The following is a 57671-nucleotide window of genomic DNA, read 5'->3' on the forward strand; positions in this document are numbered from 1 at the left end:
GAGAGACGCTCAAAATACTCGCCCAGTGCAGAGGCCAGTGCCGCTTTTTTACTGGCGCCTTTACCATTGGTAAAGCAGAGCGGGCAATCGCGGTCGCGGATATGCACAGACCAGACATGGGGAACAGGATTAAGCCAGGAGGCTTCTTCAATATTAAAGCCAAGATCCTGCAGCTTGTTCTGGAAACGCGCGATGGAGTCTTCCAGTGCGGCATCTTTGCCCGGGATAAATGTTTGCGTCATAGTGCCGCTCTCTCTGTTGTCATAGGGTGCGTAAAGCGCGCCATGATACGGATTTTGCTAACTGACCGCTATCAGGGCGGGACATTTTTACCGGCTTAGTTTTCATTGCCGCGGCACTCAGGCCAAATGCGGATTGGTGGGGCTGGATAGAGCCTCACAAAATTCCGTTCAGATTTGCATTGGTAACATAACCTCCGGCGAGCCGGATTCAGAAAATGTGACCGCACCCTGATTTATGATTGCAGCTATCAGAATGCAGTGATAAAACCGGATGGTTATTCATAACCGTTCGATATGACAGTGGTGAGGGGAAATGACGCAAGTTTATAATTTTAGCTCTGGCCCGGCGATGCTACCGGTTGAAGTCCTTCGTCGTGCAGAACAGGAGCTGACGAACTGGCGCGGTCTGGGTACCTCTGTAATGGAGATCAGTCACCGCAGTAAAGAGTTTATTCAGGTGGCTGAGGAGGCGGAGCAGGACTTCCGTGATCTGCTAAAAATACCGGCTAATTACAAAGTTTTATTCTGTCATGGCGGCGCGCGTGCTCAGTTCGCTGCTGTACCGGGTAATCTGCTCGGGCAAGCGACCAGCGCCGACTATGTCGATGGCGGTTACTGGGCACACAGTGCAATTAAGGAAGCGGAAAAGTATTGCTCCCCTCGCACGCTGGATGTGAAAACCACCCGCGATGGTAAACGTGCCATTCTGCCGATGAGCGAATGGCAGGTGAGTGAATCGTCTGCTTACCTGCATTTCTGCCCGAATGAAACTATTGATGGCATCGCCATTGATGAACAGCCCGATTTCGGCAGTAAAACGGTTGTCGCTGACTTCTCATCTACCATTCTGTCACGTCCGATCGATGTGAGCCGCTATGGCGTGATTTATGCAGGCGCGCAAAAAAATGTCGGCCCGGCCGGATTAACGCTGGTTGTCGTTCGCGAAGATCTGCTGGGTCAGGCGCACGCCTCTGTACCTTCAATTCTTGATTACAAAGTGCTGGCCGATAATGATTCGATGTTTAATACTCCGCCAACATTTGCGTGGTATCTCTCAGGCTTAGTGTTTAAATGGCTGAAAGAGAAGGGTGGCGTAGCCGAAATTGATCGTATCAATCAGGCAAAATCTGACCTGCTTTATGGCGTTATCGATCACAGTGGCTTCTACCGTAACGATGTGGCTAAAGAAAACCGCTCACGCATGAATATTCCTTTCCAGCTGGCGGATGCGTCGCTCGATGCGTTGTTCCTGGAAGAATCATTTAAGGCAGGATTGCATGCGCTCAAAGGCCATCGTGTAGTAGGCGGTATGCGCGCCTCTATTTATAATGCGATGCCGCTGGAAGGTGTGAAGGCGCTGACCGATTTCATGGTCGACTTTGAACGCCGTCACGGCTGATTACTAAGATATCAGCATTGATGCTGATGCCAGACCTCGCCATAGGTGAGGTCTCTGTATTTTTTGAGGATTTTGTTTCACATGCAGGACTCCCTGACTCTCCAACCGATCGCGCGCGTTGATGGCACCGTAAATCTGCCCGGTTCAAAAAGCGTTTCTAATCGCGCATTGCTGCTGGCTGCGCTGGCTAAAGGCACCACCCGTCTGACTAACCTGCTCGACAGCGATGATGTAAAGCACATGCTGAATGCGCTGACTGCGCTGGGCGTAAACTATACGCTTTCCGGCGATCGCACCGTGTGTGAAGTGACGGGAAATGCCGGGCCGCTGCACGCATCTCAACCGCTGTCGCTGTTTCTGGGCAATGCCGGAACCGCAATGCGTCCTCTGGCCGCGGCACTTTGTCTGGGTGAGCACGATATCGAACTGACTGGCGAACCCCGCATGAAAGAGCGTCCCATCGGCCATCTGGTTGACGCGCTTCGTCAGGGTGGCGCAATCATTGATTACCTGGAAAATGAAAACTATCCGCCGCTGCGTTTACGCGGAGGTTTCATCGGGGGTGACGTCAGCGTGGATGGCAGCGTATCCAGTCAGTTCCTGACTGCACTGCTGATGACCGCGCCGCTGGCACAGCAGGACACCTGCATTACCATCAAAGGTGATTTGGTTTCCAAACCTTATATCGATATCACTCTGAATCTGATGCAGTGCTTTGGCGTCGACGTTGAGAATCAGAACTATCAGCGCTTCCTGATCAAGGGCCAGCAACAGTATCAGTCACCGGGCGATTATCTGGTTGAGGGCGATGCCTCTTCCGCCTCCTATTTCCTGGCTGCTGCTGCCATAAAAGGCGGGACGGTTCGCGTCACCGGTATCGGACGCCAGAGTGTGCAGGGCGACATCCGTTTCGCTGACGTGCTGGAAAGGATGGGCGCTGTGATTGAGTGGGGCGATGATTACATTGCCTGCACGGCCGGAAAACTGCAGGCTATCGATATGGATATGAATCATATCCCTGATGCTGCAATGACCATTGCGACCACCGCGCTGTTTGCAGAGGGCACTACCCAGTTACGTAATATTTATAACTGGCGGGTAAAAGAGACCGATCGACTGAGCGCAATGGCCACGGAATTACGTAAAGTTGGGGCGGAAATCGAAGAAGGTCATGATTTCATCCGTATTACACCGCCAGCATCGCTGATTCATGCTGATATTGGCACCTACAAAGACCACCGCATGGCGATGTGTTTTTCTCTGGTTGCACTTTCTGATACGCCGGTAACCATTCTTGATCCTGGCTGCACAGCGAAAACCTTCCCGGACTATTTTGTTCAACTGGCTAAAATCAGCCAGCACGCCTGATATTGCCTTTCCGGTGCGGTTCCGCACCGGATCTCTCCCTGATTTAATCTGGCTGCAACCGCACCGATATCCTCTGAATTGACTAACATTTCGAACCCCGTCAGTGCGAAAGGGTAACCAAGCCTTGCTATGCAGCGTATAATGCTAAGCATTAAGGGTGGCCTGAAGGTCATAATGCACGCAGCAACAGGAGGGAATAATGACAGTAACTGCCCCGGTCATAACTATTGATGGGCCAAGTGGAGCGGGAAAGGGAACCCTGTGCAAAGCGATGGCAGAATCGCTGCAGTGGCATCTGCTGGATTCCGGTGCTATTTACCGCGTGCTGGCGTTAGCCGCATTGCATCATCAGGTGGACATTGAATCTGAAGAGGCGCTGGTGCCGATTGCTGCGCATCTTGATGTGCGCTTTTTGTCACAAAACGGTGAAATGCAGGTCATACTTGAAGGTGAAGATGTGACCGGTGAAATCCGCACTCAGGAGGTCAGCAATACCGCATCACGTGTCGCTGCGTTTCCACGGGTGCGCGAAGCGTTATTGCGCCGCCAGCGCGGTTTCCGCGAGATGCCGGGCCTGATTGCTGATGGCCGTGATATGGGCACCGTGGTTTTCCCGGATGCGCCAGTAAAGATTTTCCTTGATGCCAGCCCGGAAGAGCGTGCTCAGCGACGTATGCTACAGTTGCAGGGAAATGGCTTTAATGTTAACTTTGACCGCCTTTTAGCCGAGATAAAAGAACGCGACGACCGCGATCGTAACCGCGCAATTGCGCCTCTAGTGGCTGCTAGCGATGCACTGGTTCTGGACTCTACAGAGATGTCTATCGACCAGGTCATTGAAAAAGCGCTACACTATGCCCGCGAGAAGCTGGGCATCCCGGCTTAACTGAATTTATCACCCTGTACCACGGATCCGGTGCCGGGCATGTGAAACAACCCCATCCGACATGAAGTCAGATGGACGTTAAATTGAAGAATCCTGAAGATTATCAATATGACTGAATCTTTTGCTCAACTATTTGAAGAATCCTTAAAAACAATCGAAACCCGCCCGGGTTCTATCGTTCGTGGCATCGTCGTTTCTATCGACAAAGATGTCGTTCTGGTTGATGCGGGTCTGAAATCTGAATCTGCAATTCCTGCAGAGCAGTTCAAGAACGCAGCCGGCGAACTGGAAATCCAGGTTGGCGACGAAGTTGATGTTGCTCTGGATGCAGTGGAAGACGGCTTCGGTGAAACCCTGCTGTCCCGTGAGAAAGCTAAGCGCCATGAAGCATGGATCACGCTGGAGAAAGCTTACGAAGACGCTGAAACTGTTACCGGTGTTATCAACGGCAAAGTTAAAGGCGGCTTCACAGTTGAGCTCAACGGTATCCGTGCGTTCCTGCCAGGTTCACTGGTAGATGTGCGTCCGGTGCGCGATACGCTGCATCTGGAAGGCAAAGAGCTTGAGTTCAAAGTCATCAAGCTGGATCAGAAACGCAACAACGTCGTGGTTTCACGTCGTGCGGTTATCGAATCCGAAAACAGCGCAGAGCGCGATCAGCTGCTGGAAAACCTGCAGGAAGGCATGGAAGTTAAAGGTATCGTTAAGAACCTCACTGACTACGGTGCATTCGTTGATCTGGGCGGCGTTGATGGCCTGCTGCACATCACTGATATGGCATGGAAACGCGTTAAGCATCCAAGCGAAATCGTTAACGTTGGCGACGAAATCACCGTTAAGGTGCTGAAGTTCGACCGCGAGCGTACCCGTGTTTCTCTGGGTCTGAAGCAGCTGGGCGAAGATCCATGGGTTGCTATCGCTAAACGCTATCCGGAAGGCACCCGCCTGACCGGTCGTGTTACCAACCTGACTGATTACGGCTGCTTCGTGGAAATCGAAGAAGGCGTTGAAGGTCTGGTACACGTGTCTGAAATGGACTGGACCAACAAAAACATCCATCCGTCTAAAGTTGTTAACGTAGGCGATGTTGTTGAAGTTATGGTTCTGGACATTGACGAAGAGCGTCGTCGTATCTCCCTGGGTCTGAAGCAGTGTAAATCTAACCCATGGCAGCTGTTCGCTGAGACGCACAACAAAGGCGATCGTGTTGAAGGTAAAATCAAGTCAATCACTGACTTCGGTATCTTCATCGGCCTGGATGGCGGCATCGACGGTCTGGTTCACCTGTCTGACATCTCCTGGAACGCGACTGGCGAAGAAGCCGTTCGTGAGTACAAAAAAGGCGACGAAATCGCTGCCGTTGTACTGCAGGTTGATGCAGAGCGCGAGCGTATCTCTCTGGGCGTTAAACAGCTGGCAGAAGATCCGTTCAACAACTACATCACTCTGAACAAGAAAGGTGCCATCGTCACCGGTAAAGTGACTGCAGTTGATGCTAAAGGTGCTACAGTTGAATTAGCAGACGGCGTTGAGGGTTACCTGCGCGCTTCTGAAGCTTCACTGGACCGCATTGAAGATGCAACTCTGGTTCTGAACGTTGGCGACGACGTTGAAGCTAAGTTCACCGGCGTTGATCGTAAAAACCGTGTCGTAAGCCTGTCTGTCCGTGCGAAAGACCAGGCTGATGAGAAAGAAGCTATCAATACTGTTAACACCAAACAGGAAGAAAGCAATTTCTCTAGCGCTATGGCTGAAGCGTTCAAAGCGGCTAAAGGCGAGTAATCGACCTGAAGCACCGGGTGGGCAACCACCCGGTTTCGGTAAAAGCTGTCATACATTCCCACAGGGATAAACCGGAGGTTACATGACCAAGTCAGAACTGATCGAAAGACTGGCGGGACAGCATACTCATATACCGGCGAAAGTCGTTGAGGATGCAGTAAAAGAGATGCTTGAGCACATGGCCACTACGCTGGCACAGGGCGAACGCATCGAAATCCGGGGATTCGGCAGCTTTTCTTTGCACTATCGCGCTCCGCGTACTGGACGTAACCCGAAAACGGGTGACAAAGTGGATCTGGAAGGTAAATACGTTCCCCACTTTAAGCCAGGCAAAGAGCTGCGCGATCGCGCAAATATCTACGGCTAAGCCGATACCGAACCAGATAAACGACATCTCCGGATGTCGTTTTTTTTTGCCTGTTATTCGGATTCAGATCTGACATCCGGAATGCTGTACCCAACACTGCAATCCGTTATTCTTTTTGCGAGACCGCCCGCGCCTGACTGATCCTCTCCTGTCACTTTCACCGCATTTGCCCAGAATAATCGTACTGAAATAATGGACACGATTATGCTGACATGGACCGTTCTGGCGCGACTGGCGATCGTTGCAACGTTACCGTTACTACTGATGGCCCGACTGCCTTCCGATGAGGCGATAGTGGCCCTGCTCTTTGTGGGCGTGGCTCTGCAACATTGTCCTTATCAGCCCGCTCGTCTGACGGGTATCACTCTGTTGTTTCTGGCATGGGCCTGTCACGATGCCCGCGTGATGGTGCAGGATATTGAACGACTCTCCGCACGGCCCACCACCTTCACCCTTCAGATTAATGAACTGCGGCAAGAGCGAAAACAAATCCGGGTTCGTCTGCTGGAAGAGGAGGGCCGAATGATATTTCCGCCTCGCTTTGCCTGGCTCTATTTCGATGCTGACCCAACGATTTACTGCCCTGGACAACGCTGGACGATGCAGCTGCGCTTACGACCGGTTCATGCTCGCCTGAATGAAGGCGACTTCGATGCCCAGCGTTTTGCACTCGCGAATAATACGCCGCTTCAGGGGCGGATCCTTAAACAGCATGCTGTCAGCGATCGCTGTGATGGCCGCTGGCGATTTATTGTATGGCACCGTGACAGAACCCGCGAAATGCCTTTTCGAGGCACGCTGGAGGCACTAACATTTGGCATCAGAGATGAGATGAGCCAGCAGACACGTCAGCTACTGCGAGATACCGGCACGGCGCACCTGATGGCAATATCGGGCATGCATATTGCCCTGGCCGCCAGCACCGGCTGGATGATGGCGCGTGGGGTGCAATTTATCCTGCCAGCCCGCTTTATCGGCTATCTTTTTCCCCTCATCGTGAGCTGGCTATTTGCTGCAGTGTATACGTGGCTCTCCGGGGCTCAGCCGCCCGCAGCCCGTTCACTGCTGGCCCTGACGCTGTGGGCAATAACCCGGTTTGCGGGTGTTCAGCTGAACAGCTGGCAGATCTGGACGTTCTGTATTGCATTGCTGCTGGTGACGGATCCGCTGACGGTGCTCTCTGACAGCTTCTGGCTCTCGGTTCTGGCTGTCAGCATGCTGCTGGTCTGGTACCACTGGTTCCCGCTGCCTGCGCGGTTCCGTCATCAACGGCGCTGGATTCCGTTACAGCTGCTGCATTTGCAGGCGGGCATGATGATTTTGATGGTGCCGTTACAGGTGGCGATATTCAACGGGATCAGCCTGACCGCGCTGGTGGCCAATGTTGTCGCAATCCCGGTCGTCTCATTTATTACTATGCCCCTTGTAACACTTGCCATGCTGCTGCCGGTAGCGCATTTATCTGCCTTCTTCTGGGGTGCGGCCGATCTCTCTTTACGCGCACTGTTTTATTGCCTGACGTTGCTGCCGCCGGGCTGGTGGCCGCTGAATGGCACAGTCTGGTTTACGGTCATGGTATGGGGTGGCCTGATTCTCTGGCGTGCGCAGTTCTTCTTCTCCCTGCCATTAAGCAGCTGCGCGTTAGCGCTGACGATGATACTGAGTCGCCAGCCAGAACCTGAACAGGGCTGGCGCATCGATATGCTGGATATTGGGCATGGCCTGAGCATAGTGCTCACTCAGGGTAACGAAGCGGTGATGTATGACACAGGACCACGCTGGCAGAACGATAATGCGGGGAGCCGGGTGATCATTCCCTGGCTGGAGCGCAGACAGTTACGTTTAAAACAGGTCATCCTCAGTCATAACCATCTGGATCACACTGGTGGGCTGCAGGCGATTACGCAACGCTGGCCCGCGGTTGAAGTGAGAAGCGCACTGGCGGATAAAACGCACTTACCCTGTGTACGCGGCACGCAGTGGCGCTGGCGACAGCTCCATTTCCGGGTTGTCTGGCCGCTGACGAACCCTTTAGCCGGTGGGAACAACGACTCCTGTGTCATCATCGTCGATGACGGTCAGGTCCGGCTACTGTTAACCGGTGATATCGAAGCTAAAGCGGAACGTCAGCTGGTGGCGCTGGAGAAGCAGGGGCTGAAGGCTGATATCCTGCAGGTACCGCACCACGGAAGCCGTACTTCGTCGACCTCCCTGCTGCTGCGCAAAACACAAGGACACACCGCGATTGCCTCTCTGGCACGCTACAATGCATGGCGCATGCCCGCGAAAAATGTGCTGGAAAATTACCGAACGGCTGGATTTCAGTGGCTGGACACGGGCCAGTCAGGACAAATCAGTATCAGGATAGAGCAGGGCAGAGTGCAGGTTTTCACCCTGCGGGAACAATTAATGCCCCGTTGGTATCATCAGTGGTTTGGCGTCAAACGCGAATCCAGGTAGAATGGCCGGCTATTTCCAACAGCGTGAATAAATAATGCATCAAGATAAAGATCTCTCTACGTGGCAGACGTTTCGCCGACTCTGGCCGATGATCGCGCCTAACAAAGCGGGATTAATCGTGGCCTCTGTTGCCCTGATTATTAATGCTGCGGGCGACGCCTTAATGCTCTCCCTGTTGAAACCATTACTGGATGATGGCTTTGGTAAAGCTGACAGGTCAGTAATGCTTTGGATGCCATTAGTCGTTATTGGCCTGATGCTGGTTCGCGGAGTCACCAGTTATATCTCCAGCTACTGCATCTCCTGGGTCTCTGGCAATGTCGTGATGAATATCCGTCGTCGCCTGTTCAGCCATATGATGGGCATGCCGGTTTCATTTTTTGACCAGCAGTCAACCGGTACCCTGCTGTCGCGCATTACCTACGATTCGGAGCAGGTTGCTTCTTCATCTTCAGGCGCACTGGTCACTGTCGTGCGTGAAGGTGCCTCGATTATTGGCCTGTTCATCATGATGTTCTACTACAGCTGGCAGCTGTCGTTAATCCTGATTGTCCTGGCACCTGTCGTCTCATTTGCCATCCGTACCGTATCCAAGCGCTTCCGCTCGATCAGCAAAAGTATGCAGAACACCATGGGGCAGGTGACAACCAGCGCCGAACAGATGCTGAAGGGGCACAAAGAAGTGCTGATCTTTGGCGGTCAGGAAATTGAGTCGGAACGCTTTTCCCGCGTCAGTAACCGTATGCGCCAGCAGGGTATGAAACTGGTCTCAGCCTCTTCCATTTCTGATCCGATTATTCAGCTGATCGCGTCGCTGGCACTGGCTTTTGTCCTTTATGCTGCCAGCTTCCCAAGCGTAATGGATACGCTGACAGCCGGTACGATCACCGTCGTCTTCTCCTCGATGATTGCCCTGATGCGTCCGCTCAAGTCTCTGACCAACGTCAATGCCCAGTTCCAGCGTGGCATGGCGGCCTGTCAGACGCTGTTCTCTATTCTGGATAGCGAGCAGGAAGTGGACAATGGCACGCGCGAAATCACCCGTGCGAAAGGGGATATCGAATTCCGGGATGTAACCTTTACCTATCCAGGTCGTGAAATTCCGGCACTGCGTAATATCAATCTGTCGCTGCCGGCAGGAAAAACGGTTGCGCTGGTGGGCCGTTCAGGTTCCGGTAAGTCTACGATGGCGAGCCTGCTGACCCGCTTTTACGACATTCAACAGGGTGAAATCCTGCTGGATGGTCATGATCTGCGTGAGTACAGCCTGCGTGCTTTGCGTAATCAGGTGGCGCTGGTGTCGCAGAATGTGCATCTTTTCAACGACACCATTGCTAATAACATCGCCTATGCTCGCAGTGAGCAATATAGCCGTGCAGAGATTGAGCAGGCGGCCACCATGGCGCACGCCATGGACTTCATCAATAAAATGGATAAAGGCCTGGATACGGTGATTGGCGAGAACGGCGTGCTGTTATCTGGCGGCCAGCGTCAGCGTATTGCCATTGCCCGTGCTTTGCTGCGAGATTGTCCGATTCTGATCCTGGATGAAGCGACCTCTGCGCTGGATACCGAATCAGAACGCGCCATTCAGTCGGCACTGGATGAGTTGCAGAAGAACCGTACCTCGCTGGTAATTGCGCACCGCCTCTCTACCATTGAGAAAGCCGATGAAATCGTGGTGATCGAAGATGGTCAGATTGTTGAACGCGGAACGCATCAGGTGCTGTTAGCAGAACGTGGCGCCTATGCACAACTGCATAAGATGCAATTCGGCCAATGATTGAACGTATCTGGAGTGGTCGCTCCCCGTTATGGATTCTGTTATGGCCATTCAGCCTGCTGTATGGTGCGATCACGGCCCTGATACGTTTCAGTTACAGGCGCGGCTGGCGTAAAAGCTGGCGTGCGCCTCTGCCGGTCGTGGTGGTGGGTAACCTCACTGCCGGTGGCAATGGAAAGACGCCGGTCGTGATCTGGCTGGTCGAGGCGCTGCAGCAGCGTGGCCTGCGCGCTGGCGTCGTCTCCAGAGGATATGGCGGCAAGGCGGACCACTATCCCTTGCTGGTCTCGGCGCAGACCCCCACACAACAGGCCGGTGATGAACCAGTACTGATCGCCCAGCGCACCGGAGCGCCGGTTGCGGTTGCGCCCAAACGGCGACAGGCGATTGAGGCGTTACTGAAGCAGGGGCCGCTGGATGTGATTATCACTGACGACGGCCTGCAACATTATGCGCTGCAGCGCGATCGCGAGATCGTGGTGGTGGATGGTGTTCGTCGCTTTGGCAATGGCTGGTGGTTGCCTGCCGGTCCGATGCGTGAACGTGCCGATCGTCTCCACCAGGTCGATGCCGTCATCATTAATGGCGGTGAGGCTCTGGGTGACGAGATTGCGATGCAACTTCAGCCCGGACTCGCCACCAATCTGCTGACCAGGGAAACCCGCGCACCTGAGCAACTGGGTGCCGTGGTCGCCATGGCTGGTATTGGTCATCCTCCGCGTTTTTTCACCACGCTGAAACAGCAGGGCATAACGCCAGTCGCAGAGATCGCCTTTGCTGACCATCATGCCTACAGTGAAGATGAGCTGACACGATTATTACAGCCGGGTCAGCAGCTACTGATGACTGAAAAGGACGCAGTGAAATGCCGTCACTTTGCCCAGCCTGACTGGTGGTATCTGCCGGTTGATGCCCATTTAACCGGTAACGCCGTAACGTTGTTACTGGACGACATTGAACAACGCTGCCGTCGCCCGCTCTGATACCTGCACCCATTCAGGTGAAGCCTGATAAGGAAGAGGATGAACACCCCGCATTCACTTTCGTTACAGCAAGCACGTCACCTTCATCTCGCCGCGCAGGGCCTGCTGCGCCCTCCGGCAAAACGCGCAGTTTATCAGGATCTGATTAACTGCATCTCCCGCATGTCACTGCTGCAAATCGACACCATCCATGTCGTGGCCCGCAGTCCATATCTGGTGCTGTTCAGTCGCCTGGGAAACTATCCTCAGGCATGGCTGGAACAGGCGCTGGCACAGGGAGACATTTTTGAGTACTGGGCGCACGAAGCCTGCTTTATTCCCTGCGCCGATTACAGACTGCTTCGTCATCGCATGCTGTCGCCTGAACGCCTTGGCTGGAAATACAACGCCCAATGGGTTGCTGACCACCAGCAGGCGATTACCGAATTACTGCAGCAGATTCGGGAAAACGGCCCGGTGCGCGCCGCCGATTTCACCCATGCCGGTAATCCGAAATCAGGCTGGTGGGACTGGAAACCGCACAAACGCCATCTGGAAAATCTCTTCAGCGCCGGTGAGCTGATGGTCGCGGAACGCCGTAACTTTCAGCGCGTCTACGATCTGCGCAGTCGCGTCATGCCCGACTGGCAGGATGCGGTGCATGGCATCAGCGAAGCCGAGGCCACCCGACAGATGCTGATGAACAGCGCCCGTAGCTTAGGGATTTTCCGCGCGGCCTGGCTGCCGGACTACTATCGCCTTAAACGGGCACCCCTGAACGACTTTATCTCTGATGCCCATGCTGCGGGCGAACTGGTTGCCGTCAATACAGAGAGACTGGGTGAGATGTGGCTGCATCGTGACTACTTACCGTTGCTGGAGACGCCGCTGCAGGCGACGCACAGCGCGCTGCTGTCACCTTTTGATCCGGTGGTCTGGGATCGCAAACGTGCGCTGGAGCTGTTCAGCTTTGACTATCGTATCGAGTGTTACACCCCCGAGGAGAAGCGCAAGTTTGGCTATTTCGTTTTGCCCATCCTTCATCGTGGGCAGATAAAAGGGCGGCTCGATGCCCGCATGCTGCGTCAGGCCAAACAGCTGGAGATTAAAAAACTCTGGCTGGAAGAAACGACCCGCGTCACGGCGCGCTTTGTGGTGGATATCCGGCGTGCGATTGAACGCTTCGCAGCCTGGCAGGGGGCAGAAAGCGTCGCTATTCTGCAGGCACCCGATGCACTCAAAGACCACTGGCCAGCCCGGTGGCAGCTGGATTAATCAATTTTGCGGCAGCCGCTGCGGGAAGGCGTTTTACCTCATCCCGCCTGCGCCGCGCTATGGTATGCTTGATGCCTTAAGCATTCGGTTCCTGATGGAGGACATATGGATCATCGTTTACTCGAAATCGTTGCCTGCCCGGTGTGCAATGGCAAACTTTACTTCAACAATGCGCAGCAGGAGCTGATCTGCAAGCCTGATGGCCTGGCTTTCCCGGTTCGTGACGGTATTCCGGTGCTGCTGGAAACCGAAGCCCGCACGCTGTCAGTGGAAGAGATTCATCCATGAGTTTCACTGCCATCATTCCTGCGCGCTATGCGTCAACCCGCTTACCCGGCAAGCCGCTGCTCGATATTCACGGTAAACCGATGGTCGTGCATGTGATGGAACGCGCCCGTGAATCGGGTGCCAGCCGGGTCATTGTTGCCACCGATCATCCTGACGTAGCCAGCGCAGTGGAAGCAGCAGGCGGTGAAGTCTGCATGACGCGCGCCGATCACCAGTCCGGCACGGAGCGGCTGGCGGAAGTGATCGAAAAATATCAGTTTGCTGATGACGAAATCATCGTCAACGTGCAGGGTGATGAGCCGATGATCCCGGCAGAGATTGTGCGTCAGGTGGCGACCAATCTGGCGGGCTCAGCGGCCGGGATGGCAACGCTGGCGGTGCCAATCACCGATGTGGAAGAAGCCTTCAATCCGAACGCGGTGAAGGTGGTCATGGATACGAATGGCTATGCGCTCTATTTCTCACGGGCCACCATTCCCTGGGATCGTGAACGCTATGCTGCCTCACGCGAACAGATTGGCGATACGCTTCTGCGACATATTGGCATCTATGCCTATCGCGCCGGTTTTATTCGCCGCTATGTTGCCTGGGCGCCTTGTCCTCTTGAACAGATTGAGCTGCTCGAGCAACTGCGTGTCTTATGGTACGGCGAAAAAATTCATGTCGCCGTAGCAAAAACCATTCCCAGCGTGGGTGTGGATACGCCAGACGATTTGCAACGCGTCCGCGCTGCCATGCAGGCCTGATACACGGGGAGCCAGTCTCCCCGTTTCAGCGCAACGTTATTGATCCGCCGCTAAACTTATCTCCAGTACTTCCTTCAGGATATTGTGATACTCATCTGAGGAGGATGCCGCATGGAACAGCTTAAATCGGAACTCACGCTGGCGCTGGGTGAAACCATCAGCCGCCTCGAATTAATCAGTGAACATCCGCCCACCCGACTCTATGCCCTGTACGATCGGCAGGGGCACCCCATGCCGATGGTGGCAAAATATTTTCGTCATCAGGGGCGGGCAGCGCTGGAAGCCAGAAAGCTGGCATTACTGGGGCAGGCCGGATTCATCCCTGTGCCAGCGGTCTATGGTCTGGTGCTGAGCCAGCAGCCTCCGGTGCATGAAATGCTTCTGATGGCGCGACTGAATGGCGTGACGGCGGAGGCGCCTGCGCGGGATGCTCAGCGCTGGCAACAGTTTTGCGAGCAGGCAGTCGAGGGGCTGCTGGCCTGGCACCGGCTCGACAGCCACGGCCTGGTCGGAACGGTAGACAGCACCCAGCAGAATCACTGGCCGGCCTGGTATGCACAACGGGTTGAAGTATTGTGGTCGACCCTGAGCTATCTGCGCCCACCTGCCTTCACGCTGGAAGATCGTCAGATTCTGTTCCGCTGCCGGTCGCGTCTGGCACATCTTTTTCGCGACTTCGATGATCCCTGTGTGATGGTTCACGGCAACGTGCGGCTGCAGAGCATGCTGAAAAACAGCCGTAGCGACCAGTTAGTCGCGATGACACAGCCGGGCACGATTCTCTGGGCGCCCCGTGAATATGACCTGATCCATCTGGATACCTCACCCGCCGAGACAGCGCTGCTGCACGACTACCTGCAACGGGCACCCGTCTCTGAGGGGTTTGTCTGGCGCCGATGGGTTTATCAACTGTGGGACTGCATCGAGCATCTTGTGCAGACCGGCACGTTTAATCGTCCGCGTTTTGACCATGCCTGCACGCAACTACTCCCCTGGCTCGGGTGAGCCAGGTTCCTCACCTTTAAGCCGCTGCAGTAACGTGCCCAGCGTCTCATACACTGCCCGTTCGCTGTGACTCAGCCAGATTGATGACGGTATCGCCCGTTCCCAGCCATTCAGCGGCGAGGTAATCGCCAGCTGATTAGCAGGCGCAGCAATCGGCTTCAGACCGACCGCGTGGAAAAAGCGTATCGCCCGCGGCATATGATTCGCTGAGGTGACCAGCAGCATCGGGCGATCGCCGACTACCGTTTTGACCGCCTGCGCTTCATCCGCAGTATCACGAGGCTGGTCCAGAATCTGAATATGTTCGCGCGGCACGCCCAGACTTTCTGCCACCTGAGCGGCTACCCAGGCGCTGCTCTTCGGATTGGTGCCACCGGCAGCGCCGGTAAAAATCAGGGTCGACTGTGGATTGCGTTGCCATTGACGAATACCTTCTGCCACGCGTGGCAGACTGTTATTCAGCAGGTTCGAGCTGGGTGCCCAGGCCGGATTGAAGGTATAGCCTCCGCCCAGCACCACAATGTAGTCCACCTTCTCTGCGCCGTTCCAGGTCGGATAACGGTTATCCAGCGGCAAAAGCAGCCGATCGGCCAGCGGTTGCAGGCTCAGCAGCAGCAGTAACAGCCAGCTGACGGAGATCACGGTTTTGCCGCTTTTTTGCCAGTCAGTAAACCAAAGCAGTAAAATGCCCAGCGCCATCAGCAAAAGCAGAAACGGCAAGGGTAAAAGCAGCCCGCCAATCACTTTTTTCAGGGTAAATAACATCGAAAACGCGTCCTGTTGTCCGAAAATAGAGCACCCGGAAGGGAAGATGGGGATGAAAGGTTCATTCTTCTGGTGCCTGTGACAAAATAGCACAAGTCTCACCGCAGCATACCGGAGCGCATGCCATGCAGGATCGTAACTTTGACGATCTCGCGGATAAATTTTCGCAAAATATTTACGGCACCACCAAAGGGAAGATACGCCAGGCCATCCTCCGGGATGAGCTGGAGAAGATAGTACCCGGGCTGTCGCCCCATCCGCTGTCAGTACTGGATGCCGGCGGCGGTGTCGGCCAGGTCTCCAGCGGACTTGCTGCCCAGGGCCATCAGGTTCTGCTGTGCGACCTCTCTGCTGAGATGCTGCGTCGGGCCGCCGAAAATGCGGCGGCGCAAGGTGTGAGCCACAACATGCAATTCAGACAAATTAGCGCCCAGCAGGTGGGCGAACATTTGGATAAGCCGGTGGATCTGGTATTGTTCCACGCTGTGCTTGAGTGGGTCGCTGAACCGGAGAAGGTGCTCAAAGCGCTGTTCGATCTGCTGCGTCCGGGGGGCGTCATGTCGCTGATGTTTTACAATCTGCACGGCCTGACATTGCGCACCTTAACGCTGGGTAACTTCGGCTATCTGCGCACCAACCTGACTAAACGCAAAAAGCGAACCCTGTCGCCTGACTATCCGCGCGACCCCGAGCAGGTCTATCGCTGGCTGGAGGCGTGTGGCTTTGTGATTGAGCAGCGTGCCGGGATCCGGGTATTCAGTGACTACATGAAACCGCCTAAGGGCGAGCCAAAAAGCGACGACGAAATTATTGAGATGGAGCGGCGTTATTGCCGTCAGGAACCCTTTTTAAGCTTAGGGCGCTACATCCATGTGACCGCGCGTAAACCGGGGCAGAAGGACGAATTATGAGTGAATTTTCCCAGACGGTACCTGAACTGGTATCCTGGGCGCGCAAAAATGACTTTTCCCTTGCGCTGCCAGTGGAACGTCTGGCCTTTTTGCTGGCTATCGCCACCCTCAACGGTGAGCGGATGGATGGCGAAATGAGCGAAGGCGATCTGATTGACGCTTTCCGCCATGTCAGTAAAGCTTTTGAACAAACCAATGAAACCGTGTTGGTTCGTGCCAACAACGCCATCAACGACATGGTGCGTCAGCGCCTGCTCAACCGCTTTACCAGTGAACTCACCGAAGGCAATGCTATCTATCGCCTGACGCCACTGGCGATCGGCATCACCGACTACTACATCCGTCAGCGTGAGTTTTCAACGCTGCGTCTGTCGATGCAGCTGTCGATTGTGGCCAGCGAGCTCAAGCGGGCAGCCGATGCCGCGCAGGAAAACGGCGATGAGTTTCACTGGCATCGCAATGTTTTCGCGCCGCTGAAATATTCGGTGGCGGAGATCTTCGACAGCATCGATATGACCCAGCGTCTGATGGATGAACAGCAGCAGGCGGTGAAAAACGATATCGCTGAACTGCTGAATAAAGACTGGCGCGCGGCGATCTCCAGCTGTGAAATGCTGCTCTCTGAAACCTCCGGGACGCTGCGTGAACTGCAGGATACGCTGGAAGCTGCAGGCGACAAACTTCAGGAAAACCTGCTGCGTATTCAGGATGCCACGCTGGACAGCCCGGACCTGGGCTTCGTCGATAAGCTGGTGTTTGACCTGCAAAGCAAGCTCGACCGTATTACCAGCTGGGGCCAGCAGGCGATTGACCTGTGGATCGGCTATGACCGCCACGTCCATAAATTTATTCGTACCGCCATCGACATGGATAAAAACCGCGTCTTTGCCCAGCGTCTGCGGGTATCGGTACAGAATTACTTCGACGCGCCCTGGGCGCTGACCTACGCCAATGCCGACCGCCTGTATGACATGCGCGATGAGGCGCTGACGCTGCGGAATGACGAAGTGATGGGCGAACTGCCGCCAGAGATGGAATACGAAGAGATTAACGAAATTCGCGAACAGCTGGCAGCGATGATTGAAGAAGCGCTGCAGGTCTATAAATCGCAACAAAAACCGCTCAACCTCGCGTCAGTGATGCGTGACTACCTGGCCCAGTATCCACGCGCTCGCCATTTCGACCTGGCGCGCATTGTGGTGGACCAGGCGGTACGCCTTGGCGTAGCGGAAGCTGATTTAGCCGGTTTGCCTGTGGAATGGCAAGCCATCAATGATTACGGAGCCAAGGTGCAGGCACATGTCATCGACAAATATTGAACAAGTGATGCCGGTTAAGCTGGCACAGGCACTGGCCAACCCGATTTTTCCCGCGCTGGACAGCCAGTTACGCGCCGGACGCCATATCGGAATTGAAGAGCTGGATAACCACGCTTTTCTGATGGAATACCAGTCATTTCTCGAAGAGTTTTACACCCGCTATAACGTTGAGTTAATTCGTGCGCCGGAAGGTTTTTTCTATCTGCGTCCGCGTTCGACCACGCTGATTCCGCGTTCCGTACTCTCTGAGCTGGACATGATGGTCGGGAAGATTCTCTGCTACCTCTATCTCAGCCCGGAACGCCTGGCGAATGAGGGGATCTTCACCCAGCAGGAGCTCTATGACGAACTGCTCTCGCTGGCCGACGAGAACCGTCTGCTGAAGCTGGTTAACCAGCGTTCAACCGGTTCAGATCTGGATCGCACCAAACTGCAGGAGAAGGTACGCGCTTCTCTGAGCCGCCTGCGCCGTCTTGGCATGGTGTGGTTTTTCGGCAACGACAGCAGCAAATTCCGTATCACGGAATCGGTGTTTCGCTTTGGTGCCGACGTGCGCGGCGGTGATGATGCCCGTGAAGCGCAGCTTCGCCTGATTCGTGATGGCGAGGCTATGCTACTGGAAAATGCGACTGCACCGATCGACACCGATGAAAGTGAAGGGCAGGAAGGCGACGCGAGTGAGAACGCAGAGGAAGAACAGGCATGATTGAGCGCGGAAAGTTTCGTTCGCTTACGCTGATCAACTGGAACGGCTTTTTTGCCCGTACCTTTGATCTTGATGAATTAGTGACCACGCTGTCAGGCGGTAACGGCGCGGGTAAGTCCACCACCATGGCGGCCTTTGTCACCGCACTGATCCCCGATTTAACGCTGCTCCACTTCCGTAACACCACCGAAGCGGGCGCCACGTCGGGATCCCGTGACAAAGGTCTGCACGGTAAACTGCGGGCAGGTGTCTGCTACGCCATGCTGGATGTGGTGAACTCACGCCATCAGCGTGTGGTAGTCGGTGTACGTCTGCAGCAGGTCGCCGGACGCGATAAAAAGGTCGATATCAAGCCGTTCAGTATCCACGGTCTGCCCACCGATACCAACCCGACCGATATGCTGACGGAGGTGCTTAACAGCCGTCAGGCACGCGTCTTACCGCTGAACGAGGTAAAAGAGCGGGTTGAGGCACAGGAAGGCGTGCAGTTCCGCGCTTACAACTCGGTGACGGATTATCACGCCATGCTGTTTGATCTGGGCGTGGTGCCGCGTCGTCTGCGCTCTGCCAGCGATCGCAGCAAGTTCTATCGTCTGATTGAAGCCTCGCTCTATGGCGGTATCTCCAGTGCCATCACCCGATCGCTGCGTGATTACCTGCTGCCTGAAAACAGCGGCGTGCGTAAAGCGTTCCAGGATATGGAAGCTGCGCTGCGCGAGAATCGCATGACGCTGGAGGCGATCCGCGTTACCCAGTCTGATCGCGATCTCTTTAAGCACCTGATCTCAGAGGCGACCAGCTACGTGTCGGCTGACTACATGCGTCACGCCAACGAGCGCCGTGGACATCTCGACAGCGCATTACAGCTGCGCAATGAGCTGTTCAGCAGCCGTAAGCAACTTGCTACCGAGCAGTATCGTCATGTTGAGATGGCGCGCGAGCTGTCAGAGCACAGTGGCGCAGAGAACGATCTCGAAGTCGATTATCAGGCTGCCAGCGATCACCTGAATCTGGTGCAGACGGCGATGCGGCAGCAGGAGAAGATTGAGCGCTACGATGCGGATATCGAAGATCTGACGCTGCGTCTGGAAGAGCAGACCGAAGTGGTTGCCGAAGCGCGCGAAATTCAGGAAGAGAATGAAGCGCGTGCCGAAGCGGCTGAACTGGAAGTGGATGAGCTGAAAAGTCAGCTCGCCGATTTCCAGCAGGCACTCGACGTGCAGCAAACGCGCGCCATCCAGTATCAGCAGGCCCTGCAGGCGCTGGAACGCGCCCGTGCGCTCTGCCAGCTGCCCGATCTGACCATCGATAACGCTGCAGAATGGCAGGAGAGTTTCCAGGCGAAAGAGGAGGAGGCGACAGAACGCCTGCTGCGCCTGGAGCAGAAGCTGAGCGTGGCCGAAGCCGCGCACAGTCAGTTTGAACAGGCGCTGGCGCTGGTGACCAGCATTGCTGGTGACGTGACCCGTCAGGATGCGTGGCAGACCGGCCGCGAACTGCTGCGTGATGCCAGCAATCAGCGTCATCACGCCGACCAGCTCTCGTCGCTGCGTCTGCGTCTCAATGAGCTGGAACAGCGTCTGCGCGAGCAGCATGAGGCGGAGCGTCTGCTGGCCGAGTTCTGCAAGCGTCAGGGGCAGCAGTACGAAGCCGATGCGCTGGCGGGCCTGCAGCAGGAGCTTGAAGCGCAGATCGAACAGCTGAACAGCAGCGTCTCGGACGCCGGTGAGCAGCGCATGATGATGCGTCAGGAGCTGGAACAGCTGCGCGAACGCATCACCAGCCTCACCGCCAGAGCGCCACACTGGCTGGCGGCGCAGGAGATCCTGACGCAGCTCAGTGAACAGACCGGCCAGGCGCTGAACAGCAGCCAGGACGTCATCGAATTTATGCAGCAACTGCTTGAGCGCGAGCGTGAAACCACCGTCGAGCGCGACGAAGTGGCGGCACGCAAACGTGATATCGAGCAGCAGATTGAGCGGCTCAGTCAGCCGGGCGGGGCGGAAGATGCGCGCCTGACTCAGCTGGCCGAACGCTTTGGCGGCGTATTACTGTCTGAGATTTATGATGATGTGACCCTCGATGATGCGCCGTACTTCTCGGCGCTCTATGGTCCGTCACGTCATGCAATCGTGGTGCCGGATCTCTCCCGCGTGCGTGAGATGCTGGATGGTCTGGAGGAGTGCCCGGAAGATCTCTACCTGATCGAGGGTGACCCGCAGTCATTCGATGACAGTGTCTTCAGCGTTGATGAGCTGCAGAATGCCGTCGTGGTGAAAGTGGCAGAGCGTCAGTGGCGCTACTCCCGCTTCCCGAAAATCCCGCTGTTTGGCCGCGCAGCGCGCGAAAATCAGCTGGAGCTGCTGCACCTTGAGCGCGACAAACTGGCTGAGCGTTACGCCACATTGTCGTTCGACGTGCAGAAAACGCAGCGTCTGCATCAGTCATTCAGTCGCTTTATCGGCACACATCTGGCCGTGGCCTTTGATGCCGACCCGGAAGCGCAGATCCGTCAGCTGGGCGCGCGCCGGGGTGAGCTTGAGCGGGCACTGAATCAGCATGAGAGCAATAATCAGCAGCAGCGTCAGCAGTATGAGCTGGCGAAAGAGGGCGTGTCGCAGTTAAACCGACTGCTGCCACGCGTCAACCTGCTGCTGGACGATACGTTGGGCGATCGCTGCGAAGAGATCCGTGAGCAGGTCGATGCGGCACAGGACGCGGCGCGCTTCCTGCATCAGCATGGCGCGAAGCTGGCGAAACTGGAACCGATCATCGCGGTATTGCAGAGCGATCCGGAACAGCACGAGCAGTTACAGGCGGATTATCAGCAGGCGCAGCAGCAGCAGCGCAACGCACGTCAGCAGGCCTTTGCGCTGACAGAAGTGGTGCAGCGTCGCGCTCACTTCAGCTACGACGACTCGGCCAGCATGCTCAACGGCAACAATGACCTCAGCGATAAGCTGCGTCAGCGTCTTGAGCAGGCTGAAGGTGAACGCAGTCGCAGCCGCGATCGCCTGCGTGAACATCAGGCGCAGCTGACGCAATACTCACAGGTGCTGGCTTCACTGAAAAGTGCTTACGACGCCAAGCGCGACATGCTCAAAGAGCTGCAGCAGGAGATGCAGGACATTGGCGTCACTGCTGACAGTAGCGCAGAAGAACGCGCGCGCGTTCGCCGCGATGAGCTCTACACGGCACTGAGCCACAACCGCGCCCGCCGCAATCAGCTGGAGAAACAGCTCACCTTCTGTGAAGCGGAGATGGATAACCTGCAGAAGCGCCTGCGTCAGCTGGAGCGTCAGTATCATCAGGTGCGTGAGCAGGTGGTCAGCGCGAAAGCGGGCTGGTGTACCGTCCTGCGTCTGGTGAAAGAGAATGGCGTTGAGCGTCGCCTGCATCGTCGCGAACTGGCTTACCTGAGCGGTGATGAGCTGCGCTCGATGTCGGATAAAGCGCTGGGTGCATTGCGTCTGGCGGTGGCGGACAACGAACATCTGCGCGACGTACTGCGGCTGTCGGAAGATCCAAAACGTCCTGAACGTAAGATTCAGTTCTTTATTGCGGTCTATCAGCATCTGCGCGAGCGTATTCGTCAGGATATTATTCGTACCGACGATCCGGTCGAAGCGATTGAACAGATGGAAATCGAACTGAACCGTCTGACTGAAGAGCTGACCGCGCGTGAGCAGATGCTGGCGATCAGTTCACGCAGTGCGGCGAATATTATCCGTAAAACGATCCAGCGTGAACAGAACCGCATCCGCCAGCTCAACCAGGGGCTGCAGACCGTCAGCTTTGGTCAGGTGCGGAGCGTGCGGCTCAACGTGAACGTGCGTGAAACCCACGCTATGCTGCTGGATACGCTGTCAGAAGAGCATGAGCAGCATCAGGATCTGTTCAACAGCAACCGCCTGACCTTCTCTGAGGCACTGGCGAAACTCTACCAGCGTCTTAACCCGCATATCGACATGGGTCAGCGGACGCCGCAGACCATCGGTGAGGAGCTGCTCGACTACCGCAACTATCTGGAGATGGAAGTGGAAGTTAACCGGGGCTCCGATGGCTGGCTGCGTGCAGAAAGCGGTGCGCTCTCAACGGGGGAGGCGATCGGTACCGGTATGTCCATTCTGGTAATGGTGGTGCAGAGCTGGGAAGAGGAGTCCCGTCGTCTGCGCGGCAAAGATATTTCGCCATGCCGACTGCTGTTCCTTGATGAAGCGGCCCGTCTGGATGCCCGCTCCATCGCCACACTGTTTGAACTCTGTGAGCGACTGGAGATGCAGCTGGTGATTGCGGCACCGGAGAACATCAGCCCGGAAAAAGGCACGACCTACAAACTGGTACGTAAGGTGTTTAATAACACCGAGCATGTGCATGTGGTCGGGCTGCGTGGTTTTGCTGCCGATCCTTCACCAGTGCGTGCGGGAAGCGAAGCGGATGCGCTACCCGATCTGACTGCTGAAAAATCGCAGGCGGAAACGTAGTCAAAAACTGAACCATTGGTTAATCTGATAACGGCATTTGTCCCATGAGGCAAATGCCGTTTTTGTTTGTATACTCACATTATGAGTCACGGCGCGGTCGCAGTGGATACAGGGAACATTGCGAAGTTGAAAATTAAGGGGGCAGGGATGTTGCTGGTAAAAAAATTAAATCATCATCGCGTTTTATCATTGTTAGCGCTGGCGCTAACCGCTGTTCCATTTACGCTACCACAGGCCGCTGTCATCGCCGCGATGCCAGGGACAACGCAGACGGCTATCACGGTTTCCGAAAGTCAGCACCGCATCCGTCAGGCTTTTTCCAGTGCCGACCAGCCATTCTATCTGGGACCGCTGGCAACGCTCTATGCCTCCCGCCATATGCAGCCGCTCTGGCAGGATGCTCAGGCGGTGCAGAAATTTCAGCAGCAGCTGGCTGAGGTGGCACTTTCAGGCGTTCAGCCGCAGTTCACGCGCTGGATTGAGCGTCTGACGAATCCGGCTATTACCGGCTTTGCCCGTGATGTCGCGCTCTCTGATGCGATGCTGGGCTATCTGCAGTTTGTTTCAAATGTGCCGACGCAGGGTGAAACCTGGCTCTACAGCAACGTTCCCTACAGACTGACCCAGCCGTCAGTCGCGGTGGTGAATCAGTGGCAAAACGCAGTGAATGCGGGTTCGGCTGACACGTTTATTGCCTCATTACAGCCGCAGCATCCACAGTATCAGCCTATGCACGCCGCGCTGAAAGCGTTGCTCAGCGATAAGCAGCCCTGGCCGCAACTAAAAAGCAGTGAAACCCTGCGTCCCGGCCAGGTCAGTGATGACGTTCCTGCACTGCGTGAAATTCTGCAGCGCAGCGGCATGTTAACGGCACAGGTTAACGCGCCCGCACCGGATGACGATGCGGTGCCTGTGGCGCCAGTACCGGTGAGCCACAGCGATCAGCCGGTCGCGGTGAGTCCTTCCGCCGCGCCAGTCACCAATCTGCTTGCGCCATCACCACAATCACCGGGTAACGTCCAGACTTCGACGCTGGAAGGGAATACCGCCAATATTTATGACGAGACGCTGGTGGCGGCGGTGAAGCGTTTCCAGCAGTGGCAGGGACTGGATGGCGATGGGGCTATCGGTACCAGAACGCGGCAGTGGCTTAACGTCTCTCCGCAGATGCGCGCTTCGCTGCTGGCGCTGAATATTCAGCGCCTGCGTCTGCTGCCGGATGATATGCACAACGGTATCATGGTGAACATCGCCAACTACTCGCTGATCTATTACAACAACGGCAACAAGATTCTCTCATCGCGTGTCATCGTCGGTCGTCCCGATCGTAAAACGCCCCTCATGCGCAGTGCGCTTAATAACGTCGTGCTCAACCCGCCGTGGAATGTGCCGACAACGCTGGTGCGTAAAGACATCATTCCGAAGGTGAAGCAGGATCCAACCTATCTTTACAAGCATGGGTATACACTGCTGTCGGGCTGGAGTGCAGATGCTGAAGTGATTGATCCCAGCATGATTGACTGGCGCATGGTCTCTGCGGCGTCGTTTCCCTATCGGATGATTCAGGCTCCGGGCGTGGCGAATGCGCTGGGCCGGTATAAATTTAATATGCCGAGTTCAGATGCAATCTACCTGCATGACACGCCAAACCATAACCTGTTCCAGCGTGATATCCGTGCGCTCAGTTCAGGCTGTGTGCGGGTGAACAAAGCGTCTGAACTGGCAGGGTTATTGCTGCAGGATGCGGGCTGGAACGACTCCCGAATTTCCAGCACGCTGAAAGAGGGTGACACCCGCTATGTGCCGATTCGGCATCGCATTCCCGTCAATCTCTATTATCTGACGGCGTGGGTCGCTGATGATGGCAAACCGCAGTTCCGCACAGATATTTACAATTATGATGACACGGCCCGTTCGGGCAGTCAGGCCCTGAGTCGGGCCGGGCAATTACTGCTCTAGTAATTGATTTTAAATCGTTAGCGGCATAGCTGAAATAAATTAACATATCATCAAATGGCGATCCCTTTGGGGATCGCTTCGCAAACTCCGGGCGGATGGGTTGACGACCTTCTGAGAGAAAGTTATGGTTCGGCCTGTGCGCTTTTTGCACATTTCTATGGCTCTACTCTCAGGTAAACCGTTACATGTCTACTATCGATTCTTTTCGTCGCAAACTACTGCTGTGCAGTAGCGCCGCTGCCGGACTGGCATTATTGCCAGCGTCTGCAAGGGCCTCCCTCTCTACGTCTCGTCCGCGTGTATTGATGCTTAATAATCTTCACACCGGTGAAACCCTTAAAACTGAGTTTTTTAATGGTAAGAGTTACGACAAGGATGAGCTGTCACGATTAAATCATTTTTTCCGTGACTATCGCGCCAACAAAGTGAAAAGCATCGATCCACATCTGTTTGACCAGATTTTTCGCCTGCAGGCGCTGCTGGGCATGCGTAAACCGATCCAGCTGGTTTCCGGCTATCGTTCACTGGCAACCAACAATATGTTACGTGAGAGTGGTCCGGGAGTCGCAAAGCACAGCTATCACACCAAAGGCCAGGCGATGGATTTTCATATTGAAGGGGTTTCGCTGGCGAATGTACGCAAAGCGGCGTTATCTCTGCGTGCGGGTGGTGTAGGATATTATCCCCGCAGTAACTTTGTACATATTGATACCGGTCCGATCAGGCACTGGTAATGACACCGGCAACGCTGCGTGAGCCGGTCATGGAGCGTTATGAATTACCACATTATTCCTGTTACCGCTTTTGCCCAGAACTGCTCAGTTATCTGGTGCGACACGACTCGCGAAGCCGCACTGGTCGACCCAGGCGGCGATGCCGAACTGATCAAACAAACGCTGGAACAGCTAAAACTTAAACCTGCTCAGATTCTGCTGACACATGGACACCTAGATCATGTCGGGGCCGCTGTTGAACTGGCGGCGTTTTATCAGATTCAGATTGTCGGACCGCAAAAGCGCGATGCCTTCTGGCTGGAAGCGCTGCCGACTCAGAGCCGGATGTTCGGACTTGACGAGTGCGCACCGTTTACTCCCGATCGCTGGCTGGAAGAGGGGGAGAGCGTGCAGGTCGGGCTGACCACGCTGGACGTTCTGCACTGTCCGGGACATTCACCCGGCCATGTCGTGTTCTTTGACCGTCCGGGACGATCGCTGATTTCAGGCGACGTGATTTTTAATGGTGGTGTTGGGCGTACTGACTTCCCGCAGGGCGATCATCAGCAGCTCATTGATGCTATCCGCACAAAATTACTGCCGCTTGGCGATGATGTGACTTTTCTTCCCGGTCACGGCCCGATTTCAACATTGGGGCATGAACGCATCAGTAATCCTTTCCTGCAGTAAACAATCCGTAATTTTTACTGCAATAAAAAATGGGCCGTCAGGCCCATTTTTGTTTGGTCATCTGCGTTACAGCACGGCGACAATCGCTTCGCACAGCGCCGACATGTTGTCTGGCGTCATGCCCGCCACATTCACGCGGCCTGAGTTAACGGCATAGACACCGAACTCTTCACGCAGGCGAATCACCTGGTCTTTGGTTAAGCCACTGAACGAGAACATACCGTTCTGCCTGATGATAAAGCTGAAGTCACGCTGCGCGCCTTTTTCAGCCAGGGTGTTCACAAACAGCTGACGCATGCGCTGAATGCGCTGACGCATATCCGACAGCTCCTGCTCCCAGATGGTACGCAGCGTGTCGTTACCGAGAATGGTAGCGACAATGGCAGCACCATGCGCCGGTGGATTGGAGTAGTTGGCACGAATGGTGTACTTCACCTGGCTGAACGCCGTATCGGCCACGCTGGCTTCCGCCGCCACCAGGGTGATGGCTCCGACACGTTCGTTATACAGACCGAAGTTCTTGGAGTAAGAACTGGCGACGATCAGCTCCTGATGCGAGGCGGCAAAAATACGCAGACCTTCTGCATCTTCATCCAGACCACGGGCAAAGCCCTGGTAAGCGAAGTCGAATAACGGCAGCCAGCCATTAGTCTGTGACAGCTGCGCCAACTGCTGCCACTGCTCAGCCGTTGGATCGATACCCGTCGGGTTATGGCAGCAGCCATGGAACAGCACCACGTCGCCCGGCTGGACCTGCTGCAGCGACGCCAGCATACCCTCGAAATCCAGCGTATGGTTTGCTGCGTCATAGTAATGATATTCACAAACTTCAAGACCGGCAGCATTGAACACGTTGTTGTGATTCGGCCAGCTTGGATTGCTGATCCAGACCCGTTTCACCGAGGTCTGCGTGGTGAGGAAATCTGCTGCTACACGTAACGCACCTGTGCCACCCGGTGTCTGAGCTGTACGTGCGCGGCCTGCGGTGATCAGCGGGCTTTGATTGCCGAACAGCAGGGCCTGTGTACAGCGGGCAAAATCAGCCAGACCATCAATGCTGAGATAGTTTTTCGTGGTTTCGTTTTCCAGCAGGTATTGCTCAGCTTTTTTAACACTGGTCAGTACCGGGGTCTTGCCGGTTTCGTCTTTGTAGACGCCGATGCCCAGATTGATTTTTTCAGGGCGGTCATCGGCACGAAACAGATCGGCCAGCCCGAGAATAGGATCGGCGGGTGCAGCAGAGATCGATTCAAACATGTGTCAGGTCCATTAGCGTGAACTTTAGCAAGAGGGCTATCAGGTTAGCGTCCGGCCAGGCAAATGCCAACCGTTTGCGAGACAAAATCGACTATTTTGCGGTGTTGATTTCGATGTGAAGAGAGGCTGAGGTTAACGCTGAGCAAAAGAGCGGGGAGAAACGGGGATAGGCTAAATAACAGGCATAAAAAACGGGGCCGTAGCCCCGTTTTTAAAGATGTCTGAAGCAAGATTAGAACTGGTAAACCAGACCTAATGCTACAGTGTCATCCGTGTTCAGACCCAGACGGTTGTTGTCATCCAGCTGGTTGATCTGATAGTCCACATAGGTAGACATGTTTTTGTTGAAGTAGTAAGTCGCGCCAACGTCAATGTATTTAACCAGGTCAGCATCGCCCACGCCTTCGATGTCCTTGCCTTTAGACTGAACGTAGGCAATGGATGGACGCAAACCGAAGTCGAACTGATACTGTGCAACCAGCTCAATGTTCTGTGCTTTATTAGCGAAGGCTGTGGTGGTTGTGTTAGGAGCAGTCGTCAGAGCGAATGGAGTTGAGTTGCGAGTTTCACCATACATAGCAGCCAGGTACACATTGTTCGCATCATATTTCAGCGCAGTTGCCCAGTTTTCAGCGCGTTTGCCCTGACCAACTACAGTACCGTTATTCGCGACACCGGCCGCTTGTGAGTCAGTACGGTCGCTGCTGCTGTATGCACCCACTACACCCACACCGATTGGTGCAACGTAAGAGGTAGACACACCCCAGCCGTCGCCGTTAGAACGACGAATTTCGTCACGGTCGTTTTTACCCTGATACTGAACCGCGAAGTCCCAGCCATCTACCAGGCCGAAGAAGTTAGTGTTGCGGTAAGTCAGCAGGCCGGTGCTACGACCGTTCATGAAGTTATCAGAGTATCCTGAGTCGCCACCGAACTCTGGCAGCATATCGGTCCAGCCGATTGCATCGTAAACCACACCGTAGTTACGGCCGTAGTCGATTGAGCCGGCATCGCCGAATTTCAGACCAGCAAAGCCCAGACGGGTTCTGTTACCGTCCTGTGCGTCAGAACCTTCAGAGTTGTTCGCCTGAATGTTGTATTCCCACTGGCCGTAACCGGTCAGCTGATCGTTGATCTGCGTTTCGCCTTTGAAGCCAAAGCGAACATAAGTGTTGTCGCCGTCGTTGCCATCGTTATCAGAGAAGTAATGCAGGCCAACAGCTTTACCGTACAGGTCCAGTTTGTTGCCGTCTTTGTTATAGATTTCTGCAGCGTTTGCTGCACCGGCGGCTAACAGAGCAGGGATAACCACTGCAAGAATATTGCGCTTCATCATTATTCATTACCCTCATTGGAGTTATTTGTACACCTGCCACTGCCGTCAGGAAATCTTTACAGAACCCTGAGCGAAGTTTGGTGTCTTCCTGTGTCTGCACGCATCTTTCCATCCAACCCGCCGTAATTCTAGCGCTTAAATGCTACTAAACTCGTAATCTGGTTTCTAAAAGAAAATATGTATTACAAAATGTAAAAAATACGGAACTTTGTGAGAGAACTCAAAATTTACAAAAATAAAAAAAGGTCGGCAGTGCCGACCTCTTTATATATATGAATTTCTTATATTTAATGCTGAATTTTAGAAACTTGCATTGCGTGGCGTGCGTGGGAAGGGGATGACGTCCCTGACATTCTGCACACCAGTCACATAGGCGATTAAACGTTCAAAGCCCAGTCCGAAGCCAGAATGTGGCACGGTACCGTAGCGACGCAGGTCGCGATACCACCAGTAATCTTCTTTGTTCAGACCCATCTCTTCCAGACGTGCATCCAGCACATCGAGACGCTCTTCACGCTGTGAACCGCCAATGATTTCACCAATGCCTGGCGCCAGAACGTCCATCGCCGCCACGGTTTTGCCATCCTCGTTCAGGCGCATATAGAACGCTTTGATGTCTTTCGGATAGTTTTTCACCACTACTGGCGCTTTGAAGTGCTGCTCTGCCAGGTAGCGCTCGTGTTCAGAAGAGAGATCGATACCCCAGGAAACCGGGTTCTCAAAGGTCTGACCGCAGTTCATCAGGATTTCAACCGCATCGGTATAGTCAACCTGGGCAAAATCGGTGGTGATGAAACGCTGCAGGCGCTCAACCGCGTCTTTATCCACGCGCTCAGCGAAGAACGCCATGTCATCGGCGCGCTCTTCCAGCACTGCGTTGAACACATACTTCAGCATCGCTTCTGCCAGTGCAGCCGCATCATCCAGTGACGCAAACGCAATTTCCGGCTCCAGCATCCAGAATTCAGCCAGATGGCGGCTAGTGTTGGAGTTCTCTGCGCGGAACGTCGGACCGAAGGTGTAGATCTTCGACAGGGCGCTGGCGTAGGTTTCGCCGTTCAGCTGACCGGAAACGGTCAGGAAGGCCTCTTTACCAAAGAAATCTTCGCTGAAGTCGACTTTGCCCTGATCGTTACGCGGCAGGTTTTCCATATCCAGCGTTGAGACACGGAACATCTCGCCAGCACCTTCGGTATCCGAGGCGGTGATCAGCGGAGTAGAAACCCAGAAATAGCCATTTTCATGAAAGAAGCGATGCAGCGCCTGCGCCAGAGTATGGCGAACGCGGGCGACCGCGCCAATCAGGTTAGTACGCGGACGCAGGTGAGCGACTTCGCGCAGATACTCGATGCTGTGGCGTTTTGCGGCCATCGGGTAGCTGTCCGGATCTTCCACCCAGCCGACGACTTCCAGGCTGGTCGCCTGAATTTCAAACGCCTGGCCCTGACCTGGCGATGCCACCACTTTACCGGTAACGATAACGGAACAGCCGGTGGTCAGACGCAGCACTTCATCCTGATAATTATTCAGAGAATTATTGACGACAGCCTGAACGGGATTAAAGCAGGAGCCGTCATAGACAGCGATGAAGGAAAGACCGGCTTTGGAATCTCTTCGGGTACGCACCCAACCACGTACGGTGACTTCACTGTCAACCGCGACGCGACCGTGCAGTACGTCCGCTACAGGCACTACGCTCATAAATATCTCTCTATATAGAAGAAGTGAGTTAAAAGTTGCCCCATCCGGGGTTTTGCTATGTTACTTGTGAGTCTTCAGGAAACAAGCAAAATTCAGGGGGAAAGCGGATTTATTACAGCAGAGGCGGGGCGCATCAACGCCCCGATAAGAAGAGGTTTAACTCGCTTTTTTCACCAGCGGCAGATCAAAGGCTTTACGCAGGGCTCTGACAAAGGCTTTATCCTGGCAGATGGTTTTGCCCGGGCTGTCTGAAAGTTTCGCTACCGGCTTGCCGTTGCACTGCACCAGCTTGATAACGATGTTAAGAGGCGTCACGCCCGGAATATCACAGGTGAGACGCGTACCGATGCCGAACACCACATTCGTGCGCTGGCCAAAGTGGCGATAAAGCGCCAGTGCTTTATCGAGATTTAAGTTGTCAGAAAAGACCAGGTGTTTACTTTGCGGATCGATACCCAGCTTCTGATAATGAGCCAGTGCTTTCTCGCCCCATTCAACCGGATCGCCGGAGTCGTGACGCAGCCCCTGATAACGGCGGGCAAACACCGGACCGAAATCGCGCAGAAACGCGTCCATGGCGATGCAGTCGGTCAGCGCGATACCCAGCTGATCGTCATACTCGTCCAGCCACGCCTGCAGCGCAGCACGCTGACTGTTGGCGAGAACCGGGCTGATCTGCTGGAAGGCCTGGAACCACTCATGCGCCTGCGTGCCGACCGGCGTCAGTGACAGACGGCGTGCCAGATCATAGTTACTGGTGCCAATCAGCCACGGAAAATCCTGTTTCAGCGTAGAGACAATCGACTCCTGCACATCCTGCGAATAGCGACGACGAGTGCCGAAATCCATCAGGCGGAAGCGCGACATATCGAGGTCAGCCACCTGCGTCTTAAAGTCGCCCAGTTTCTGATGCAGATAGTCGATCGCCTGCTGGGTGGTGACCTGCGGCGTGCGATGACGATGCACAATCTCACTGATCAGCGCCAGTAGCGGCACCTCCCACAGGATCACCTCCCGCCACGGCCCCTGGATACGAAGCTCCAGTTTGCCATGATGATTGCGCACCTCAACCTGCTCCGGGTTATAGCGATACTGGCGCAACCAGCTGAGGTAATCCTGCTGGAAAAAGGGAAGGCGGGATAACCAGGTCGCTTCATCATCAGTCAGCGCCAGGTATTGCATGTCAGTAATCGCTTCACGAATTTCGTCAGCGTAGAGACCCAGCAGTTCGTCGCCGCGGCAGCGAAACTCCGCCGCCACCGTTACGTCATGATAGCGGTGGAAAACGGCCTGCTGCATATGGAGCTTATAGGCGTCCGTATCCAGCAGGGAGGTCAGTATCGGGGAAGCATGTCCTGTCATGGCGCGTTTCAGCATCCTGTTCGGTGGCGCAGTGCCCGGTGTTGTACACAGTCATAAAGACGCAAAAGTATAATTCACTATCTGAAGCCAATCACAGCATATTTCAGTCGGGCGGGTCGAGGCCAATCTGTGCCATTGTTAACAAAGTGTAGCCATTTCACCCTTCAGGTGCATTGTGCGTGGCAAGCTTGTAGTAACAAGCTTAGACTTTGCCGGTAAACTTATAACAACGCGAGACGCAATATGACGCAACAGCCCCAAATCAAGTATCGCCACGACTACCGTGCGCCCGATTACACCATCACCGATATCGATTTAACTTTTGAACTGGATGCGTCGACGACCCGTGTAACGGCCATCAGCCAGGTTAAACGCGTGGGCGACAGTCAGGCTGAGCTGCGACTCGACGGCGAAGCGTTAACGCTGATTGCGCTGGAAGTCGACGGGCAACCCTGGACGGCCTTCCGTGAAGAAGAGGGCGCACTGGTCATCAGCCAGCTGCCGGACAGCTTCACCCTGAAAATCATCAATGTGATTCATCCGGATCAGAACACCGCGCTGGAAGGGCTGTACAAATCGGGCGAGGCGCTCTGCACCCAATGTGAGGCTGAAGGCTTCCGTCATATTACCTGGTATCTTGATCGCCCGGATGTACTGGCGCGCTTTACCACCACCATTTATGCCGACGGTGAAAGTTACCCGTATCTGCTCTCCAACGGAAACCGCATTGACAGCGGCCAGGATGAGCAGGGCCGCAGCTGGGTGAAGTGGGAAGATCCTTTCCCGAAACCCTGCTACCTGTTTGCGCTGGTGGCGGGCGATTTCGACGTGCTGCGCGACAGCTTCACCACCCGTTCAGGACGTGATGTGGCGCTGGAGATCTTCGTTGACCGCGGCAATCTCGATCGCGCCGACTGGGCGATGACCTCGCTGAAAAACAGCATGAAGTGGGATGAAGAGCGTTTCGGCCTGGAGTATGACCTCGACATCTTTATGATCGTAGCCGTGGACTTCTTCAACATGGGTGCGATGGAGAACAAAGGTCTTAACGTCTTCAACGCCAAATATGTGCTGGCGAAAGCGGAAACGGCGACCGACAAAGATTACCTCGGCATTGAGGCGGTTATCGGTCACGAATATTTCCACAACTGGACCGGTAACCGCGTGACCTGCCGCGACTGGTTCCAGCTCAGCCTTAAAGAGGGACTGACGGTGTTCCGCGATCAGGAGTTCAGCTCCGATCTGGGTTCACGTGCGGTGAACCGCATCGATAACGTGCGTATCGTGCGCGGCGCGCAGTTCGCTGAAGATGCCAGCCCGATGGCGCACCCGATCCGTCCGGATCAGGTTATCGAGATGAACAATTTCTACACCCTGACGGTGTATGAAAAAGGGTCAGAAGTCATCCGCATGATGCACACCCTGCTGGGTGAAGAGAATTTCCAGAAGGGCATGAAGCTCTATTTTGACCGTCACGACGGCAGCGCCGCCACCTGTGATGACTTTGTTCAGGCGATGGAAGATGCCTCAAATGTCGATTTGTCGCAGTTCCGCCGCTGGTACAGCCAGTCCGGTACGCCGGTACTGACGGTGCGCGACGATTACAATCCGGAACTTGAGCAGTACACGCTGCATGTCACGCAGCACACCCCAGCGACTGCCGACCAGAAAGAGAAGCTGCCGCTGCATATCCCGCTGGATATTGAGCTGTATGACGGTGAAGGCAAGGTGATCCCGCTGCAGAATAACGGCCATCCGGTGCATCATGTGCTGAATGTCACCGAAGAGTTCCAGACCTTTATTTTCGATAATGTTTACTTCCAGCCGGTGCCGTCGCTGCTGCGTGAATTCTCTGCGCCGGTGAAGCTCGACTACAAATGGAGTGATGCTCAGCTCACCTTCCTGATGCGTCATGCACGCAACGACTTCTCCCGCTGGGATGCGGCTCAGAGCCTGCTGGCGACCTACATTCGCCTGAACGTTGCCCGCTATCAGCAGGGTCAGCATCTGTCGCTGCCGCTGCATGTTGCCGATGCTTTCCGCGCGGTGCTGCTTGATACTGACTGTGACCCGGCCCTGACCGCGCTGATCCTGACGCTGCCGTCAGAAAATGAGATTGCCGAGCTGTTTGACACTATCGATCCGCAGGCGATTGCGCTGGTGCGTGACGCCCTGCAACGCACACTGGCACGCGAACTGGCCGATGAGTTCTTTGCGATCTACAACGCCAATCAGCAGCCTGAATACCGTGTGGAGCATGACGCGATTGGTCAGCGCAGCCTGAAAAATGTCTGCCTGACCTATCTTGCCTTCAGTGATGCACAGCTGGCGGACAAACTGGTGCAGACGCAGTATCACCAGGCAACCAACATGACGGATGCGCTGGCGGCGCTTTCCGCTGCTGTGGCGGCTCAGTTACCGTGCCGCGATGCGCTGCTGGCGGCTTACGATGAGCGCTGGCATCAGGATGGTCTGGTGATGGACAAATGGTTTGTGCTGCAGGCAACCAGTCCGGCTGCCAACGTGATGCGCAACGTGCGTCAGCTGCTGAATCATCGCTCCTTCACTATGAGCAATCCAAACCGCGTTCGCTCGCTGGTGGGGGCTTTTGCCTCGGCTAACCCGGCCGCGTTCCATGCTAAAGATGGCAGCGGCTACAAGTTCCTGGTGGAGATGCTCATCGATCTGAACACGCGCAATCCGCAGGTTGCGGCACGAATGGTGGAGCCGCTGATTCGTCTGAAACGATATGACGAAGGCCGTCAGGCGATGATGCGCCAGGCGCTGGAGCAGCTGCTGGAGCTGGATAAACTCTCTGGCGACCTCTACGAAAAAATTACCCGGGCACTGAACGCCTGATACTAAAAAAGGGAGCGTCTGAGACGCTCCCTTTTTCAGCGCTGCTGCGCGTAACGTACCGGCTGCGGTCGTTCCGTACGCTGCATTACCCGATCCAGCACCTCCGCTTCCAGCTCGGCCAGCCGCGCCGATCCCCGACGCCGTGGTCGTGGCAAATCTACCAGTAGATCCAGACCGATCTCACCCTCTTCGATCAACAACACGCGATCCGCCATCACCACCGCTTCACTGACATCATGCGTGACCAGCAGGACGGTAAAGTGATGTTGCTGCCACAGTGACTCGATCAATCCCTGCATTTCAATGCGGGTCAGGGCATCCAGCGCCCCCAATGGTTCATCCAGCAGCAGTAAGCCGGGCCGATGAATCAGCGCTCTGGCCAGCGCCACACGCTGTTTCTGCCCACCAGAAAGTGCAGCCGGCCACTCATTGGCACGATCGGCCAGTCCTACCGCCGTCAGGGCATCCATCGCCGCGCTGCGCCATTCGCGTCCGCGCAGGCCCAGCCCGACGTTATCGATGACTTTTTTCCACGGCAGCAGTCGCGCATCCTGAAACATCAGGCGGGTATCGTCGCGCGCCGACTGCAGCGGCGCATTGCCTGCCAGCAGTTCACCGCTGGAGCTTTGTTCCAGTCCGGCCAGCAGGCGCAACAGGGTGCTTTTGCCGCAGCCGCTGCGACCCACTACCGCCACAAACTGACCCGAAGGAATGTGCAGGTCGATCTTATTGAGAATGGTACGACTGCCATACTGTTTGCTGACGCCATTAACGCCAACCGGCGTGCCGGTGTTAAGGCGGGCTGGTGAGAGAGTCTGGCTCATGCGTTCTCCTCCTTCAGTTGGTAAGCGGGGTGCCAGCGCAGCCAGACGCGTTCCAGTAACAACGCGGCGACATCCGCCAGTTTGCCGAGCAGGGCATAGAGAATGATGGCGACCACCACCACATCGGTCTGCAGGAATTCACGTGCGTTCATTGCCAGATAGCCGATGCCCGCATTGGCGGAGATGGTTTCAGCAACAATCAGCGTCAGCCACATCAGACCGAGCGCAAAACGCACGCCGACCATAATATTTGGCAGTGCGCCGGGCAGGATCACCTGGATAAACAGGCTCCAGCCGGAGAGGCCATAGCTGCGCGCCATCTCAACCAGCCCGCGATCGATATTGCGGATGCCGTGATAGGTATTCAGATAGATCGGGAACAGCGTGCCCAGCGCCACCAGAAAGATTTTGGCGGACTCGTCGATTCCGAACCAGAGGATTACCAGCGGGATCAGCGCCAGATGTGGCACATTGCGCAGCATCTGCACCGACGTATCCAGCAGGCGTTCACCGGTTTTTGAGGTGCCGGTGATCAGCCCAAGTATCAGGCCGATAGAACCGCCAATGCTGAAGCCGATCAGCGCCCGCCAGCTGCTTATCGCCAGATGCTGCCAGAGTTCACCGCTGGCAGTCAGCTGCCAGAAGGTGGTCACAATTTTCTCCGGCGCGGGCAGAATACGATTCGATAACCAGCCGGTTTGCGAAGCAATCTGCCACACCACAACAAGCAGCGTCGGCAATAGCCACGGCACCAGCGTATCAGCAAGGCGTTTTCGGGTTCTGGCCATCATGCTCTCCTCAGCCCCGGGCGACTTTTTTCTCAGGGGTAAAATCGTTGGCTACCGCTTCACCATGCGCCTGAACCACGCGCGGCTGAGGCACCAGTGGCACCTGCAGATCAAGGTGCGGGAACAGCAGTTCGCCAACACGATAAGCCTCTTCCAGATGCGGATAACCCGACAGAATAAAGGTCTCGATGCCCAGCGCTTCATACTCTTTGATGCGTGCGGCAACGGTTGGACCATCGCCGACCAGCGCGGTTCCGGCTCCACTGCGTACCAGACCCACACCTGCCCACAGATTCGGGCTGATTTCGAGTTTGTCGCGGCGACCACCGTGCAGCGCGGCCATCCGGCGCTGACCCACAGAATCGGCCCGCTGGAAAGCGGCCTGTGCTTTCGCGATAGTGGCGTCATCCACATTGGCAATCAGCCGGTCAGCGGCCTGCCACGCTTCTTCATTGGTTTCGCGCACAATCACATGCAAACGGATACCAAACCGCACCGTACGTCCCTGTGCGGCTGCTTTTGCACGCACCTGTTCAATCTTTTCCCGAACCTGAGCAGGGGGTTCGCCCCAGGTGAGGTAAACATCGACCTGTTCGGCCGCCAGTTCCTGAGCCGGTTCAGAAGAGCCACCAAACCAGAGCGGTGGGCGAGGCTGCTGCACCGGCTTAAACATCAGGCGTGCGCCGCGAACCTTCACATGCTTACCTTCGTAGTCGACGGTTTCACCTTCCAGTACCCGACGCCAGACGCGGGTGAACTCGGCAGATTCTGCGTAACGCTCACGGTGATCCAGGAACACGCCATCGCCCGCCAGCTCTTCCGGATCGCCGCCGGTCACCAGATTGAATAGCGCGCGGCCGTTTGAGAGGCGATCCAGGGTAGCAGCCTGACGCGCCGCCTGAGTCGGTGAAATCACGCCAGGACGCAGCGCCACAAGGAAGCGCAGGCGCTGCGTCACCGGAATCAGCGAGGCGGCAACCAGCCAGGCATCTTCACAGGAGCGGCCGGTTGGGATTAATACACCACCAAAGCCGAGACGGTCAGCGGCTTGCGCCACCTGTTGTAAATAGGCGTGATCAACCGGGCGCGCGCCTTCGGCGGTGCCAAGATAGTGGCCGTCGCCATGCGTCGGCAGGAACCAGAAAATGGATACGCTCATTATTGCTCCTTACTGCGTTACGGTATGCGGTTGCCAGATGCGATCCTGGATCGTCACTTTGACTGGCAACAGATGATTGGCATAAAACAGGTCAGCGGTACGCTGCTGTGCGGCTGCGGTTTCAGCACTGACCGGCGAAATCCGGGTGGGCGGACGATGGCTGAGATAGCTGGCAATAACCGGTTCAGGCAGGCCCATTGCCTGCGCCAGAAGCGTGGTGCTCTGCTGAGGCTGGCTGATAGTCAGCGCGTCGGCACTGCTGAAGGTGTCGAGCACCTGCTGGATAAACGCGCCGTGGGCTTCGGCATAGCTGCGCGTCGCCAGATAGAAGGATCCGGTCAGGTTCAGTGAGCTGCCATCAATCAGCAGGCGCGAATTACCCTGCAGCAGTACCGAAGAGTAGTAGGGATCCCAGATTGCCCAGGCATCCACGTCACCCTGCTGGAAGGCGGCGCGCGCATCGGCTGGCGTCAGATAGACGGGTGTGATGTCTTTAAATGTAAGGCCCGCCTGCTGTAAGGCGCGCAGCAGTAAATTGTGTGAGCTGGAACCTTTCTGGAAAGCGACTTTTTTGCCTTTCAGATCGGCAACCTGTTTCAGAGCGCTGTTTTTCGGCACCAGAATCACTTCTGATTTCGGTTTTGGCGGCTCCGAACCGACATAGAGCAGATCGGCGCCTGCGGCCTGGGCAAACAGCGGCGGAAGATCACCGGTACTGCCGAGGTCAATGCTGTTGATGTTCAGCGCTTCCAGCATTTGCGGGCCAGCCGGGAACTCGATCCACTTAATGTGAGTATGGGGAAAACGCTTCTCCAGCAACTGATGTGACTTCGCCAGCACCATGCTGACTGAACCTTTCTGATAGCCGATGCGAATCTCAGCCGGATCCGATTCAGCGGCCTGAACCTGAAGGCCAGCCAGTAACAGTCCTGCCACCAGCCACTTTCCTAATCTCTGCTTCATCGATCGCTTCCTTATACTGCCTGCGCAACGGGATGGTGATGACGGGTCAGCGCCAGCCAGAACGCGGAGACGGCTTCATCAAGACGCTCTGCCAGTGAATCTTCCAGTACAGGCTGACGATCGTAATGCGTGACCTGGCTGTCTTCGGCGTAGACCCCATGCAGAATTTCCTGTGCTTTTAAGGCGTTGAGAACCGGCTTCAGCGCATAGTCCAGCGCCAGCATATGCCCGACACTGCCGCCGCTGGCGAGTGGCAACACAACTTTGTGCTCCAGTGCGCGCTCAGGCAGCAGGTCGAGCAGAGTCTTCAGCGCACCCGAAAAGGACGCTTTATAAATCGGTGTCGCCACAATCAGGCCATCAGCCGAGGCCAGATCGTCACGCAGGGCCAGCAGCGCGGGCGCATCAAAGCGCGCATTAATCAGATCGTCAGGCTGAAAGTTGTGAATATTCCAGGGGATGACTTCAATGCCACGTGCCTCCAGCTTGTGCTGACACAGCGTCAGTAATGAGGTTGAGCGGGAGGGAAATCGTGGGCTGCCTGCCAGCGTAATAACTCGCATCATCACTCCTTATAACTAAAAGTTATTGATTATCAAAAGTTGAGAACTTATGCCTTCATACTGTCAGAGCAGGGGAGTGGGCTTAAATGATTTATCCGGCAAAGCAAGGGTAAAAACTGCAAATAGACGTACTGGTGGCAGATAATGAAAACACCGCTTCCGATAATTCTTAAAATAAAGGCGAGCAGCGAAACCATTCATTAAGACCAGTGATGCAAGAGAGTTAAAACAGGACGCGTGGCGGAAAAAATTATCTTTCTTCTGATTGCTTAACCATTCTGCTTGTGACTGAAACCGTGTTGAAGCGCAGCGGCGGCCTTAAACCGGAAGGTAAATCAGCCTGACATCAGCCTGTTTCAGTGGTGTTCCGGCATGGTATTAGGATTAATTGCAGATCGTAAACTGTAATAAAAATGAAGGAATGCTGAAGTTATTCACGGTTTCAGATGTTCGCTTACATATTCCTGATTCTGGTTACGCCTGCCTGGTGGGGGTAATTTAAATCGTTCCTCAACGGTTTTAACATTACAGCGGGCTATAGATGCAATTTTTTTAACAGTGATAATCAGGTGAAACGTTAAGATAATTTTTACAACTGGTCTTTTTTTGCATAACCGGTTTAAGATAATCAGGCTAAATTAAAGCCATCATAATAGTAGCGTATTACTCTTTTCGACGTTTCACCTCTGGTCAGTGCCTGCATCTGGCAGGTGAATCGAATTGTCATTTTCTAACAGCAGAGAATTGCCTATGTCTGACACCTTATTATCAGTCATTATTCCAACCTACAATGTAGAGAAATATATTGTGGAGTGCGTCGATTCACTATTACGTCAGGTTAAATCGCCCAATGAAATAATCATTGTGAATGATGGCTCAACCGATGGAACATTAGCCTTACTTGAACAGAATTATTCTCATCTTTCCCAGGTGAAAATAATTACCACTGAAAATGGTGGGGCGGGTCATGCACGGGATGTCGGTATTGATCAGGCGCAGGGCCAGTTTCTTTTTTTCTGCGATCCGGACGACGTCGTGGCGGATGGGTTGGTCGCTGAACTGGGCATGGTAGCGGAAAAGCATCCTGAAACGGACCTGTTCTGTTTTAAATCGTGCGTCTATCGCGACGGCCAGATTGATATCACCTCGCCAAAAGTCAGACACGAACTCTTTGGTCAGCAAAAACCGCAGGAGGTCTTATTGGGCCTGCTGCGTAACGGCAGCTATACTTCGGCGGCATGGAGCTATGTCATCAGCAAACGCGTTATTGAACAGCATAAATTACGTTTTGTTAAACGCGTTCATGAAGACCATAATTTCACGCTCTCCTGCTTTATGAAAAGCCAGCAGGCCTGGGTGAGTCATCAGGTGTATTATAAGCAGCGTATTCGCAACGGCTCCCTGACGAACAGTACCAAAAGTAATGAGTTTTTCTATCAGCGTTATGATGCCTTTATGCACGCCTACAATACGCTAACCAGTTCGCTGATTAAGTCAGCGTGGCGCGATACGCTTGAAAAAGCCTATTTAGTTCACTCATTTCGTCTGATGATCTATTTATCACTCTATAACCGTACGCCTGTGCCGGAATATGTGCTTAACGCGATTCGCTTTATGGGTCGCAATGTGAAAACAGAAAACTTTAAAGAGTGCCTATTGTTCAATCGCCCTGAACTGTTTATTGCACTTCAGCATTACAAGGTCAAAAAAGAGCTGAAAAACGCCGCCTGATTCTGAAAAGCAGCCTGATTCTGAAAAATGTGAAGCGATATTGTTTATGCCTTAGCGAAATGAGAAGGTGAGACATGCAATGTGTATAAGGTTGTTGCGTCATGGCAAAAGTACTCGATAAAAGTCTGGTTATTAATATTTTCTCGCTGCTGGCCTACCGCGGCGCATCGTTCCTGTTTCCACTGGCCACGCTGCCCTATCTTGCCCGCGTTCTGGGTGTAGAGCAGATGGGTACGCTGGCGCTGGCCATCGCCTGCGTGCTCTATTGCAGCACCATCTCTGACTGGGGATTCAACGTCTTTACCACCAAAGACATTGCTCACCATCGTGATGACAAGGAACGCGTCAGCCAGCTCTTCTGGTCAACTTTTAACGCCAAGCTGATGCTGCTGGTGGTGACCAGTGGCACGTTACTGACGGCGACCTGGTTTAATCCTGCCTGGCATCCGCTGTTCTTTATCATCCTGGCGAACTGCACCACGCTGATAGGCTCGCTGTTTTCATTCGGCTGGCTGATGCAGGGCTTTGAGAAGCTGGGTAAAACGGCGATGATCGCCACCTTCGGTAACTTCTGTGCGATTCCGCTGACCTTTTTGCTGGTGAAATCCCCGCAGGATACCTGGCTGGCGGCGCTGATCCCTGGCACTGTCTCCATCATCAGCGCAGCGATTACGCTGAAGTTTGTGCTGGAGATGAAAGTCATTGGCCGTTACCGCTTTGAACCGCGCGAGATCAAACAGCGCATCACCGACAGCATGGATGTGTTTATTGCTATCGCGGGTGCCAATCTGTTTAACAGCGTCAACGTGGTAATCCTGGCCTCCTTTACCTCTACCTATATGGTCGGGATCTACAACGGGGCGGATCGTCTGCGTAAAGCGGCTAATTCAGTACCCGAGCAGATCGGCAGTGCTTTCTTCCCGCGCGTCAGCCACCTGTTTGGTCGGGATAAACGTGCCGCCATTGCGGCGACGCGCAAAAGCCTGCTGCTGTCGTTTTCCCTGAGTCTGTCGATTGTCATCTTTACCTGGTTCTTTGCTGACCTGGTGGTCTCTATTTTACTGGGTAAAGACTTTATTCCGTCGGCGGATGTGCTGCGCGTCTTCGTGCTCTGTTTCCTGTTCGGTAACATTGCCTATCCGGCTGGATTACAGATTCTGATCCCGCACGGTCTGGCCCGCCAGCGTATGTGGGTGATGATGGCTGCTGGCGTGATAAACGTGCCGCTATGCTGTTTCCTGGCCTGGAAGTTTGGCGCAATCGGTGCCGCATGGTCGATGGTGGGAGCTGAAGCGTTTGTCTGTCTCGGTATCTTTGGCATCATGCAGCGTCACGGCATCCTGCGGGAGTATCTGTTTCCTTCCGAGGTGAAAAACCAGCCCGTAAACGATTCCGCCGTTTAAGATCAAAGCATTTTCATATAGTTTTCTGCATCCCCGCCGTTCGATTTACTTTTGCGCCAGAGCACTTTACCATTCTGGCGCACATTTTCCCGTGCACCGACTTTCACGATTGCTTCCGTCCTTCAGGAGAGTGCATGTTTTATCCTATCGTCCGACCGGCGCTGTTTAAACTCGACCCCGAACGCGCGCACGAACTCACCTTTCAGCAACTGCGTTTTATGAACGGCACGCCGCTTGAGCTGTTTTATCGCCAGAATCTGCCGTCGCGTCCGGTCACCTGCATGGGACTGACCTTTAAGAATGCCCTGGGCCTGGCTGCGGGTCTGGATAAGAACGCAGAGTGCATTGATGCGTTTGCGGCGATGGGCTTTGGTTTTGTTGAAGTCGGTACCGTCACGCCGCGCGCCCAGGCAGGTAATGACAAGCCGCGGATGTTTCGTCTGGTGGAAGCGGGCGGCATTATCAACCGGATGGGGTTTAATAATCTCGGTGTTGACCACCTGGTTGAGAATGTAAAAAAAGCGCGTTTTAACGGCGTGCTCGGGATCAATATCGGTAAAAATAAAGATACGCCGGTTGAGCAGGGCAAAGATGATTATCTGATTTGCATGGAAAAGGTCTATGCCCATGCCGGTTATATCGCCATCAATATTTCCTCGCCCAACACGCCAGGTTTGCGTTCACTGCAATATGGTGAAGCGCTGGATGATTTGCTCTCCTCTATCAAACAGAAACAAAAAGAGCTGGAAAAGCGTCATCTGAAATATGTTCCGCTGGCCGTAAAAATTGCGCCCGATCTCTCTGAAGAGGAGTTAATTCAGGTCGCGGACAGTTTGATTCGTCATCAGATTGATGGCGTCATTGCCAGTAATACCACGCTCGATCGTTCGCTGGTAAGCGGTCTTAAGCATGCTGAAGAAGCGGGTGGATTGAGTGGACGGCCAGTGCAGTCGCGCAGTACGGCGGTGATCCAGCGCCTCTCTCAGGAGCTGCAGGGGCGCCTTCCCATTATCGGCGTTGGCGGCATCGATTCTCTGACCGCCGCGCGTGAAAAAATCGCCGCAGGTGCAACGCTGGTTCAGATTTATTCAGGCTTTATTTATCAGGGGCCAGGATTAATTAAAGATATCGTCACGCATCTCTAAGACAATTCTCACAATGATTAGCCGGGGGGTTTATTTATCCCCTCGGCTCGTTTATATTTTGTCCTGTTGCACGCTTTTTCAGCTTTTCCTTATGTTTCTTTTTTCGCTGAATTCTGCGCGATTTTTGGCGCAGCGGTAAATACAGGGCACACGATGAAAATTAAACCCGATGATAACTGGCGCTGGTATTTTGATAGCAGCCACGACCGAATGATGCTCGACCTGGCTGACGGGATGCTTTTCCGTTCCCGCTTTTCCCGCAAAATGCTCACGCCGGACGCGTTCACTGAATCGGGTTTCTGTGTCGATGATGCCGCTCTGTATTACACCTTTGAAGAGACCTGTCGTCAGTGCAAACTCAGTGGCAGCCATCGTGCTGAGCTGGTGCTGAATGCGCTGGTCGCCGCGCGCTTCCTCAAACCCCTGATGCCGAAAAGCTGGCATTTCACCTCGCATGCCCCGGCAATGCAGCCCCGTCCCGGTGAAATGGTACAGGTTACGCTGGCCGAAGAGGGGACGCTGGCACGTCTGCTGGTGGTTGAGAGTGGTAATAATGCGGCGCTCTGCCTGCTGGCGCAGCCAGGTTTAACCCTGGCCGGTAAAAATATGGTGCTCGGCGATGCCATTAAGGTGATGAACGACCGCCTGCAGCCCTGGTACCAGGATGTCGCGCACTACGCCCGCGCGGTCTGATTACTTCACTTCTATATCACCAGCCGGAATACAGCTGCAGCTTAAGAGGGTGCCGTCCTGACGCAGGGCACTCTGTTTAAGCGCTTTTACTTCACCGGCTACCAGACTCAGCTTGCAGCTACCACACAGACCTGCCCGACAGGAGTAAGGAATGCGAAAGCCCTGCATCTCCAGCTGATCCAGTAATACCTGCTGATTATCCCCGGTAAAGGTCTTGCCCTGAAATGTGATGGTCACGGCATTAGGAGCCTGCTGCTGTGGTTTCAGCGTTTCGACCACTTCGCCGGCACCATAGCTGCGCGGCGCATGACGTTTCAGGACGATCATTTCATCACCCGCACGCACCACGCCACTGTTACGCGCCACTAAGTTCAGACCGAAATCGATATCTCCACTGCCATCCTGAGCTGTGCGGAACGTCTGCAGCGTCGCCAGCGGATGACCGGTGGGATGCTTGAGTCCGGTCTCGGTGCTGACCGTGGTTAGCACACAGCGACTGCATGGCTTGGGAGCCTCAAAAATGACGTCGCCAATCTGAATCTCTGCCCAGCTATCCTCATCCCAGGCGGCCGCGCCGCTGACGATCAGGTTCGGGCGAAACTGTTCGGCACGGACGCTGGCCGGGCAGCGCTGTTGCAGATCGTGCAGCGACGCGTTGTTGATCAGTAAAAACGGAAAGCCATCGGCAAAGCTCAGCGGAATATGATCAAACTTTTTGACCCGGCGAGTCGGTTGCGGCCCGACCCAGCGCAGCTGAACGTCGCGCGGGAAGAACTGGCTCAGCCACTGATTAATCGACTGGGGGGCAATACGCGCAGTAAAGTGGTTGCCCCAGACTTCGGTGGGATGATCCTGCTCACTAAAATCGCTGAAGCGGATCAGGGACTGGCTGCCATCCGGCGCGGCTAGCAGCAGGCCATCCGGCAGGATCGCGGGCGTAAAGCGCACCATCTCCGGGTGCTGACGTGCAGTAATAAAGGTGCCATCGGGTTCGGTCACCATAAACAGCCGATCAAATGTCAGTCCGCTGTCAGTGACCAGCGCATGTGACAACGCTAATCCCCGCATTGACTTCACAGGATGAATAAATAAGCGGGAAAGCGTGATCATGGTGTTCTCCTTGAACCCGACGCGCGACACAAAAGAAGCTAACTTTATGACATAGGTCTCCGATTCGCTATAATGCGCGACAATTTTCTCAAGAGTTAAAAAGTGACGATATGAATTCTCTGTTTGCCAGCACGGCGCGTGGGCTCGAAGAGCTGTTAAAAAGTGAGCTGGACGCGCTGGGCGCGCAGGATTTGCAAGTGGTGCAGGGAGGCGTTCACTACGAAGCCGACGATCGCGCCATGTACCAAAGCCTGATGTGGAGTCGTTTAGCATCACGCATCCTGTTGCCGCTGGGAGAGTTTGGCGTCTACAGCGATCTCGATCTCTATCTGGGTGTACAGAGCGTGGACTGGCCGTCGATGTTCGGCAGCGACAAAACGTTCGTCGTGCATTTCAGCGGCACCAACGATTCGATTCGTAACAGCCAGTTCGGCGCGCTGAAAGTCAAAGATGCCATCGTGGACAGCTTTACCCGTCAGAATCTTGAACGGCCAAATGTCGATCGTGAGCAGGCAGATATCCGTGTTAACGTCTGGCTGAATGACGATCGCGCCAGCATTGCGCTGGATCTCAGTGGCACCTCACTGCATCAGCGCGGCTATCGCCAGCAGACCGGTCAGGCTCCGTTAAAAGAGACGCTGGCGGCGGCAATTGTGCTGCGTTCTGGCTGGGAGCCGACCACGCCGCTGATCGACCCGATGTGTGGTTCGGGTACGCTGCTGATTGAAGCGGCGCTGATTGCCTGCGATCGGGCACCGGGCCTGCTGCGTAAGCACTGGGGCTTTACTGCCTGGAACAAGTTTGATGCTGCGCTGTGGCAGGACGTGAAAACCGAAGCGCAGAACCGTGCCCGCGCGGGCACGGCGGCGACTCAGGCGCGCTTTTTTGGTTATGACAACAATGGCCGGGTGCTGGAGTGGGCGCAGGCGAATGCCCGTCGTGCTGGCGTCTTTGAACTCTTCACATTTGCGCAACAGGACCTGCTGCAACTGACCAATCCGCTCGATCCGGCGGTTCACGGCACAGTGCTGAGTAACCCGCCGTACGGTGAACGTCTGGAGAGCGAACCGGCGCTGATTGCGCTGCACAGCCAGCTCGGACGTCTGATGAAGCAGCATTTTGGTGGCTGGAACCTGTCGCTTTTCAGCGCCTCGCCTGAACTGCTGAGCTGCCTGCAACTGCGTGCCGATCGCCAGTTCAAAGCGAAGAACGGTCCGCTGGATTGCGTGCAGAAAAACTATCAGCTGGCGGTTAACAGCCATGAAAGCGCGGGACAGATTGCGGAAGATTACGCAAACCGTCTGCGTAAAAATGTGAAGAAGCTGGAGAAGTGGGCGCGTCAGGAAGGCATTGAATGCTACCGCATTTATGATGCCGATCTGCCAGACTACAACGTTGCTGTCGATCGCTATGGTGACTGGGTCATTATTCAGGAATACGCGCCACCGAAAACCATCGATCCGAATAAAGCGCGTCAGCGCCTGTTCGATGTTATCAGCGCGACACTGAGCGTACTGCAGCTGCCTGCTGACCGTCTGATTATGAAAACGCGTGAGCGCCAGAAAGGCAAAGCGCAGTATCAGAAGCTCAGCGAGAAGGGCGACTATTTCGAAGTTAAAGAGTTTAATGCGCGTTTCTGGGTGAACCTGACCGACTATCTCGACACCGGCCTGTTCCTCGATCACCGCATTGCCCGTAAAATGCTCGGTCAGATGAGTCAGGGCAAAGATTTCCTGAACCTGTTTGCCTATACCGGCACCGCCAGTGTGCATGCCGGTCTGGGGGGGCGCGTTCAACCACCACGGTAGATATGTCGCGTACCTATCTGGAGTGGGCGGAGCGCAACCTGCGTCTTAACGGACTGACCGGGCGTCAGCACCGCCTGATGCAGGCGGACTGCCTGAGCTGGCTGAATGAGAGTGATGAGAATTTTGACCTGATCTTTATCGATCCGCCAACCTTCTCCAACTCAAAACGTATGGAAGAAAGTTTCGACGTTCAGCGCGATCATATGATGCTGATGCGTAACCTGAAACGCCTTCTGCGTCGCGGCGGCACCATCATGTTCTCCAATAACAAACGTGGTTTCAAAATGGACATGGATGGTCTGAAAGCACTGGGCCTGCAGGCGCAGGATATTACCCAGAAAACGCAGTCGCAGGACTTCGCGCGTAACCGTCAGATTCACAACTGCTGGCTGATCACTCATGCCGGTAAGGAATAAGATTACATGTCATTAATCAGTATCCACGGCGCGTATCTCTCCTTCAGCGATGCGCCGCTGTTAGACAATACCGAGCTGCACATCGAAGAGAACGAACGCGTCTGTCTGGTGGGCCGTAACGGTGCGGGTAAATCTACGCTGATGAAAATCATCAATGGCGAACAGCCACTGGATGATGGTCGCATCATTTATGAAACTGACCTGGTGGTGGCGCGTCTGCAACAGGATCCGCCGCGCAATATTACCGGTTCGGTTTATGACTTCGTGGCTGAGGGCGTTGAAGAGCAGGCTGAGCATCTGAAAGCCTATCACGCCATTTCCCATGTGGTGATGGAAGATCCCAGCGATAAAAACCTCAATGAGATGGCGCGTCTGCAGAGTATTCTCGACCATCAGAACCTGTGGCAGCTGGAGAGCCGCATCCATGACGTGCTGGAGCAGATTGGTCTGCAGCCCGATACCGAGCTGTCGTCGCTCTCTGGCGGCTGGCTGCGTAAGGCAGCGCTGGGCCGTGCGCTGGTGAGTAACCCGCGTGTGCTGATGCTGGATGAGCCAACCAACCACCTCGATATCGAAACGATCGACTGGCTGGAAACCTTCCTGAAAAACTTCAGCGGCAGCATCGTCTTTATTTCGCATGACCGTTCGTTTATCCGCAACATGGCGACGCGTATTGTCGATCTTGACCGTGGCAAGCTGGTCTCCTGGCCGGGCAACTACGATCTCTATCTGGAAGGCAAAGAAGAAGCGCTGCGCGTTGAAGAGATGCAGAACGCCGAATTCGACCGCAAGCTGGCGCAGGAAGAGGTGTGGATCCGTCAGGGCATAAAAGCCCGCCGCACCCGTAATGAAGGTCGTGTGCGCGCGCTGAAAGCGCTGCGTCGCGAACACTCAGAACGTCGTGAAGTCATGGGCAAAGCCAACATGCAGGTGGGCGAAGCGTCCCGTTCCGGCAAGATTGTGTTTGAGCTGGAAAATGTTGACTACGCGGTGGGCGGCAAAACGCTGGTGAAGGATTTCTCTACCCAGGTTCAGCGTGGCGATAAAATTGCGCTGATCGGGCCGAACGGTTGCGGTAAAACGACCTTACTGCGCCTGATGCTGCAGCAGCTGAAAGCCGATCACGGCCGCGTACATTCCGGCACCAAGCTGGAAGTCGCTTACTTTGACCAGCATCGCGCTGAACTGGATCCGGATCGCACCGTGATGGACAACCTGGCTGAAGGCAAGCAGGAGGTGCTGGTCAACGGCAAACCGCGCCACGTGCTGGGCTATCTGCAGGACTTCCTGTTCCATCCAAAACGTGCGATGACGCCGGTGCGTGCGCTTTCCGGTGGGGAACGTAACCGTCTGCTGCTGGCACGTCTGTTCCTGCGTCCCAGCAACCTGATGATTCTGGATGAACCAACCAACGACCTCGACGTCGAAACGTTGGAACTGCTGGAAGAGCTGATTGATGGTTATCAGGGCACTGTGTTACTGGTGAGCCACGATCGTCAGTTCGTCGACAATACGGTCACCGAGTGCTGGATTTTTGAAGGCAACGGCGAAATCGGTACCTTTGTGGGCGGTTATCACGATGCGCAGCAGCAGCGCGCCGCTTACCGGCAGCACAGGTCTGCTTCACCGGCTAAAGCGACAGCGAATAGTACGAAGCCAGCCGCCGAAAAGAGTGAAGCGAAGCGTAACGTGAATAAGCTCAGCTACAATCTGGCGCGAGAGCTGGAACAGCTGCCGCAAAAACTGGAGCAGCTGGAAGCGCGCATCGGTGAGTTACAGGCGAAGATGAGTCACCCGGACTTCTTCAGTCAGGCACACGATCAGACGCAACCGGTGCTGGATAATCTGGCGCAGGCTGAGCAGGAGCTGGAAACCGCTTTTGCGCGCTGGGAAGAGCTTGAGTCACTGAAAAACGGCGCGTAGGGCAGGGCTAACGGATGTGTTCAGCAGTGAAAAGTAACGCGTGGATGCTCTGTCCACAATGCGATTTAATGATTAAGCTGCCGGACATTCCCGTTGGCAGCCGTGCGTCATGCCCGCGCTGCCATACCTCTCTGACGGCTAACTGGCACGAGCCGCGTAAACGGCCGACGGGCTATGCGCTGGCGGCGCTGTTTATGCTGCTGCTGGCAAATCTGTTTCCTTTTGTCTCTATGAAAGTGGCGGGATTGACCAGCCAGATTACGCTGTCGCAGATCCCCCAGGTCATGGTGACGGAAGATTACAGCAGCCTGGCGACACTGTTTCTGCTGTTTGTGCAGGCGGTTCCGGCCTTCTGCATGGTCACCATTATTCTGCTGGTCAATCCGGTCCCTCTGCCCGTCCGCCTCAAAACTGGTCTGGCGCGTATCCTGTTTCAGTTGCGTAACTGGGGCATGGCAGAAATTTTTATGGCAGGCGTTTTGGTCAGCTTCGTCAAGCTGATGGCCTATGGTGATATCGGACTGGAAACCAGCTTCTGGCCGTGGGTGCTGTTCTGCTTGCTGCAGCTGCGCGCCTTTCAGTGCGTTGACCGCCGGGACTTGTGGGACAGTCTTTCCCCGCGACCCGCCATCCCTCATCCACCTGAAGTGGGCATCAGTGGTTTAGAGCAGGGCCTGCGCTCCTGCCCCTGCTGTACCGCCATTCTGCCGGAAGCTGAGCACACCTGTCCGCGCTGCGGCGTCACCGCCCAGGCGCGACGTAAGCACAGCCTGCAATGGACGCTGGCGCTGCTGTTCACCTCAATACTGCTTTATATCCCGGCTAACCTGTTGCCGATCATGGTGACGGAAACCCTTGGCACGGCTTATCCCTCTAATATCATGGCGGGAGTCATTGTGCTGTGGGGCGATGGTTCCTATCCGGTGGCGCTGGTGATCTTTATCGCCAGTATCATGGTGCCGACGCTGAAGATGCTGGCAATCGGCTGGCTCTGCTGGGATGCCAGCGGACGCGGGCGGCGTGACAGTCATAAGATGCATAAAATTTATGAAGTGGTCGAATTTGTTGGCCGCTGGTCAATGATCGACGTGTTTGTGATTGCCGTGCTCTCTGCGCTGGTGCGTATGGGGCAATTAATGAATGTTTATCCCGCGTGGGGGGCAGTATTATTTGCGATGGTGGTGATTATTACCATGATCGCTGCCATGACCTTTGACCCGCGATTAACCTGGGATCGTGTACGCGAAAACAATATGAAGGAGTCGCGCCTTGACGGAAACTAACCACGGCCATGCAAAGGTGGAACAGATTAAGCGCTGGTCGCCGGTCTGGATTGTCCCCATCGTTACGCTGTTAATTGGCGGATGGATCCTCTTTTATCACTTCAGCCATCAGGGGCCGGAAGTCACTTTAATTACCGAAAATGCCGAAGGCATTGTTGCCGGTAAAACTACGATTAAAAGTCGCAGCGTCGACGTTGGCGTGGTGGAGAGCGCGGTGTTAAGTGACGATCTTCACCATGTGGAAATCAAAGCGCGTCTGAATGCGGGCATGGAAAAACTGCTGCACAGTGACAGCGTTTTCTGGGTAGTGAAACCGCAGGTGGGACGTGAAGGGATCAGCGGACTTGGCACGCTGCTGTCAGGTGCGTATATCGAACTGCAGCCTGGCACCAAAAAGCAGCCACCCGAGCAATTTAAGCTGCTGGATGCGCCGCCGTTAGCGCCACCGGATGCCAAAGGTATTCGTATCGTACTGGACAGCAAAAAGGCAGGCCAGCTTAATCCGGGTGATCCGGTGCTGTTCCGTGGCTACCGTGTCGGTACGGTTGAGACCAGCGTATTTGATACTGACAAACGTATGATGACCTATCAGCTGTTTGTCGCTGCACCCTACGATCGCCTGATTACCACCAACGTACGTTTCTGGAAGGACAGCGGCATCGCCGTGGATATGTCCGCCTCAGGGATGCGGGTGGAAATGGGATCGCTTACCACGCTATTCAGCGGCGGTGTCAGTTTTGACGTGCCGGATGGCTGGGCGCTGGGCGAGCCCGCGCAGAACAAGTCTGACTACCATCTGTTTGACGATCAGCGCAGCATTCAGGACTCGCTCTACACCAACCATATCGACTACGTGATGTTCTTCTCTGACTCGATTCGTGGTCTGCAGGCGGGTGCGCCGGTTGAGTTCCGTGGCATTCGTCTGGGTACCGTCTCCGAAGCGCCGCTGATGAAAGCGGGCCTGGATCAGGCACTGAATAATGATTACCGCGTGCCGGTGCTAATCCGCATTGAGCCGGATCGCTTTATCAGCCGACTGGGTGAAAACTTCGATCTCGAGCAGCATCTGCAGGATGGTAAAAAACGTGGTCTGCGCGCCACGCTGAAAACCGGCAACCTGTTGTCGGGCGCGCTCTATGTCGATCTCGACTTCTATGACAATGCGCCAGCCTACAAAGGCCCGCAGAAAGTTTCTGGCTATGAAGTGATCCCAACGGTCAGCGGCGGCCTGAGCCAGATTCAGCAGAAGCTGATGGCGGCGCTGGATAAGATTAACAGCCTGCCGCTGAACGGTATGGTCAATGAAGCGACGGGTACGCTGAAAGAGAGCCAGAAAACGATGCGTGATCTGCAGCGCACCATCGACAACATCAACAAAGTCACCGCCAGCCCGGCCATGAAAACGCTGCCGGAAGATCTGCAGCAGACCTTGCGCGAGCTGAACCGCAGCATGAAGGGCCTGCAGCCAGGTTCGCCTGCCTACAGCAAGCTGGTCGGCGATATGCAGCGGCTGGATCAGGTGTTGCGTGAACTCCAGCCGGTGCTGAGAACGCTAAACACCAAGAGCAATGCGCTGGTATTTGAGGCGAAACCGGGACAGGATCCCCTGCCGAAGAGGGCGAAACAGTGAAAAAAGGATTGATACTTTGTGCCGCGCTGGTGTTGAGTGCGTGCAGCAGCAGCGTTGACAATACCTGGTATCAGCTGCCCTCCGGGGCGGCGTCCATGCAGGTCACCAGCAGTCAGCTGAATGAAGCGCAGCCGATGTTATGGGTGCAGCAGGTGACGGTGCCGGACTATCTGGCAGGTAATGGACTGGTTTACCAGACCAGCGATGTCAAATATGTTATCGCCGCGAATAATCTCTGGGCCAGCCCGCTTGATCAGCAGTTACAGCAAACGCTGATTACTAATCTGAGCAAGGCGCTGCCTGGCCGATTAGTGGCGGGATCACCCTTAGGCGCACAGCACGACACGCTGAATGTAACCATTACAGGCTTCCAGGGACGCTACGATGGCAAAGCGATTGTCAGTGGCGAATGGACGCTGGAACATCAGGGTCGTCTGACCAAACAGGCGTTTAACCTCGTGCTGCCGCAGACTGAAGATGGCTACGATGCAATGGTCAGAACGCTGGCGGCGGGCTGGCAGCAGACCGCACAGAAGATTGCTAATAGTGTGGTTGCGTTAAATTAAGATTGATGTGAATAAATAAGCTAAGCCCCTGAACGATTGTCGTGCTGAATCGACATTGTTCAGGGGCTTTTTTATTAGCTTATTCAGAAAGATAGTGCTGGCGTATGCATCACAAAACGTCCTTAATTTTACCGATTAAGGTCACATTTATGACACTGGCATGAAGATTGGGCATTGATCTTTGGGTGCGCAGGAGGTAGAACATAAGGGTGGTTGAACATTAATTCACCACTTTTCTTTCCACCAGATTCCACAGACCTTACATGAGGGACACGGAGTATGAAGAGACAGAAACGAGACCGCCTCGAACGCGCCCATTCACGTGGTTATCAGGCAGGCATTACTGGACGCTCAAAAGAGATGTGTCCGTATCAGTTGATTGACGCTAAGTCTCACTGGTTGGGAGGTTGGCGACAAGCCATGGAGGACAGGTCGGTAGCTGCATAACCGGATGTCACTGAAAAGGGAATATAACCTCCGCCATGCGCGGAGGTTTTTGTTTCCGGGGGAAACGCTTAGAAAGCGGCGGTATCTTTAAACAGGCCGACTTTCAGATCGCTGGCGGTATAGATCAGATTACCGTCAACCAGAACTTCACCATCTGCCACGCCCATCACCAGTTTGCGATTAATGACGCGTTTGAAATGAATGCGGTAAGTGACTTTCTTCGCTTCTGGCAGGACCTGTCCGGTGAATTTCACTTCACCCACGCCCAGCGCACGACCTTTACCTTCGCCGCCCAGCCAGCCCAGATAGAAACCGACCAGCTGCCACATGGCATCCAGGCCCAGACAACCCGGCATTACCGGATCGCCAATAAAGTGACAGCCGAAGAACCAGAGATCAGGGTTGATATCCAGCTCCGCTTCAACAAAGCCTTTATCATATTTTCCGCCGTCTTCGGTCATTTTGACCACGCGGTCCATCATCAGCATGTTGCCAGATGGAAGCGGCGGACCATTTTCGCCAAACAGTTCACCACGACCTGACAGAATCAGATCTTCTTTGGTATAGGATTCGCGTTTATCTACCATGTTTTCAATAAGCCTTGTTTTAGTGAATCACGAATATTAGCGAACAGTTGTACGCTGAGCAAATCGGATTAACGGTGGTTGAACCAGTTAAGCCAGCGGAGCGCCCAGGGACGTTGCGGCACGTCCGGCTGGTTAAACAGGCTAATGCGTTCCTGGATGGTATTCAGCAGGCAGTCGCCCTGACCATCTTCAGTACTCCAGATTTTACCAGTCAGGAGCGGCAGCGCTTCATCAGCACGGTCGATCGCCCAGATATGGAAGCGACCCTGTTCAACCGCTGTCACAACCGCCTGGTTAAGACTGAGATGACGCACGTTGCAGGAAGGAATAATCACACCCTGCTGACCCGTCAACTCACGCTGATGACAGATATCAAAGAAGCCTTCGATCTTCTCATTCAGTCCGCCAACCGGTTGTACGTTGCCAAATTGATCGACTGAGCCAGTCACGGCGATTTGCTGATTGATCGGCTGATTCGCCAGTGCGCTGATTAAGGCACAGAGTTCAGCCAGCGAAGCGCTATCACCGTCGACCTCGGAATAAGATTGCTCAAAGACCATCGAGGCTGAGAAGGGCAGTTGCTGATCGAGTTCCAGCTCGGCGATCAGAAATGCCTGCATGATCATCATGCCTTTAGCATGAATGTTGCCGCCCAGCTCCGCTTTGCGCTCAATATCCATGAACTCGCCATCGCCGGGATGAACCACGCAGGTAATACGAGAAGGATCACCCCAGGCACGGGGATGACCAGGATATTCCACCACCGACAGGCCGTTAATCTGACCGACCACCTCGCCTTCGGTTTCAATCAGAATCTGTCGCAGCAGGATCTCATCACGCATCCGTTCATTGAGATAATTCTCGCGCCACAAGCGCGCTTCAAGCGCATCACGCAGCGCTTCGGCATCAAGTGCATCGCCCATCAGGGCCGACTCGCGCATCTGACGCTGCAGCCAGCGCGGGCAGAGTGGCAGCGTATCCTGCTCGCCGCTGTAACGGACGCTTTCTTTAATCAGCTCTGGCCAGAAGTCCGCTTCCGGCAGGGGCAGGCCCGCCTGTTGCGCCAGTTCAGCACTCCAGCGACACCAGGCCAGCATGTCATCTTCATCCAGAACCTGAATGTTCTCTTCAAATTCAGTATAGATGGCCATTTCATGCGCTTCAGGGTCGAGTTCCTGAAAATCCGCCAGCGCTTCCCGGTCGCCACACAGGACCAGGTTAAGATTGAGTGGTAACGGAGGAATCGAGACAGGCAGTGGCCGGCGTTCATCCTGAGATGTCCACTCAACATAGCCTTGCTCAATACACTTTTTCAGGCGCAGCCAGAGAATCGGCTGCGTCAGCAGGCTACGCAGTGACAGTACCAGCGTGCCGCCATTGGCGCGATGGATAAGCCCTGGCTCGAGCTGGATGCGATCTTTATACTGGCGCACGCAGCCAAATAACTGCTCCATCTCAATCCACTCAGCAAAGTGAATACCACCCTGACTGGTGAATGGGCGTTGCGGATCGGAAGGAGGCTGAAGCGTGACGTTGTCAGCCATGATATGGTAATCACCGCCGGACAGAGTGGTACTGTCAGTCATGACCCGCTGCGCGGCCTGAACGATAAAGGTCAGATAATCGCGATTCTCCTGGCTTCGAACCAGCAGTAACGGGAATCCCTGCGTCTGGTGATGTAAATGCGCCAGCGCATTCAGCAACCGGGGCTGTACCGTTGCCAGAGCATCAGTTTCTTCATCAGCAATTCGGGAGAAAACGGATTGGTATTGTGCGCTATCCGGCTGTAAGGTCTGCCACGTAAGTTGAGTGCTGGTCAAAATAATCGCATTTGTCTGTTTTAAGAAAAGCGAGATTATACAGGATTCACCCTTGTTAAGCACTGCAGACTTCCTGTTGAAGATGTGATGATGGCAGCATGTTTTTCGTTGCTGCATCCGGGAAAAAAGCTGTTATTCTTAGCCCGTTACGTGATCACGATGAGATTCCGATGAAATACCAGCAACTCGAAAATCTTGAATGTGGATGGAAGTGGAAATACCTGGTGAAAAAACATCGGGAAGGTGAACTGATCACGCGTCACCTTGAGTTAAGCGCGGCGCAGGCGGCAGTGGATAAACTGCTGGCGATGGAAAACAATCCGGTGACGGTGAATGAGTGGATTGCAGAGCATATTCATTACGATCTTGATAACCGACTGAAGCAGACCATCCGTGCCCGGCGGAAACGCCATTTCAATGCTGAACATCAGCACACCCGAAAAAAATCGATAGACCTGGAGTATCTGGTCTGGCAGCGGCTGGCAGGTCTGGCTCAGCGGCGCGGCTGTACGCTTTCAGAAACGATTGTTCAGCTGATAGAAGATGCGGAACGCAAAGAGAAATATGCTACTCAGATGTCGAGTCTGAAGCAGGATTTGCAGGCGATTCTGGGTAAATCGGGTTCAGAGAGCGAGTAAGCGGGCAGGGGATTTCAGAGTGTGTGCGCTGACAGAACGATTACTGGCATAAAAAAACCCCGCCTTAGCGGGGTTTTTTATGACGTGTGAACTTAAGCCTGTGGCTGAGTTACAACGTCTTTGATGCCTTTAACATCGATTTCTACACGACGGTCCGGAGACAGGCAATCGATCAGGGCATTACGGCCTTTCACGCTGTCACAGGTGTTGCCGGTAACTGGGTTAGATTTACCCATGCCACGTGCAGAGATCTTGTTAGAAGGGATACCTTTAGATACCAGGTAATCTACGACTGACTGAGCACGTTTCTCAGACAGTTTCTGGTTGTACTGCTCTGAACCGATGCGATCGGTGAAGCCCAGTACGACAACGGAACCATCTTTAGGATCCATTGAGCTCAGCTGGCTGTACAGCTGATCCAGAGCCTGCTGGCCTTCTGGCTTCAGGGTAGATTTATTGAAGGTGAACAGAACGTCAGACTTCAGAGTGAAACGCTTGGTTTCAACAACTGGAGCTGGTGCTGGAGCCGGAGCTGGAGCCGGAGCAGCGACGTCATCCTGACCGAAGCGGTATGAAACGCCTACGCTCAGCATGCCATTGTCTGGACGGGTACCAACGGTCTGTGCATCACCGATGTTATTAACCCACTGGTAATCCAGACGGGTAGCCCAGTTTTTGGTCAGTGCATATTCAACACCAACTGCAGCCAGCGGAGATACGCCGGTGTCGTGGTCGCTGATGCGGCCAGTAGTTGGGTTAGTCTGCGTTGCATCTGCGCGCCATACCATGCCGCCCAGACGAGTATACACGTCCAGATCGTCATAGATTGGGTAGCTCAGTTTAGCAGCCAGCTGAACGCCTTGTGCTTTGAATGCGCCGTTAGTCACAGTACCTTTATTAGGCATGCGGCCCAGCCAGTCATAGCCCAGCTCGAAGCCCAGGTATGGGTTTGCCTGATAACCAACGAACGCACCTGCGCCCAGCTGGCTTTCATGAGTTGGACCGTTGTTGTTCTCGTAACCGTTACCGTAGTAACCAGTGTCGTGATACTGAGACCAGCCCAGTTTAGCACCGGTGTACCAGGTGTCATCTTTCGGAGCGGCCTGCGCTACGGTAGCGAAGCCAGCCAGTGCCACTGCAATTGCGATAGCTGTCTTTTTCATTTTGCGCCTCGTTATCATCCAAATAGGCAATGAGCAAAAAGGTTGCTCTTGGTTTAAATCCTTCGCCGGGTCAAAACGCTCGCTTATGACTCTACCGCAAAAAACGGAGGTTATTGAGCACCCTGGCGAGATAAAGTCTACAACGAGATTGGAAACTTACAAGTATGATGTGAGGCGCTTCTGTAAAAAAACAGCGATTTATACACAATTTCTAACAATTAGCCTGGTAGTATTGTCGCGGCAAAAAGCCTTAAAAACCTGCTAAACCATTGTCACAGCTCGAACTAACAGAATCAGTGGTTTAGCGACGACAGATAAGAAAAATAGCTTGGGAAACTTCTGATTTTTACTTAATGAAACAAATCCGACTGAATTTTTATCGCACT

Annotated in this window: 46 protein-coding genes and 1 pseudogene (2 of these 47 running past the window's edge); 31 read left to right on the forward strand and 16 right to left on the reverse strand. The window is 54.6% G+C overall.

Features of this window, described 5'->3' with window-relative positions:
- Nucleotides 1-242, reverse strand: the 5' portion of a protein-coding gene (gene ycaO / locus BY447_RS17070) for a 30S ribosomal protein S12 methylthiotransferase accessory factor YcaO (protein WP_110331626.1). Its footprint begins 1522 nt before the window's first position; the window shows 242 of its 1764 coding nt (coding positions 1-242); it begins with the start codon at nucleotides 240-242; its stop codon lies beyond the left edge, outside the window.
- Nucleotides 243-555: 313 nt separating this feature from the next.
- On the opposite strand from ycaO, the gene serC reads away from it, so the two are divergent.
- The 12 genes from serC (at nucleotide 556) to BY447_RS17130 (ending at nucleotide 14563) form a co-directional block, all read left to right on the forward strand.
- Complete coding sequence (serC, locus tag BY447_RS17075) at nucleotides 556-1641, forward strand: 3-phosphoserine/phosphohydroxythreonine transaminase (protein ID WP_013357313.1); 1086 nt, start codon at nucleotides 556-558, stop codon at nucleotides 1639-1641.
- 81 nt (nucleotides 1642-1722) lie between these two features.
- Nucleotides 1723-3009, forward strand: a complete 1287-nt coding sequence (aroA, locus tag BY447_RS17080) for a 3-phosphoshikimate 1-carboxyvinyltransferase (protein WP_110331627.1) — start codon at nucleotides 1723-1725, stop codon at nucleotides 3007-3009.
- Between the two features lie 199 nt (nucleotides 3010-3208).
- Complete coding sequence (gene cmk, locus BY447_RS17085; protein ID WP_110331628.1) at nucleotides 3209-3895, forward strand: (d)CMP kinase; 687 nt, start codon at nucleotides 3209-3211, stop codon at nucleotides 3893-3895.
- A gap of 108 nt (nucleotides 3896-4003) precedes the next feature.
- Complete coding sequence (gene rpsA, locus BY447_RS17090; protein ID WP_013357316.1) at nucleotides 4004-5677, forward strand: 30S ribosomal protein S1; 1674 nt, start codon at nucleotides 4004-4006, stop codon at nucleotides 5675-5677.
- Nucleotides 5678-5759: 82 nt separating this feature from the next.
- A complete protein-coding gene (gene ihfB, locus BY447_RS17095) occupies nucleotides 5760-6044 on the forward strand; it encodes an integration host factor subunit beta (RefSeq protein ID WP_003849360.1) in 285 nt (94 codons plus the stop codon).
- A gap of 204 nt (nucleotides 6045-6248) precedes the next feature.
- On the forward strand, nucleotides 6249-8504 hold the full coding sequence (locus tag BY447_RS17100) for a DNA internalization-related competence protein ComEC/Rec2 (RefSeq protein WP_199226934.1): 2256 nt from the start codon (nucleotides 6249-6251) through the stop codon (nucleotides 8502-8504).
- 34 nt (nucleotides 8505-8538) lie between these two features.
- Complete coding sequence (msbA, locus tag BY447_RS17105) at nucleotides 8539-10287, forward strand: lipid A ABC transporter ATP-binding protein/permease MsbA (RefSeq protein WP_013357318.1); 1749 nt, start codon at nucleotides 8539-8541, stop codon at nucleotides 10285-10287.
- On the forward strand, nucleotides 10284-11270 hold the full coding sequence (lpxK, locus tag BY447_RS17110; RefSeq protein ID WP_110331630.1) for a tetraacyldisaccharide 4'-kinase: 987 nt from the start codon (nucleotides 10284-10286) through the stop codon (nucleotides 11268-11270). The genes msbA and lpxK overlap by 4 nt, the downstream gene beginning before the upstream one ends.
- Nucleotides 11271-11309: 39 nt before the next feature.
- The gene (locus BY447_RS17115) at nucleotides 11310-12524 is read left to right on the forward strand and encodes a winged helix-turn-helix domain-containing protein (protein WP_110331631.1); all 1215 of its coding nucleotides are present in this window, start codon (nucleotides 11310-11312) and stop codon (nucleotides 12522-12524) included.
- Nucleotides 12525-12629: 105 nt separating this feature from the next.
- Nucleotides 12630-12812, forward strand: a complete 183-nt coding sequence (locus BY447_RS17120; RefSeq protein WP_003849374.1) for a Trm112 family protein — start codon at nucleotides 12630-12632, stop codon at nucleotides 12810-12812.
- Nucleotides 12809-13558 carry a 3-deoxy-manno-octulosonate cytidylyltransferase gene (gene kdsB / locus BY447_RS17125; protein WP_110331632.1) on the forward strand — a complete coding sequence of 250 codons (750 nt, stop codon included), beginning with the start codon at nucleotides 12809-12811 and terminating at the stop codon, nucleotides 13556-13558. The genes BY447_RS17120 and kdsB overlap by 4 nt, the downstream gene beginning before the upstream one ends.
- Before the next feature lie 111 nt (nucleotides 13559-13669).
- Entirely contained in the window at nucleotides 13670-14563 is an 894-nt protein-coding gene (locus BY447_RS17130; protein WP_013357322.1) for a phosphotransferase, read from the forward strand.
- Here the strand turns inward: BY447_RS17130 and elyC are convergent.
- Complete coding sequence (elyC, locus tag BY447_RS17135; RefSeq protein ID WP_110331633.1) at nucleotides 14543-15328, reverse strand: envelope biogenesis factor ElyC; 786 nt, start codon at nucleotides 15326-15328, stop codon at nucleotides 14543-14545. The two genes, BY447_RS17130 and elyC, sit on opposite strands and share 21 nt — an antisense overlap.
- Before the next feature lie 125 nt (nucleotides 15329-15453).
- Between elyC and cmoM the strand changes: the two genes are divergently transcribed.
- The 7 genes from cmoM to BY447_RS17170 all read left to right on the forward strand — a co-directional run bounded on the left by cmoM (nucleotide 15454) and on the right by BY447_RS17170 (nucleotide 26110).
- A complete protein-coding gene (cmoM, locus tag BY447_RS17140) occupies nucleotides 15454-16239 on the forward strand; it encodes a tRNA uridine 5-oxyacetic acid(34) methyltransferase CmoM (protein ID WP_013357324.1) in 786 nt (261 codons plus the stop codon).
- Nucleotides 16236-17558 carry a chromosome partition protein MukF gene (gene mukF, locus BY447_RS17145; protein WP_110331634.1) on the forward strand — a complete coding sequence of 441 codons (1323 nt, stop codon included), beginning with the start codon at nucleotides 16236-16238 and terminating at the stop codon, nucleotides 17556-17558. Before cmoM ends, mukF begins: the two co-directional genes overlap by 4 nt.
- Complete coding sequence (gene mukE / locus BY447_RS17150; RefSeq protein WP_110331635.1) at nucleotides 17539-18264, forward strand: chromosome partition protein MukE; 726 nt, start codon at nucleotides 17539-17541, stop codon at nucleotides 18262-18264. The genes mukF and mukE overlap by 20 nt, the downstream gene beginning before the upstream one ends.
- Nucleotides 18261-22748 (forward strand): chromosome partition protein MukB, encoded by a 4488-nt coding sequence (gene mukB, locus BY447_RS17155; RefSeq protein WP_110331636.1) that lies wholly within the window; start codon nucleotides 18261-18263, stop codon nucleotides 22746-22748. The genes mukE and mukB overlap by 4 nt, the downstream gene beginning before the upstream one ends.
- Before the next feature lie 147 nt (nucleotides 22749-22895).
- Complete coding sequence (ldtD, locus tag BY447_RS17160; RefSeq protein WP_095707437.1) at nucleotides 22896-24707, forward strand: L,D-transpeptidase; 1812 nt, start codon at nucleotides 22896-22898, stop codon at nucleotides 24705-24707.
- 185 nt (nucleotides 24708-24892) lie between these two features.
- The gene (locus tag BY447_RS17165; protein ID WP_033782529.1) at nucleotides 24893-25441 is read left to right on the forward strand and encodes a YcbK family protein; all 549 of its coding nucleotides are present in this window, start codon (nucleotides 24893-24895) and stop codon (nucleotides 25439-25441) included.
- Between the two features lie 39 nt (nucleotides 25442-25480).
- Entirely contained in the window at nucleotides 25481-26110 is a 630-nt protein-coding gene (locus BY447_RS17170; RefSeq protein ID WP_110331637.1) for an MBL fold metallo-hydrolase, read from the forward strand.
- Nucleotides 26111-26176: 66 nt separating this feature from the next.
- On the opposite strand, the gene BY447_RS17175 is transcribed toward BY447_RS17170, so the two are convergent.
- From BY447_RS17175 to pncB, 4 genes are all read right to left on the reverse strand, one after another.
- Nucleotides 26177-27367 (reverse strand): amino acid aminotransferase, encoded by a 1191-nt coding sequence (locus BY447_RS17175; RefSeq protein WP_110331638.1) that lies wholly within the window; start codon nucleotides 27365-27367, stop codon nucleotides 26177-26179.
- A gap of 232 nt (nucleotides 27368-27599) precedes the next feature.
- Nucleotides 27600-28703: a porin OmpF gene (gene ompF / locus BY447_RS17180; protein WP_110331639.1), complete on the reverse strand. Its 1104-nt coding sequence runs from the start codon at nucleotides 28701-28703 to the stop codon at nucleotides 27600-27602.
- A 300-nt stretch (nucleotides 28704-29003) separates the two neighbouring features.
- The gene (gene asnS, locus BY447_RS17185; protein ID WP_013357333.1) at nucleotides 29004-30404 is read right to left on the reverse strand and encodes an asparagine--tRNA ligase; all 1401 of its coding nucleotides are present in this window, start codon (nucleotides 30402-30404) and stop codon (nucleotides 29004-29006) included.
- 156 nt (nucleotides 30405-30560) lie between these two features.
- Nucleotides 30561-31766 carry a nicotinate phosphoribosyltransferase gene (gene pncB / locus BY447_RS17190; RefSeq protein WP_110331640.1) on the reverse strand — a complete coding sequence of 402 codons (1206 nt, stop codon included), beginning with the start codon at nucleotides 31764-31766 and terminating at the stop codon, nucleotides 30561-30563.
- 243 nt (nucleotides 31767-32009) lie between these two features.
- Between pncB and pepN the strand changes: the two genes are divergently transcribed.
- Entirely contained in the window at nucleotides 32010-34625 is a 2616-nt protein-coding gene (pepN, locus tag BY447_RS17195; RefSeq protein ID WP_110331641.1) for an aminopeptidase N, read from the forward strand.
- Between the two features lie 35 nt (nucleotides 34626-34660).
- Here the strand turns inward: pepN and ssuB are convergent, their stop codons facing one another.
- Genes ssuB through ssuE form a run of 5 tightly spaced genes read right to left on the reverse strand, consistent with a single transcriptional unit; the run spans nucleotide 34661 to nucleotide 38922 of the window.
- Complete coding sequence (ssuB, locus tag BY447_RS17200; RefSeq protein ID WP_013357336.1) at nucleotides 34661-35449, reverse strand: aliphatic sulfonates ABC transporter ATP-binding protein; 789 nt, start codon at nucleotides 35447-35449, stop codon at nucleotides 34661-34663.
- Nucleotides 35446-36237 carry an aliphatic sulfonate ABC transporter permease SsuC gene (gene ssuC, locus BY447_RS17205; RefSeq protein ID WP_013357337.1) on the reverse strand — a complete coding sequence of 264 codons (792 nt, stop codon included), beginning with the start codon at nucleotides 36235-36237 and terminating at the stop codon, nucleotides 35446-35448. The genes ssuB and ssuC overlap by 4 nt, the downstream gene beginning before the upstream one ends.
- A 10-nt stretch (nucleotides 36238-36247) precedes the next feature.
- Nucleotides 36248-37396, reverse strand: a complete 1149-nt coding sequence (gene ssuD / locus BY447_RS17210; protein WP_013357338.1) for an FMNH2-dependent alkanesulfonate monooxygenase — start codon at nucleotides 37394-37396, stop codon at nucleotides 36248-36250.
- A 9-nt stretch (nucleotides 37397-37405) separates the two neighbouring features.
- A complete protein-coding gene (locus BY447_RS17215; protein WP_095707432.1) occupies nucleotides 37406-38359 on the reverse strand; it encodes a sulfonate ABC transporter substrate-binding protein in 954 nt (317 codons plus the stop codon).
- Nucleotides 38360-38370: 11 nt separating this feature from the next.
- Nucleotides 38371-38922: an NADPH-dependent FMN reductase gene (gene ssuE, locus BY447_RS17220; protein ID WP_013357340.1), complete on the reverse strand. Its 552-nt coding sequence runs from the start codon at nucleotides 38920-38922 to the stop codon at nucleotides 38371-38373.
- Nucleotides 38923-39672: 750 nt separating this feature from the next.
- On the opposite strand from ssuE, the gene BY447_RS17225 reads away from it, so the two are divergent.
- From BY447_RS17225 to BY447_RS17240, 4 genes are all read left to right on the forward strand, one after another.
- On the forward strand, nucleotides 39673-40653 hold the full coding sequence (locus tag BY447_RS17225) for a glycosyltransferase family 2 protein (RefSeq protein ID WP_110331642.1): 981 nt from the start codon (nucleotides 39673-39675) through the stop codon (nucleotides 40651-40653).
- A gap of 101 nt (nucleotides 40654-40754) precedes the next feature.
- A complete protein-coding gene (locus tag BY447_RS17230; protein WP_013357342.1) occupies nucleotides 40755-42056 on the forward strand; it encodes a flippase in 1302 nt (433 codons plus the stop codon).
- Nucleotides 42057-42190: 134 nt separating this feature from the next.
- Entirely contained in the window at nucleotides 42191-43201 is a 1011-nt protein-coding gene (pyrD, locus tag BY447_RS17235; protein WP_110331643.1) for a quinone-dependent dihydroorotate dehydrogenase, read from the forward strand.
- 153 nt (nucleotides 43202-43354) lie between these two features.
- Entirely contained in the window at nucleotides 43355-43894 is a 540-nt protein-coding gene (locus BY447_RS17240; protein WP_013357345.1) for a cell division protein ZapC, read from the forward strand.
- Here the strand turns inward: BY447_RS17240 and BY447_RS17245 are convergent, their stop codons facing one another.
- Nucleotides 43895-45004 carry a YcbX family protein gene (locus BY447_RS17245; protein WP_110331644.1) on the reverse strand — a complete coding sequence of 370 codons (1110 nt, stop codon included), beginning with the start codon at nucleotides 45002-45004 and terminating at the stop codon, nucleotides 43895-43897. It lies immediately after the preceding gene.
- Between the two features lie 110 nt (nucleotides 45005-45114).
- On the opposite strand from BY447_RS17245, the pseudogene rlmKL reads away from it, so the two are divergent.
- The 6 genes and pseudogenes from rlmKL to rmf all read left to right on the forward strand — a co-directional run bounded on the left by rlmKL (nucleotide 45115) and on the right by rmf (nucleotide 53077).
- Nucleotides 45115-47228, forward strand: a pseudogene (gene rlmKL, locus BY447_RS17250) (bifunctional 23S rRNA (guanine(2069)-N(7))-methyltransferase RlmK/23S rRNA (guanine(2445)-N(2))-methyltransferase RlmL).
- Nucleotides 47229-47234: 6 nt separating this feature from the next.
- Complete coding sequence (locus BY447_RS17255) at nucleotides 47235-49151, forward strand: ABC transporter ATP-binding protein (RefSeq protein WP_095707428.1); 1917 nt, start codon at nucleotides 47235-47237, stop codon at nucleotides 49149-49151.
- A 14-nt stretch (nucleotides 49152-49165) separates the two neighbouring features.
- Nucleotides 49166-50434 (forward strand): membrane integrity-associated transporter subunit PqiA, encoded by a 1269-nt coding sequence (gene pqiA / locus BY447_RS17260; RefSeq protein WP_013357349.1) that lies wholly within the window; start codon nucleotides 49166-49168, stop codon nucleotides 50432-50434.
- Entirely contained in the window at nucleotides 50421-52064 is a 1644-nt protein-coding gene (gene pqiB, locus BY447_RS17265; protein ID WP_110331645.1) for an intermembrane transport protein PqiB, read from the forward strand. Before pqiA ends, pqiB begins: the two co-directional genes overlap by 14 nt.
- Nucleotides 52061-52630, forward strand: a complete 570-nt coding sequence (gene pqiC, locus BY447_RS17270) for a membrane integrity-associated transporter subunit PqiC (protein ID WP_013357351.1) — start codon at nucleotides 52061-52063, stop codon at nucleotides 52628-52630. Before pqiB ends, pqiC begins: the two co-directional genes overlap by 4 nt.
- A gap of 279 nt (nucleotides 52631-52909) precedes the next feature.
- Entirely contained in the window at nucleotides 52910-53077 is a 168-nt protein-coding gene (gene rmf, locus BY447_RS17275; RefSeq protein ID WP_008925875.1) for a ribosome modulation factor, read from the forward strand.
- A 68-nt stretch (nucleotides 53078-53145) separates the two neighbouring features.
- Here rmf and fabA read toward each other — a convergent pair whose 3' ends face one another.
- Both fabA and BY447_RS17285 read right to left on the reverse strand, forming a co-directional pair.
- Entirely contained in the window at nucleotides 53146-53664 is a 519-nt protein-coding gene (fabA, locus tag BY447_RS17280; protein WP_008925876.1) for a bifunctional 3-hydroxydecanoyl-ACP dehydratase/trans-2-decenoyl-ACP isomerase, read from the reverse strand.
- Between the two features lie 68 nt (nucleotides 53665-53732).
- Entirely contained in the window at nucleotides 53733-55601 is a 1869-nt protein-coding gene (locus BY447_RS17285; RefSeq protein WP_110331646.1) for an AAA family ATPase, read from the reverse strand.
- Nucleotides 55602-55654: 53 nt separating this feature from the next.
- Here BY447_RS17285 and matP point away from each other — a divergent pair, with 53 nt between their 5' ends.
- Entirely contained in the window at nucleotides 55655-56122 is a 468-nt protein-coding gene (matP, locus tag BY447_RS17290; protein ID WP_146211000.1) for a macrodomain Ter protein MatP, read from the forward strand.
- Nucleotides 56123-56214: 92 nt separating this feature from the next.
- Here the strand turns inward: matP and ompA are convergent, their stop codons facing one another.
- A complete protein-coding gene (ompA, locus tag BY447_RS17295; RefSeq protein WP_013357354.1) occupies nucleotides 56215-57285 on the reverse strand; it encodes a porin OmpA in 1071 nt (356 codons plus the stop codon).
- Between the two features lie 350 nt (nucleotides 57286-57635).
- A protein-coding gene (gene sulA, locus BY447_RS17300; RefSeq protein WP_013357355.1) for an SOS-induced cell division inhibitor SulA crosses the window boundary here: on the reverse strand, nucleotides 57636-57671 show its 3' portion. It continues 456 nt past the right edge of the window; 36 of the gene's 492 nt are visible here — the last part of the coding sequence; its start codon lies beyond the right edge, outside the window — the gene reads right to left on this strand; the stop codon is at nucleotides 57636-57638.

The organism is Pantoea sp. JKS000250 (genome assembly GCF_003201065.1).
Taxonomy (GTDB): Bacteria; Pseudomonadota; Gammaproteobacteria; order Enterobacterales; family Enterobacteriaceae; genus Pantoea; species Pantoea vagans.

What these genes read in the sequence shown, in the direction of transcription:
- serC (WP_013357313.1), top strand. Translation starts at nt 556, where the DNA reads ATGACGCAAGTTTATAATTTTAGCTCTGGCCCGGCGATGCTACCGGTT.
- aroA (WP_110331627.1), top strand. Translation starts at nt 1,723, where the DNA reads ATGCAGGACTCCCTGACTCTCCAACCGATCGCGCGCGTTGATGGCACC.
- cmk (WP_110331628.1), top strand. Translation starts at nt 3,209, where the DNA reads ATGACAGTAACTGCCCCGGTCATAACTATTGATGGGCCAAGTGGAGCG.
- rpsA (WP_013357316.1), top strand. Translation starts at nt 4,004, where the DNA reads ATGACTGAATCTTTTGCTCAACTATTTGAAGAATCCTTAAAAACAATC.
- ihfB (WP_003849360.1), top strand. Translation starts at nt 5,760, where the DNA reads ATGACCAAGTCAGAACTGATCGAAAGACTGGCGGGACAGCATACTCAT.
- BY447_RS17100 (WP_199226934.1), top strand. Translation starts at nt 6,249, where the DNA reads ATGCTGACATGGACCGTTCTGGCGCGACTGGCGATCGTTGCAACGTTA.
- msbA (WP_013357318.1), top strand. Translation starts at nt 8,539, where the DNA reads ATGCATCAAGATAAAGATCTCTCTACGTGGCAGACGTTTCGCCGACTC.
- lpxK (WP_110331630.1), top strand. Translation starts at nt 10,284, where the DNA reads ATGATTGAACGTATCTGGAGTGGTCGCTCCCCGTTATGGATTCTGTTA.
- BY447_RS17115 (WP_110331631.1), top strand. Translation starts at nt 11,310, where the DNA reads ATGAACACCCCGCATTCACTTTCGTTACAGCAAGCACGTCACCTTCAT.
- BY447_RS17120 (WP_003849374.1), top strand. Translation starts at nt 12,630, where the DNA reads ATGGATCATCGTTTACTCGAAATCGTTGCCTGCCCGGTGTGCAATGGC.
- kdsB (WP_110331632.1), top strand. Translation starts at nt 12,809, where the DNA reads ATGAGTTTCACTGCCATCATTCCTGCGCGCTATGCGTCAACCCGCTTA.
- BY447_RS17130 (WP_013357322.1), top strand. Translation starts at nt 13,670, where the DNA reads ATGGAACAGCTTAAATCGGAACTCACGCTGGCGCTGGGTGAAACCATC.
- elyC (WP_110331633.1), bottom strand. Translation starts at nt 15,328, where the DNA reads ATGTTATTTACCCTGAAAAAAGTGATTGGCGGGCTGCTTTTACCCTTG.
- cmoM (WP_013357324.1), top strand. Translation starts at nt 15,454, where the DNA reads ATGCAGGATCGTAACTTTGACGATCTCGCGGATAAATTTTCGCAAAAT.
- mukF (WP_110331634.1), top strand. Translation starts at nt 16,236, where the DNA reads ATGAGTGAATTTTCCCAGACGGTACCTGAACTGGTATCCTGGGCGCGC.
- mukE (WP_110331635.1), top strand. Translation starts at nt 17,539, where the DNA reads ATGTCATCGACAAATATTGAACAAGTGATGCCGGTTAAGCTGGCACAG.
- mukB (WP_110331636.1), top strand. Translation starts at nt 18,261, where the DNA reads ATGATTGAGCGCGGAAAGTTTCGTTCGCTTACGCTGATCAACTGGAAC.
- ldtD (WP_095707437.1), top strand. Translation starts at nt 22,896, where the DNA reads ATGTTGCTGGTAAAAAAATTAAATCATCATCGCGTTTTATCATTGTTA.
- BY447_RS17165 (WP_033782529.1), top strand. Translation starts at nt 24,893, where the DNA reads ATGTCTACTATCGATTCTTTTCGTCGCAAACTACTGCTGTGCAGTAGC.
- BY447_RS17170 (WP_110331637.1), top strand. Translation starts at nt 25,481, where the DNA reads ATGAATTACCACATTATTCCTGTTACCGCTTTTGCCCAGAACTGCTCA.
- BY447_RS17175 (WP_110331638.1), bottom strand. Translation starts at nt 27,367, where the DNA reads ATGTTTGAATCGATCTCTGCTGCACCCGCCGATCCTATTCTCGGGCTG.
- ompF (WP_110331639.1), bottom strand. Translation starts at nt 28,703, where the DNA reads ATGATGAAGCGCAATATTCTTGCAGTGGTTATCCCTGCTCTGTTAGCC.
- asnS (WP_013357333.1), bottom strand. Translation starts at nt 30,404, where the DNA reads ATGAGCGTAGTGCCTGTAGCGGACGTACTGCACGGTCGCGTCGCGGTT.
- pncB (WP_110331640.1), bottom strand. Translation starts at nt 31,766, where the DNA reads ATGACAGGACATGCTTCCCCGATACTGACCTCCCTGCTGGATACGGAC.
- pepN (WP_110331641.1), top strand. Translation starts at nt 32,010, where the DNA reads ATGACGCAACAGCCCCAAATCAAGTATCGCCACGACTACCGTGCGCCC.
- ssuB (WP_013357336.1), bottom strand. Translation starts at nt 35,449, where the DNA reads ATGAGCCAGACTCTCTCACCAGCCCGCCTTAACACCGGCACGCCGGTT.
- ssuC (WP_013357337.1), bottom strand. Translation starts at nt 36,237, where the DNA reads ATGGCCAGAACCCGAAAACGCCTTGCTGATACGCTGGTGCCGTGGCTA.
- ssuD (WP_013357338.1), bottom strand. Translation starts at nt 37,396, where the DNA reads ATGAGCGTATCCATTTTCTGGTTCCTGCCGACGCATGGCGACGGCCAC.
- BY447_RS17215 (WP_095707432.1), bottom strand. Translation starts at nt 38,359, where the DNA reads ATGAAGCAGAGATTAGGAAAGTGGCTGGTGGCAGGACTGTTACTGGCT.
- ssuE (WP_013357340.1), bottom strand. Translation starts at nt 38,922, where the DNA reads ATGCGAGTTATTACGCTGGCAGGCAGCCCACGATTTCCCTCCCGCTCA.
- BY447_RS17225 (WP_110331642.1), top strand. Translation starts at nt 39,673, where the DNA reads ATGTCTGACACCTTATTATCAGTCATTATTCCAACCTACAATGTAGAG.
- BY447_RS17230 (WP_013357342.1), top strand. Translation starts at nt 40,755, where the DNA reads ATGGCAAAAGTACTCGATAAAAGTCTGGTTATTAATATTTTCTCGCTG.
- pyrD (WP_110331643.1), top strand. Translation starts at nt 42,191, where the DNA reads ATGTTTTATCCTATCGTCCGACCGGCGCTGTTTAAACTCGACCCCGAA.
- BY447_RS17240 (WP_013357345.1), top strand. Translation starts at nt 43,355, where the DNA reads ATGAAAATTAAACCCGATGATAACTGGCGCTGGTATTTTGATAGCAGC.
- BY447_RS17245 (WP_110331644.1), bottom strand. Translation starts at nt 45,004, where the DNA reads ATGATCACGCTTTCCCGCTTATTTATTCATCCTGTGAAGTCAATGCGG.
- BY447_RS17255 (WP_095707428.1), top strand. Translation starts at nt 47,235, where the DNA reads ATGTCATTAATCAGTATCCACGGCGCGTATCTCTCCTTCAGCGATGCG.
- pqiA (WP_013357349.1), top strand. Translation starts at nt 49,166, where the DNA reads ATGTGTTCAGCAGTGAAAAGTAACGCGTGGATGCTCTGTCCACAATGC.
- rmf (WP_008925875.1), top strand. Translation starts at nt 52,910, where the DNA reads ATGAAGAGACAGAAACGAGACCGCCTCGAACGCGCCCATTCACGTGGT.
- fabA (WP_008925876.1), bottom strand. Translation starts at nt 53,664, where the DNA reads ATGGTAGATAAACGCGAATCCTATACCAAAGAAGATCTGATTCTGTCA.
- BY447_RS17285 (WP_110331646.1), bottom strand. Translation starts at nt 55,601, where the DNA reads ATGCAGCAACGAAAAACATGCTGCCATCATCACATCTTCAACAGGAAG.
- matP (WP_146211000.1), top strand. Translation starts at nt 55,655, where the DNA reads ATGAAATACCAGCAACTCGAAAATCTTGAATGTGGATGGAAGTGGAAA.
- ompA (WP_013357354.1), bottom strand. Translation starts at nt 57,285, where the DNA reads ATGAAAAAGACAGCTATCGCAATTGCAGTGGCACTGGCTGGCTTCGCT.